Origin of the sequence: Vibrio lentus, from assembly GCF_002875945.1 — a bacterium.
Classification (GTDB): domain Bacteria; phylum Pseudomonadota; class Gammaproteobacteria; order Enterobacterales; family Vibrionaceae; genus Vibrio; species Vibrio apostichopi.
Genome location: NZ_MCZK01000122.1, coordinates 1 through 51,625 on the forward strand (window position 1 = coordinate 1; position 51,625 = coordinate 51,625).

At 44.2% G+C, this 51,625-nt stretch carries 54 protein-coding genes, 1 tRNA gene and 1 pseudogene; 10 read left to right on the forward strand and 46 right to left on the reverse strand.

Annotation, left to right across the window (positions count from 1 at the left end):
* Positions 1 to 502 precede the first annotated feature (502 nt).
* The 7 genes from BCT49_RS13770 to dusA form a co-directional block, all read right to left on the reverse strand.
* Entirely contained in the window at positions 503 to 1,279 is a 777-nt protein-coding gene (locus tag BCT49_RS13770) for a phosphoadenylyl-sulfate reductase (RefSeq protein ID WP_017080080.1), read from the reverse strand.
* A complete protein-coding gene (cysI, locus tag BCT49_RS13775) occupies positions 1,272 to 2,999 on the reverse strand; it encodes an assimilatory sulfite reductase (NADPH) hemoprotein subunit (RefSeq protein WP_102435942.1) in 1,728 nt (575 codons plus the stop codon). The genes BCT49_RS13770 and cysI overlap by 8 nt, the downstream gene beginning before the upstream one ends.
* A complete protein-coding gene (locus BCT49_RS13780) occupies positions 2,999 to 4,864 on the reverse strand; it encodes an assimilatory sulfite reductase (NADPH) flavoprotein subunit (RefSeq protein WP_102435994.1) in 1,866 nt (621 codons plus the stop codon). The genes cysI and BCT49_RS13780 overlap by 1 nt, the downstream gene beginning before the upstream one ends.
* A 123-nt stretch (positions 4,865 to 4,987) precedes the next feature.
* Positions 4,988 to 5,218, reverse strand: coding sequence for a hypothetical protein (locus BCT49_RS13785; RefSeq protein WP_102339310.1), 231 nt, complete (start codon positions 5,216 to 5,218; stop codon positions 4,988 to 4,990).
* Between the two features lie 190 nt (positions 5,219 to 5,408).
* Positions 5,409 to 6,077, reverse strand: a complete 669-nt coding sequence (locus BCT49_RS13790) for a TIGR04219 family outer membrane beta-barrel protein (protein ID WP_102435944.1) — start codon at positions 6,075 to 6,077, stop codon at positions 5,409 to 5,411.
* Between the two features lie 135 nt (positions 6,078 to 6,212).
* On the reverse strand, positions 6,213 to 6,434 hold the full coding sequence (pspG, locus tag BCT49_RS13795; RefSeq protein WP_017108630.1) for an envelope stress response protein PspG: 222 nt from the start codon (positions 6,432 to 6,434) through the stop codon (positions 6,213 to 6,215).
* A 247-nt stretch (positions 6,435 to 6,681) separates the two neighbouring features.
* Complete coding sequence (gene dusA, locus BCT49_RS13800; protein ID WP_102435946.1) at positions 6,682 to 7,686, reverse strand: tRNA dihydrouridine(20/20a) synthase DusA; 1,005 nt, start codon at positions 7,684 to 7,686, stop codon at positions 6,682 to 6,684.
* Between the two features lie 104 nt (positions 7,687 to 7,790).
* Between dusA and BCT49_RS13805 the strand changes: the two genes are divergently transcribed.
* The gene (locus tag BCT49_RS13805) at positions 7,791 to 8,867 is read left to right on the forward strand and encodes a site-specific integrase (RefSeq protein WP_102435948.1); all 1,077 of its coding nucleotides are present in this window, start codon (positions 7,791 to 7,793) and stop codon (positions 8,865 to 8,867) included.
* A 142-nt stretch (positions 8,868 to 9,009) separates the two neighbouring features.
* Positions 9,010 to 10,893: an SIR2 family protein gene (locus BCT49_RS13810; RefSeq protein ID WP_102435950.1), complete on the forward strand. Its 1,884-nt coding sequence runs from the start codon at positions 9,010 to 9,012 to the stop codon at positions 10,891 to 10,893.
* Positions 10,894 to 11,133: 240 nt separating this feature from the next.
* Here the strand turns inward: BCT49_RS13810 and BCT49_RS25900 are convergent, their stop codons facing one another.
* The 19 genes from BCT49_RS25900 to BCT49_RS13890 form a co-directional block, all read right to left on the reverse strand.
* The gene (locus BCT49_RS25900; protein WP_198595864.1) at positions 11,134 to 11,292 is read right to left on the reverse strand and encodes a hypothetical protein; all 159 of its coding nucleotides are present in this window, start codon (positions 11,290 to 11,292) and stop codon (positions 11,134 to 11,136) included.
* On the reverse strand, positions 11,292 to 11,510 hold the full coding sequence (locus BCT49_RS13815; RefSeq protein ID WP_050621043.1) for a hypothetical protein: 219 nt from the start codon (positions 11,508 to 11,510) through the stop codon (positions 11,292 to 11,294). Before BCT49_RS13815 ends, BCT49_RS25900 begins: the two co-directional genes overlap by 1 nt.
* Positions 11,511 to 11,546: 36 nt before the next feature.
* Positions 11,547 to 11,975, reverse strand: a complete 429-nt coding sequence (locus BCT49_RS13820) for a M15 family metallopeptidase (protein ID WP_102435953.1) — start codon at positions 11,973 to 11,975, stop codon at positions 11,547 to 11,549.
* 73 nt (positions 11,976 to 12,048) lie between these two features.
* Positions 12,049 to 12,732 (reverse strand): hypothetical protein, encoded by a 684-nt coding sequence (locus tag BCT49_RS13825; RefSeq protein WP_102435955.1) that lies wholly within the window; start codon positions 12,730 to 12,732, stop codon positions 12,049 to 12,051.
* Positions 12,732 to 13,382, reverse strand: coding sequence for a hypothetical protein (locus tag BCT49_RS13830; protein ID WP_102435957.1), 651 nt, complete (start codon positions 13,380 to 13,382; stop codon positions 12,732 to 12,734). Before BCT49_RS13830 ends, BCT49_RS13825 begins: the two co-directional genes overlap by 1 nt.
* The gene (locus tag BCT49_RS13835; protein WP_102435959.1) at positions 13,379 to 14,302 is read right to left on the reverse strand and encodes a hypothetical protein; all 924 of its coding nucleotides are present in this window, start codon (positions 14,300 to 14,302) and stop codon (positions 13,379 to 13,381) included. Before BCT49_RS13835 ends, BCT49_RS13830 begins: the two co-directional genes overlap by 4 nt.
* The gene (locus tag BCT49_RS13840; protein ID WP_004735824.1) at positions 14,283 to 14,489 is read right to left on the reverse strand and encodes a hypothetical protein; all 207 of its coding nucleotides are present in this window, start codon (positions 14,487 to 14,489) and stop codon (positions 14,283 to 14,285) included. The genes BCT49_RS13835 and BCT49_RS13840 overlap by 20 nt, the downstream gene beginning before the upstream one ends.
* Positions 14,489 to 14,635, reverse strand: coding sequence for a hypothetical protein (locus BCT49_RS25905; RefSeq protein ID WP_170960258.1), 147 nt, complete (start codon positions 14,633 to 14,635; stop codon positions 14,489 to 14,491). Before BCT49_RS25905 ends, BCT49_RS13840 begins: the two co-directional genes overlap by 1 nt.
* Positions 14,636 to 14,637: 2 nt before the next feature.
* Positions 14,638 to 14,910 (reverse strand): hypothetical protein, encoded by a 273-nt coding sequence (locus BCT49_RS13845; protein WP_004735826.1) that lies wholly within the window; start codon positions 14,908 to 14,910, stop codon positions 14,638 to 14,640.
* 9 nt (positions 14,911 to 14,919) lie between these two features.
* Positions 14,920 to 15,735, reverse strand: a complete 816-nt coding sequence (locus tag BCT49_RS13850) for a major capsid protein P2 (protein WP_050621038.1) — start codon at positions 15,733 to 15,735, stop codon at positions 14,920 to 14,922.
* A gap of 12 nt (positions 15,736 to 15,747) precedes the next feature.
* Positions 15,748 to 15,876, reverse strand: a complete 129-nt coding sequence (locus tag BCT49_RS26295; protein ID WP_258185233.1) for a hypothetical protein — start codon at positions 15,874 to 15,876, stop codon at positions 15,748 to 15,750.
* 131 nt (positions 15,877 to 16,007) lie between these two features.
* A complete protein-coding gene (locus BCT49_RS13855) occupies positions 16,008 to 16,772 on the reverse strand; it encodes a hypothetical protein (RefSeq protein ID WP_102433524.1) in 765 nt (254 codons plus the stop codon).
* Complete coding sequence (locus BCT49_RS13860) at positions 16,732 to 17,199, reverse strand: hypothetical protein (RefSeq protein ID WP_102435961.1); 468 nt, start codon at positions 17,197 to 17,199, stop codon at positions 16,732 to 16,734. Before BCT49_RS13860 ends, BCT49_RS13855 begins: the two co-directional genes overlap by 41 nt.
* Positions 17,186 to 17,725 carry a hypothetical protein gene (locus BCT49_RS13865; RefSeq protein WP_102435963.1) on the reverse strand — a complete coding sequence of 180 codons (540 nt, stop codon included), beginning with the start codon at positions 17,723 to 17,725 and terminating at the stop codon, positions 17,186 to 17,188. The genes BCT49_RS13860 and BCT49_RS13865 overlap by 14 nt, the downstream gene beginning before the upstream one ends.
* Positions 17,718 to 18,035, reverse strand: a complete 318-nt coding sequence (locus tag BCT49_RS13870) for a hypothetical protein (RefSeq protein ID WP_086774729.1) — start codon at positions 18,033 to 18,035, stop codon at positions 17,718 to 17,720. The genes BCT49_RS13865 and BCT49_RS13870 overlap by 8 nt, the downstream gene beginning before the upstream one ends.
* A 64-nt stretch (positions 18,036 to 18,099) precedes the next feature.
* Positions 18,100 to 19,929, reverse strand: a complete 1,830-nt coding sequence (locus tag BCT49_RS13875) for a replication endonuclease (protein WP_102435966.1) — start codon at positions 19,927 to 19,929, stop codon at positions 18,100 to 18,102.
* The gene (locus BCT49_RS13880) at positions 19,929 to 20,123 is read right to left on the reverse strand and encodes a hypothetical protein (protein WP_054542926.1); all 195 of its coding nucleotides are present in this window, start codon (positions 20,121 to 20,123) and stop codon (positions 19,929 to 19,931) included. Before BCT49_RS13880 ends, BCT49_RS13875 begins: the two co-directional genes overlap by 1 nt.
* Positions 20,124 to 20,132: 9 nt before the next feature.
* Positions 20,133 to 20,363, reverse strand: coding sequence for a hypothetical protein (locus BCT49_RS13885; RefSeq protein ID WP_050621032.1), 231 nt, complete (start codon positions 20,361 to 20,363; stop codon positions 20,133 to 20,135).
* 9 nt (positions 20,364 to 20,372) lie between these two features.
* On the reverse strand, positions 20,373 to 20,627 hold the full coding sequence (locus tag BCT49_RS13890; RefSeq protein ID WP_017078248.1) for a pyocin activator PrtN family protein: 255 nt from the start codon (positions 20,625 to 20,627) through the stop codon (positions 20,373 to 20,375).
* A 140-nt stretch (positions 20,628 to 20,767) separates the two neighbouring features.
* Between BCT49_RS13890 and BCT49_RS13895 the strand changes: the two genes are divergently transcribed.
* The 3 genes from BCT49_RS13895 to BCT49_RS13905 all read left to right on the forward strand — a co-directional run bounded on the left by BCT49_RS13895 (position 20,768) and on the right by BCT49_RS13905 (position 22,757).
* A complete protein-coding gene (locus tag BCT49_RS13895; protein WP_017078247.1) occupies positions 20,768 to 21,379 on the forward strand; it encodes a S24 family peptidase in 612 nt (203 codons plus the stop codon).
* Positions 21,380 to 21,819: 440 nt separating this feature from the next.
* On the forward strand, positions 21,820 to 22,278 hold the full coding sequence (gene zur, locus BCT49_RS13900; protein ID WP_102435968.1) for a zinc uptake transcriptional repressor Zur: 459 nt from the start codon (positions 21,820 to 21,822) through the stop codon (positions 22,276 to 22,278).
* Between the two features lie 17 nt (positions 22,279 to 22,295).
* Complete coding sequence (locus BCT49_RS13905) at positions 22,296 to 22,757, forward strand: chemotaxis protein CheX (protein ID WP_017059940.1); 462 nt, start codon at positions 22,296 to 22,298, stop codon at positions 22,755 to 22,757.
* A gap of 142 nt (positions 22,758 to 22,899) precedes the next feature.
* Here BCT49_RS13905 and pgi read toward each other — a convergent pair whose 3' ends face one another.
* The gene (pgi, locus tag BCT49_RS13910) at positions 22,900 to 24,552 is read right to left on the reverse strand and encodes a glucose-6-phosphate isomerase (protein WP_102435970.1); all 1,653 of its coding nucleotides are present in this window, start codon (positions 24,550 to 24,552) and stop codon (positions 22,900 to 22,902) included.
* Between the two features lie 325 nt (positions 24,553 to 24,877).
* Here pgi and BCT49_RS13915 point away from each other — a divergent pair, with 325 nt between their 5' ends.
* Entirely contained in the window at positions 24,878 to 25,297 is a 420-nt protein-coding gene (locus BCT49_RS13915; protein WP_076669148.1) for a secondary thiamine-phosphate synthase enzyme YjbQ, read from the forward strand.
* A gap of 117 nt (positions 25,298 to 25,414) precedes the next feature.
* On the opposite strand, the gene BCT49_RS13920 is transcribed toward BCT49_RS13915, so the two are convergent.
* The 3 genes from BCT49_RS13920 to BCT49_RS13930 are packed head-to-tail and all read right to left on the reverse strand — an operon-like array spanning position 25,415 to position 29,104.
* Positions 25,415 to 26,620, reverse strand: coding sequence for a BamA/TamA family outer membrane protein (locus BCT49_RS13920; RefSeq protein ID WP_102435972.1), 1,206 nt, complete (start codon positions 26,618 to 26,620; stop codon positions 25,415 to 25,417).
* A 2-nt stretch (positions 26,621 to 26,622) separates the two neighbouring features.
* On the reverse strand, positions 26,623 to 27,708 hold the full coding sequence (gene alr, locus BCT49_RS13925) for an alanine racemase (protein WP_198595865.1): 1,086 nt from the start codon (positions 27,706 to 27,708) through the stop codon (positions 26,623 to 26,625).
* Between the two features lie 4 nt (positions 27,709 to 27,712).
* On the reverse strand, positions 27,713 to 29,104 hold the full coding sequence (locus BCT49_RS13930; RefSeq protein ID WP_017107440.1) for a replicative DNA helicase: 1,392 nt from the start codon (positions 29,102 to 29,104) through the stop codon (positions 27,713 to 27,715).
* A gap of 70 nt (positions 29,105 to 29,174) precedes the next feature.
* On the opposite strand from BCT49_RS13930, the pseudogene BCT49_RS13935 reads away from it, so the two are divergent.
* Positions 29,175 to 30,153, forward strand: a pseudogene (locus BCT49_RS13935) (DUF481 domain-containing protein).
* 215 nt (positions 30,154 to 30,368) lie between these two features.
* Here the strand turns inward: BCT49_RS13935 and rplI are convergent.
* The 5 genes from rplI to rnr form a co-directional block, all read right to left on the reverse strand.
* Positions 30,369 to 30,818, reverse strand: a complete 450-nt coding sequence (gene rplI / locus BCT49_RS13940; protein ID WP_017107439.1) for a 50S ribosomal protein L9 — start codon at positions 30,816 to 30,818, stop codon at positions 30,369 to 30,371.
* Between the two features lie 38 nt (positions 30,819 to 30,856).
* Positions 30,857 to 31,084, reverse strand: a complete 228-nt coding sequence (rpsR, locus tag BCT49_RS13945) for a 30S ribosomal protein S18 (protein ID WP_000090472.1) — start codon at positions 31,082 to 31,084, stop codon at positions 30,857 to 30,859.
* Positions 31,085 to 31,216: 132 nt separating this feature from the next.
* Complete coding sequence (gene rpsF, locus BCT49_RS13950) at positions 31,217 to 31,630, reverse strand: 30S ribosomal protein S6 (protein WP_004735855.1); 414 nt, start codon at positions 31,628 to 31,630, stop codon at positions 31,217 to 31,219.
* Between the two features lie 289 nt (positions 31,631 to 31,919).
* Positions 31,920 to 32,660 carry a 23S rRNA (guanosine(2251)-2'-O)-methyltransferase RlmB gene (rlmB, locus tag BCT49_RS13955; protein ID WP_102435979.1) on the reverse strand — a complete coding sequence of 247 codons (741 nt, stop codon included), beginning with the start codon at positions 32,658 to 32,660 and terminating at the stop codon, positions 31,920 to 31,922.
* Between the two features lie 156 nt (positions 32,661 to 32,816).
* Positions 32,817 to 35,318, reverse strand: a complete 2,502-nt coding sequence (gene rnr / locus BCT49_RS13960) for a ribonuclease R (protein WP_102435981.1) — start codon at positions 35,316 to 35,318, stop codon at positions 32,817 to 32,819.
* 248 nt (positions 35,319 to 35,566) lie between these two features.
* Here rnr and BCT49_RS13965 point away from each other — a divergent pair, with 248 nt between their 5' ends.
* The gene (locus BCT49_RS13965) at positions 35,567 to 36,976 is read left to right on the forward strand and encodes an amidohydrolase (RefSeq protein ID WP_102435996.1); all 1,410 of its coding nucleotides are present in this window, start codon (positions 35,567 to 35,569) and stop codon (positions 36,974 to 36,976) included.
* A 154-nt stretch (positions 36,977 to 37,130) separates the two neighbouring features.
* Here the strand turns inward: BCT49_RS13965 and motX are convergent, their stop codons facing one another.
* Positions 37,131 to 37,766, reverse strand: coding sequence for a flagellar protein MotX (gene motX / locus BCT49_RS13970; RefSeq protein ID WP_017107437.1), 636 nt, complete (start codon positions 37,764 to 37,766; stop codon positions 37,131 to 37,133).
* Between the two features lie 333 nt (positions 37,767 to 38,099).
* Positions 38,100 to 39,416, reverse strand: a complete 1,317-nt coding sequence (locus BCT49_RS13980; RefSeq protein ID WP_017078237.1) for an adenylosuccinate synthase — start codon at positions 39,414 to 39,416, stop codon at positions 38,100 to 38,102.
* A gap of 172 nt (positions 39,417 to 39,588) precedes the next feature.
* On the opposite strand from BCT49_RS13980, the gene BCT49_RS13985 reads away from it, so the two are divergent.
* Positions 39,589 to 39,777 (forward strand): DUF2065 domain-containing protein, encoded by a 189-nt coding sequence (locus tag BCT49_RS13985; RefSeq protein ID WP_102435983.1) that lies wholly within the window; start codon positions 39,589 to 39,591, stop codon positions 39,775 to 39,777.
* 164 nt (positions 39,778 to 39,941) lie between these two features.
* On the opposite strand, the gene hflC is transcribed toward BCT49_RS13985, so the two are convergent.
* The 8 genes from hflC to tsaE form a co-directional block, all read right to left on the reverse strand.
* On the reverse strand, positions 39,942 to 40,919 hold the full coding sequence (gene hflC / locus BCT49_RS13990; protein WP_010434102.1) for a protease modulator HflC: 978 nt from the start codon (positions 40,917 to 40,919) through the stop codon (positions 39,942 to 39,944).
* Between the two features lie 2 nt (positions 40,920 to 40,921).
* Positions 40,922 to 42,124 carry an FtsH protease activity modulator HflK gene (gene hflK, locus BCT49_RS13995; RefSeq protein ID WP_017103358.1) on the reverse strand — a complete coding sequence of 401 codons (1,203 nt, stop codon included), beginning with the start codon at positions 42,122 to 42,124 and terminating at the stop codon, positions 40,922 to 40,924.
* A gap of 27 nt (positions 42,125 to 42,151) precedes the next feature.
* The gene (gene hflX / locus BCT49_RS14000; RefSeq protein ID WP_017107433.1) at positions 42,152 to 43,459 is read right to left on the reverse strand and encodes a ribosome rescue GTPase HflX; all 1,308 of its coding nucleotides are present in this window, start codon (positions 43,457 to 43,459) and stop codon (positions 42,152 to 42,154) included.
* A 44-nt stretch (positions 43,460 to 43,503) separates the two neighbouring features.
* A complete protein-coding gene (hfq, locus tag BCT49_RS14005) occupies positions 43,504 to 43,767 on the reverse strand; it encodes an RNA chaperone Hfq (RefSeq protein WP_010434097.1) in 264 nt (87 codons plus the stop codon).
* Positions 43,768 to 43,959: 192 nt separating this feature from the next.
* Positions 43,960 to 44,892 (reverse strand): tRNA (adenosine(37)-N6)-dimethylallyltransferase MiaA, encoded by a 933-nt coding sequence (gene miaA / locus BCT49_RS14010; RefSeq protein WP_102435985.1) that lies wholly within the window; start codon positions 44,890 to 44,892, stop codon positions 43,960 to 43,962.
* A gap of 141 nt (positions 44,893 to 45,033) precedes the next feature.
* On the reverse strand, positions 45,034 to 47,274 hold the full coding sequence (gene mutL, locus BCT49_RS14015) for a DNA mismatch repair endonuclease MutL (RefSeq protein ID WP_102435987.1): 2,241 nt from the start codon (positions 47,272 to 47,274) through the stop codon (positions 45,034 to 45,036).
* Between the two features lie 51 nt (positions 47,275 to 47,325).
* Positions 47,326 to 49,047 (reverse strand): N-acetylmuramoyl-L-alanine amidase, encoded by a 1,722-nt coding sequence (locus BCT49_RS14020; protein WP_102435990.1) that lies wholly within the window; start codon positions 49,045 to 49,047, stop codon positions 47,326 to 47,328.
* Positions 49,041 to 49,505 (reverse strand): tRNA (adenosine(37)-N6)-threonylcarbamoyltransferase complex ATPase subunit type 1 TsaE, encoded by a 465-nt coding sequence (tsaE, locus tag BCT49_RS14025; RefSeq protein ID WP_004735870.1) that lies wholly within the window; start codon positions 49,503 to 49,505, stop codon positions 49,041 to 49,043. The genes BCT49_RS14020 and tsaE overlap by 7 nt, the downstream gene beginning before the upstream one ends.
* Before the next feature lie 241 nt (positions 49,506 to 49,746).
* Here tsaE and queG point away from each other — a divergent pair, with 241 nt between their 5' ends.
* Positions 49,747 to 50,889 (forward strand): tRNA epoxyqueuosine(34) reductase QueG, encoded by a 1,143-nt coding sequence (queG, locus tag BCT49_RS14030; RefSeq protein WP_102435992.1) that lies wholly within the window; start codon positions 49,747 to 49,749, stop codon positions 50,887 to 50,889.
* Positions 50,890 to 51,499: 610 nt separating this feature from the next.
* Here the strand turns inward: queG and BCT49_RS14035 are convergent.
* A tRNA-Gly gene (locus BCT49_RS14035) sits at positions 51,500 to 51,575 on the reverse strand.
* Between the last annotated feature and the right edge of the window lie 50 nt (positions 51,576 to 51,625).

Sequence of the window (51,625 nt, forward strand, 5' to 3'; positions counted from 1 at the left end):
CAAGTTTGTTACCGAAGTAACGGTTACTACCTAAGTAATAACGTTTTGATATTCATCAACGAGTGCCCACACAGATTGATAGGTTTAAATTGTTAAAGAGCTTCTCTTCGTTGTGACTTACATCACTTCGGAAGAGGCGGCCATTCTAGCGTTTTAATTCTCAGTGTCAAACACTTTTGAAAATTAATTTCTACTTTCTAAAAGTAGGAGCGAATAATCGCTTAAAGCTAGTTGCCTTACTAACATTCTTCGCTGAAGCCTTGTGGCGTCTACCGTGTCAGTGAGGCGGCATTATAGAGATGTTCCTCACATTGGCAAGTGTTTATTATAGAAAAGTGCAAAAATAACGGTTAGATGATGGATAAACACCCAAAGCCTTATTTATGCAAGTTTAACTACAAAGTACCTACACAATAACCACAGACTTATCCACAATCACTTTAATTTTATCCCCTAGAAACTAAAAAGCTGCCTTGAGGCAGCTTTTTAAATGGCAATGAGTCTATATCCCAGAGCCATATTGCTCTCCATCGTCTTCATGAAGGCCACATTCTCGTTTTAACCCATTAAAACGGGTTTCTTCTTCAGTCATACCCGGTTCCCATTTCTTAGTCGTATGTGTATCTCCAACAGAAAGGTACCCCTGCTCGCGAAGTGGGTGGTAACTGAGACCATGCTCTTCCAAGTAATAGTGAACATCTTTATTCGTCCAATCAATTACTGGCAAGAATTTAAACACACCATTTTGGATAGATAAAATTGGCAGATTTGCGCGCGATTGAGATTGCTCTCTTCTTAAGCCGGAAAACCATGTGCCAGCCTCTAGCTCATCCAGCGCTCTCCTCATCGGTTCAACTTTATTAAGCTTGTTGTACTTCTCTATCCCTTCGATACCTTGGTCCCAAAGTTTGCCATATTGCGCTTCTTGCCAATTAGGGCTCTGTTGAGAACGAAAGACTTGCAGGTTAAGAGTTAACTTCTGACTTAACTCATCGATAAAACGGTACGTTTCCGGGAATAGATACCCAGTGTCCGTAAGAATAACTGGAATATCAGGTTTTGCTTGAGTCACTAAGTGCAGCATCAACGCCGCTTGGATTCCGAAACTAGAAGACACAACATGTGTCCCTTCTAAATGTTCTAGTGCCCACTTAACTCTTTCTAATGCGGTTAGCTGCTCTAACTCAGCATTAATTTGTCCAAGACGAAGTATCTGCTCCGTCTTAGTCAATGCGAGTAGCTCTGCTAACTTCAGTTTTGAAGCGACAGAATTATGCATGCAGATCCCTCTTTGAAATGATCACCTCTTCGATGATGCCAGCTCGGATTGTAAAATCACCGAACCCTTCATTGTCGTTACGTTCCGTAGCCCAACGTCCCACCAGCGAATCAATATCTTCTAAGATCTGAGCTGAAGTGATGTTCTCTTTATACATCTTAGGGATACGAGTTCCGGCTTTGTTGCCACCTAAGTGCATGTTGTAACGCCCCGGCGCCTTGCCGACTAAACCCAGTTCAGCCAACATTGCACGACCACAACCGTTTGGACAACCCGTGATACGAAGGATGATGTTATCTTCTTCTGGTAATCCGTGTTTCTTCAGAATGTTTTCAACATCCGTTACAAACTCAGGAAGAAAACGCTCAGCTTCAGCCATTGCTAGAGGACATGTTGGGAATGCCACACAAGCCATTGAGTTTTTACGCTGCTCGGAAACGGCATCATCCATCAGACCGTATTGACGTGCCAGCTTTTCAATTTTTACCTTTTGGCTCTTAGGTACACCTGCAACAATTAGGTTTTGGTTCGCTGTCATTCGGAAGTCACCTTTGTGGATCTTCGCTATTTCAGCAACACCTGTTTTCAGCGCTTTCCCTGGGAAATCAAGTAAACGACCATTTTCGATGAATAACGCTAAGTGATGCTTACCATCAATGCCTTCCGCCCAACCGATACGATCGCCACGGCCAGTAAACTCATAAGGACGGCTTTCAGAAAACTCAACGCCTGCACGTTTTTCTACTTCTGCTTTGAATACATCAATACCAACACGGTCTAATGTGTATTTGGTTTTTGCGTTCTTACGGTTCGAACGGTTACCCCAATCACGCTGAGTCGTTACCACCGCAGCTGCTACATCTAACGTTTTATCTAATGGCACAAAACCAAAATCGTCAGCTTTACGTGCATAAGTAGAAGTATCTCCGTGCGTCATTGCAAGACCGCCACCGACTAAGACATTAAAGCCCACCAGCTTTCCGTCTTTAGCAATCGCGATGAAGTTAAGATCGTTAGCATGAACATCTACGTCATTTTGCGGAGGAATTACAACCGTCGTCTTAAACTTACGTGGTAGGTAGTTGCTACCTAAGATAGGTTCTTCATCCGTTGTTGCTAGCTTTTCACCATCTAACCAGATTTCTGCATAAGCACGAGTCTTAGGTAATAGATGTTCACTGATCTTTTTCGCCCACTCGTAGGCTTCTTGATGGAGCTCAGACTCAACCGGGTTTGTGGTACACAAAACATTTCGGTTTACGTCACCCGCCGTTGCAATGGAATCAATACCAATACTGTTTAGTGTTTGGTGCATTAATTTAATGTTCGGCTTCAACACACCGTGAAACTGAAAAGTTTGACGAGTTGTGAGACGGATAGAACCATAAGAGGTGCTTTCATCTGCGAATTTATCAATCGCGAGCCACTGCTTCGGAGTGATGATCCCGCCAGGCATACGCGCACGCAGCATGACATTATGTAAAGGTTCTAACTTTTGCTTGGTACGTTCATTACGAATATCACGGTCGTCTTGTTGGTACATACCGTGGAAACGAATCAACTGAAAGTTATCTGCGGTAAAGCCACCCGTAATTCTATCTTGGAGATCTTGTTCAATCGTACCGCGAAGATTTTTACTTTCACGCTTAAGACGTTCGTTATCAGCCAAAGGTCCCAGTACTTGACCTAGCACTTCTTGCTCTATTACTTGCTTGCTCATTAGTACACATCCCTTTGGTAACGTTTCGCTTTACGTAAATCATTAATATATTGTTCAGCTTGTTCGCGGCTCTGATTGCCATGTTTTTCCGCTATCGAGACTAACGCTTCATGAACATCTTTCGCCATTCGAGTCGCATCGCCACAAACATAGAGGTACGCGCCCTCTTGAAGCCATTGCCAAACCTGCTCTGCTTGTTCAATTAAACGATCTTGAACATAAACCTTTTCTTTTTGGTCACGACTAAAGGCAACATCAAGCTTGCTTAACGCACCAGACTTAAGATATTTCTGCCATTCGACTTGATATAAGAAATCTTGAGTGAAAGTTCGGTCACCAAAGAACAGCCAGCTTTTGCCTTCAGCATCATTGTTTTCACGCTCTTGAACAAAACTGCGGAACGGTGCGATACCGGTACCCGGGCCGACCATGATGATTGGTGTATTGTCGTCTTGTGGTAATTTGAAGTTATTGTTGTTCTCAACAAACACCTTCACTTCACCACCTTCTTCAAGTCGTTGAGCTAAGAAGCTAGAAGCTCCGCCTAAACGAGACTCTTCGCCTTTTTGATATTCAACCAAACCAACCGTCAAGTGAACTTCTTCATCCACTTCAGCTTGGCTTGATGCAATAGAGTAGAGACGCGGTGTCAGCTTACGTAGTAGACCAATCAATTCATCAGCCGATAGCTTAGTTTTCTTCTCAGCTAAAACATCGACAACTTGAGTATTACCCGCGTATTCACGAAGCTTGTCTTTATCTTCCACCAGCTTAATTAACTTCTTGCTGCCCGAAAGCTCAGCAAACTTAGTCACTAGTTGAGGGTTTGAAGATGTAATTTCGAATTTACTGACGAGTGCGCTGTGGATAGATAAGTTGTCACCATCGACATCAACACTTTCGATACCAGATAACCCAACCTTAGACAGGATCTGATTAGCGAGTTCTGAACTGTTTTCAAACCATACGCCTAGCGCATCACCCGGTTGGTAAGTAATACCCGACTCATCAAGATCAATCTCGATATGACGAACATCTTTGCCCGAATCACGACCGGTGATCTTTTGGCTCGTCAATAGTGTCGCGGTGTATGGATTTTGTTTGGTGTATTGCGAATGACCGGCAGCCGCTTGACCTACTGGTAATTGAACCACATCGGCTTCAGTGCCTGTCGATAGCGTCTCTTTTACTTGCTCTAATGCTTTAGCGCGCCATTCCGTTGCTGATTCTTCGTAATCAACATCACAATCAAGACGCTCGACAAACGATTTAGCACCAAGCTTAGCGAGGAAGTTATCGAAGTCTTTAGCTGTTTGGCAGAAAAACTCATAGCTTGAGTCACCTAAACCAATAACACCGTATTGTAGGTTTGATAATTTTGGCGCTTTCTTCGATTGTAGGAATTCATGCAACTCAATAGCGTTATCAGGAGCTTCGCCCTCACCATTGGTTGAAGCCACAAAAATGACGTGTGTCTCTTTGGCTAGGTTCTTACCTTTATAATCACTTGCATCGAAAAGCTCGACAGCAATACCCAAGGCTTTAGCTTCTGCCTCAAGCGATTCAGCGACGCCTTTCGCATTGCCAGTTTGAGAAGCAAAGATAATACTTAGCTTGCCCGCAGGTTTAGCCGCTACTGCCGCAGCCGCTTGAGCGATAGGTGCTGCTGCACCGACAGGCTGAGCTTGGCTCACACCCCAAAGATAACCACTAACCCATGCCAGTTGCTGAGAAGATAATTCAGAAACAGTTTGCTGAAGATGACCCAATTGTTGGTCATTAAGTGGTGCAGCCAGTCCAGGTAACTCGTTAGCCCCAGACTGTGTATTATTATTTTGTGAAGACTCTTTCTTATTTAAAGACATGGTCACGACATCCCTAATCATTGCGTGACGATAGATTAACCACTCCTTTTAATAACAAGAAAGAATAGAAAAGTATGTTTTATAACTTTTTGGAAGTAAAAACCGATTGAACAGTAAATTGGCCTACTGGTTTTCAATGCGTACTTGTTGGAAGCCAACCGCCATTGCCGACTTCGATGCCAAGTCAAGATCCGCATAATGGCACTCTTCACCATGAACATCGGTGAGTAGCACGAAGCCTCCCCCCATATGACGAAACTCGACAACCCAAGCCCCTTCTTGAATTGAGGGCTCTATGATGGCTTCAACTAACAGGTTTTCTCGATATAAATTTCGTAATTCATTGAGTGTCATATCCCATCCCTTGCTTTGACCTCACAACATAGACCTTATAAGAATAGACGCTAATTCGATCTCTGTATAAGGATGGTCGAAAGTGATGAATGTGCTAACTAATTCCAGAAAGATATAATCAATAGATATAAAAAAACGCCACTTAATAAAGTGGCGTTCTTAAAATTTATTCTAAATGAGCTTGAATAGCCTAGAAGCGCACTTCAGCGCCAGCAAACCAGCCATCTACCATGACAAAGCTTTTACCTAGATCAGAGCTAAAGAACTCATCTGAGTCTAAATCGATAACACGGTAACCACCACGCAGGGCAATTTCAGATTCTGATACTGGAATTCGGTACTGAACACCCGCCATCAAGTCAGTGCTCTTAATACCACTGCTATCACCGAACTCCATCGTACCAATGATATCGAAGTTGGTGTCAGGAACGTTGATCTCTGCGTTACCGTAGAAGCTCCAAGTGAATTCATCAAAGCTTGTTTGAGCGCCACCCGTTTTCGGTTCGATGTAATTCGAGTTTGAATATTGCGTGAACGTCACACCTGCATCAAAGTTCATCAGCTTATGATCTAACAATGTGTAATAGAAGGTGTAATCGTACTTATCGAAGGCCAATGAATCCGCATCGACAGAAGTATAGCGAAAACTAGCGTTTGGTAGCATCGGGGCATTGTGCTCAAATGCGAGATACAACGAAGGTGAATTAGAGTCGTCATCTTGTCTAACTTCGTTTAGCTTTGTACTTCCCCACCACATATCGGCACCGACTTTAGCCGTGTAAGAAAACTCTTCTTCAGCAGATACTGCCGAGCTTAAAGATAGCATTCCCACTAAAGCAATTAATGGCATTTTATTCATTTGAGGTAGCTCCAATTCCATATCGTTGTGCTAATTGTATGCACATTCATAGATTATTGGGGAAAATTCTATCACACATCTTAAATTCTCAAACGATAAACCGCTGACGAGTAAAGATTTGACGACACCATGACCTTAGTAACGTCTTTGGTTAGAACTGTGTACAAAGTTTTTGAAAAACCAGATACCCAATGCAATTACGATTAACCAAGGCAGCAACTTAAACACGACGCCCATCATACCTAAGACCAACATGACTGCTAACGCGACTCCGGTTGCAGCCAATACCGTCATAAACGTAATACCAGTGACAAGTAGAGTGGCAACGAAAATAAGAACAAAGATTAATTCAAACATAATGGTCTCCCTAATGAGTTAATGACCTATCTTTCCTACTTTCTAACATTGCAGCTTCCATACCAAGTTAATAAAACCAATAAAACCCTTATTTATCAGTTAAATAAAAAGCCACACATATTAATGCGTGACTTTTAAAGAAACTATCAATGGTAAATTTAGCCTCTAGTGGCGAATTTAACCTTAGATTTTAATCTTGATCTTTAAGCTTGGGCTTTTAAGCTCAAACTTAAAGCTTCGAAAGAAGTTATACGTTTAGCTCTTTAGGGATCTTAGCCAATGCTGTCTGCACCACCTCGATACCCGCGCCTTTCTTATGCGCATTTTCACTGATGTAGCGACGCCATTGTCTTGCACCCGGCATGCTTTGGAACAAACCAAGCATATGACGAGAGATGTGTCCTAGGCTTGCACCATTCGATAATTCACGCTCAATGTACGGATACATCTCTTCAACTACTTGTGAGCGCTTCTTAATTGGCGTATCCAAACCAAAGATCTGTTGGTCGACTTCAGCCAAGATAAACGGGCTATGGTATGCCTCACGACCAATCATCACACCATCAAGGTGTTGCAAGTGCTCTTTAGTTTGCTCAAGCGTCGTAATGCCACCATTTACAGCAATCACAAGATCTGAGAAGTCTTTCTTGATTTGGTATGCACGATCGTAATCTAGCGGTGGGATCTCACGGTTCTCTTTCGGGCTAAGGCCACTCAACCATGCTTTACGAGCATGAATAGTAAATTGCTCACAGCCGCCTTTTTCAGAAACCGTCGCAACAAACTTAGTTAGAAACTCATAAGAGTCTTGGTCATCGATACCAATTCGCGTTTTCACAGTAATTGGAATATCAGTCACTTCCTTCATCGCTGAAACACAATCTGCCACCAGCTCTGGTTCAGCCATCAAACATGCACCAAAGCGACCATTCTGAACTCGGTCTGAAGGACAACCTACGTTTAGGTTGACTTCATCATAGCCACGCTCACCAGCAAGCTTGGCACAAGCAGCTAAATCAACAGGATTTGAACCACCAAGTTGAAGTGCAAGAGGATGTTCTTGCTCGTTATATTCTAGGAAGTCGCCCTTACCATGTAAGATCGCACCTGTGGTTACCATTTCCGTGTACAGAAGAGTCTGCTGAGAAAGCAAGCGGTGAAAGTAACGACAGTGGCGGTCAGTCCAATCGAGCATGGGTGCAACAGAAAGTCGGTTACTAGCGTATTTACTGGTTTTATTAGTGTTTGTCATGATTCAGTCTCAATTAATACTGTACAAACATACAGTGAATTACCTAGAATTAAACGGAATTACTTCCTGTAGTACCCCTCAAGTACCCCTTTAGGAGTTGGACAATGGCAAGTTATACCATCGAGACCAGAAAGCTAAAAAGCGGTGAACCAAGGTTCAAGGTAACAATCATCGTTAAAAAGAATTCGCGCATTATACACAGGGAAAGCAAAACTCTAAAAAAGAAAGCACTCGCTAAATCTTTCGGTAAAAAAAGGGTAGCTGAACTAGAAGCTCAAGGGGTACTCAATCAGCTAAAAACAGTCCCCCTTTCGGTACTCCTCGATTTATTCATGACCGAAAGAGATCTTTGGGACAATACAGGCCGCACCAAACGCTATGTGATTAAGATGCTTAGGGATTGCGACATCGCCAATGTTGAGAGTAATCAACTACGAACAAGTGACTTAATCGAGCACTGCAAAAACAGAAGAGGCGCAGGAGCCAAACCCGCAACGATTTATCATGATATTGCTTACCTACGTTCTGTAATGAAAAAGTCTAAGCCTGTCTTCAACATCGACACCAATCACCAGATATTTGATGAAGCCGTACCCGTCCTGATTGATATGGGGTTAGTCGGTAAGAGTCAGAAACGAACACGCCGCCCTACTTCTGAAGAACTGAAACTCTTAAAACTTGGATTAGAACAACGTGAGTCTTTCCGGCCAAACGGCACAACGCGAATTCCATTCACAGATATTCTTGAGTTCAGCATTCTCACTTGTATGCGAATAGGTGAAGTCTGCAAGTTGCGTTGGGAAGACCTCAACCAAGAACATAAAACGATACTCGTCAGAGACAGAAAAGACCCAAGGAAGAAAGAAGGTAATCACATGATTGTGCCGTTGCTTGGCGAGTCATTTGCGATCGCACTGAAACAACCAAACAAAGGCGAACTCATTTTCCCGTACAACTCACGTAGTGTTAGCGCAGGCTTCCAGCGAGTTAGAAATGAGCTAGGTATCGAAGACTTGAGATATCACGATTTGCGGAGAGAGGGTGCAAGTCGGTTATTCGAAAAAGGATATTCCATAGAAGAAGTAGCCCAAGTGACTGGCCATAGAAACTTGAATATTTTATGGCAAGTATATACTCAGTTATACCCTCAAAAGTTACATACTAAACGACTACCGCATTAGGAGTGCCCCATTTACAACACGTAGAATTCCCCAATGAAAACAAAGCTAAAGTCACCTAAATAAAAAATATTGATGGTCCTTACTTTTTATTCAAGTACTATTTGCGCCAGAAATATAACTAACTAATTTAAAGAACATTCAGATGGCTATTGTAACGAAACCTCAAAAACACTTACTCAATATACTAAAAACTACAAACAATCCTAATTTCACTCTATTTTTAGGAGCTGGCTCTAGTGTTACAAGTGGCGTAAAAAACGCTACGACATTGATTAACCAATGGCGTACTACATACTCTGAAATGTACCCTGAGCTAGACATAAAAGATGAATATTGGTATGACCAACCAACAGAGTACTCAGTACTCTTCGAAAGGTTGTATGATCAGCCTTCACAAAGACGTGAATTTATAGAGAACTGCGTAAAAGATGCACTCCCATCTTGGGGCTATATCTACTTAGCTAACCTTTTAAAGGAAAACATCTTCAACACTGTATTTACAACAAACTTTGATGATTTAATCAATGAAGCTTGCTACTCATTTAGTACAAATTTAAAACCACTAGTATCAGCTCATGATTCTAGTATTTCGTCCGTACGTATAACGTCACCTCGTCCTAAAATCATCAAACTACACGGTGATTTTCTATTCGATGATATCAAGAACACAGTCAGAGAGCTTGAATCATTAGAAGACAATATGAGATCCAAATTTAAACAATACGCATCTGAATTTGGCATGATCGTTGTTGGTTACTCAGGTAATGACCGTTCCATAATGGAAACCCTCAACACACTGTTACGAAATGATAGTAACTTTCCTCACGGCATATACTGGTGCGTAAGAAAAGATACTGATTTAACTAAACTGTCAAAAGATCTCGAAGAGTTAACAAGGTTCCCGAGGTTTCACCTGATAACTATTGATGGTTTTGATGAACTCCTAGCAGATGTACATCACTGTTTGCAGTTAAAAATGCAAGATGAAGTATCGAACCCTTATAAGCACTTAGCCGAACGTCTTGATAATTTCGTCAGTCTCAACGACTCAGGCGAAGGTGAAGAACATGAGCATGCAGCGATCAACACCGATATCCAAGTATTGAAGAACAACATCCAAAGAATTCACCATGCTATCGAGATGGTCGATAAGGTTGAGCAAGTATTAAAAGCGGATCAAACTGACACACAAAAAGTAAGTCAGATGCTTCAAGAGTTGGGTTCTGAACTGCAAACGATCAAAAACGGTGTGACTGATGAAGTTCACCTGATCGCAACACCTAATGCATTAATGGCAGATATCGAGTTAGGTGAGGAAAATTACGAAAAAGCAATCGGGCTATCCTTAAAGGCTCTAGAATCAAGAATTACTGTGCAAGCTCTTTCAACTTTAGTTTTAAGTCTATGTAAAAATGGAGAGTCAAAACGCTTTATTGAAACTCATAAATACTTCGGACAACTTGAATCCATCAGTGACAAAGAGGCAAAGAAACTAATCTCAACAGTTGTCGAACTTATTGATGAAAACTTCCTTGAAGAAGCTCTGTTTATTCTAAGCTTCCTAAGCTCTATGAAAGTATCACTTAGAATTAAAACATTCCTAAATCTAAACGAAGCATTAATACTTCGCTTGCAGGAAAAAGATATCCCTGAAGAACTGCTTCAATTGGTTCAACATGATCTTGACCGAATGGTAGAAAGCAAAGATAGTTGGCTAACATTTGGTCTATCACTTATATTAAGTAATGATGATAGAGCATACAAAGCAGCGCAATCACTTTCAACAAATCAGATCTTAGTGGTAATTAATAGAGACCAACCTATTATGAGATTGATTTCTGAAGATTTGTATGCAATGTTACTTACTCTCCCTCAAGTCGAAGCAATGCTTGATGACGAAGAATTAGATGAAACCTCTGATAACGTCACTACAAGCTTGACGGAAGACAATGCTACTGATATTAAAGTGCAGCCAAATGACGGAGACAACACTGACTCAAAGGATGAGGTTAACTGTTCGGTCTAAGACCAAATAGAGAGGAGCTAATTATGAAAGAAAAAATGCCTAAAGCGACTTATAAACTTTCTAATGAAGAAAGAGAAAAGCTAAAGAAACTAACTAAAAAATAATTCTACAAAAGGGACCGCACTTGCGGTCCTTTTGCTTCTTATCTTCTGACTCTCTTTTCAACATCCCCCAAAACTCACAATAGAAAGGACTTAACGTCTCATAGTTGAATTGATGCTTTATTAAGGAATAATAAATTTAACTTGAACGGTGGCGTTCTAACTGGGTCAAACGCTCATCCATCTTTTCCATCATCAAGCGCAGCCATTTAACATCGGTTTTGAGTGTGACGCCTACACCAACCCCGCTAGATAGAGCACTGACAACGGCAACAATTATTGTTTGATACTCTGCCATTACTTGAACTCATTGCGTAGGGTTTCCCATAGGCCAAATACTATTGGAGCACTTACGCCAATAATGCCACCGAATTGAACACCATCTGCCGATATGCTCGCGGTGATAAGTTCAGGGTGACCAGCTACCAAAGCAGCTCCCGCGCCCAGTAACGCTAAACCCTTTTTAGTGGATGGTTGGTCAAGGTCGATTCCGATTTTTTCTAATAAGCTTTTCATAGTAATTTGCTCTTCCTTAAATACTTGATGGTGTAACTATGAGTAATGGGCTCTATCGAGTTCGATATGAGGACCATCTTTAAAGCTGACCCAATCACCGCCCCATACAATCGGAATACCTAACTCATCCGCTGCCTGCTTGAATGCCCAACTCACTTGTTCGTAATAACTAAAGCCCCACGTCACTTTGCCGTTTTCGTCATACACCACAAAATCAACCGCGCAGCCTGATTGGTGACGGCTTTTTTTGCTGTATCCGTCTAACTGGCTTGCGCCTTGTTTGAATAGAGCGTTCTGTTCCTCTGCGGTGCGCTTACCTGACGTGATGCCAAAATCAAACGGGGTTAGCTCAATAGCGCGGCGAACGACTCGCTTTAAATCACCGTGTACGCCCACCATGCGCATCTCACTTCTAGCTGATAAAGCAAAGCCACTCACTATTTTGATTATTTTGTCTTTTTTCATTAGGTACCCCCCAAACAGGATCAGGAAAAGCAGTACTAGCAAATGCTTAATATTCATTACCACCAAACCCTTGTTAATCAGGCACCGGATAAACAGCTTCCTCAGCAATCCACGCCTTTTTGACATGAATAAGCCCAAACAAGTTTTCTAACGTTGCAGGTGCCTCTTCCAAGTAAACCATCACATCATTAGTTATATCTTCCACATCGAAAGAAATTTGAAGTTCTGATTCAGCAATACTGGCTACATCGCCCGCTTGAACATTAAGAACAACATCAGACGAGCCACCAAAGACCAATGACGAATCACTCGAAGAGTACGCAGCTGTCACACTGCAATACGTGCCTCTATATGATGGGGCGGCTTGAGTCTTAATTCCGATTACGCAAGAAATAGGAGTATCTAACGCGCTCACCTTCGCAGCCGTTGACGCATCAAGATTTATCTTCCCTTTGAGCGTGACCGACATCATTAACGATACAGAATCATAAGGCTCCGCTTTCGTTATCAAATCGACTGCTGACTTTAATTGCATTCTTCGACCCCACTCACCATTAATGCTTTCATTTCGATGATACAGAGCCGCGTTATGACTACGCTCAGGATCGTCATAAAGGTTATTTAAGATGGTCACGAAACCGGACGCGCTCCCGCCATCTTGAGCACTTAGAGGAATACAGGCCAAGACATTAGCCCCGACTTCCCCAACTGAGCCCGAACTCGAAGAGGCTTGGGGTGGGTTTGAAAGTTGGAACATTAGATAAACTCCCCTACTTTGACGCTATCGCCTATGGCACCTTGCAGTGTCACGATGGCATCCGTTTGAATTAATGTATGACCGCCAGCTGTAAGATCAATTAAGCCTTGCACCAACACGGGACTGGCATTGTCGGTAGAAGCCTGAATAAAGAGCCCTTTACGCCCAGCTTTCCCATCAATAGTTTGCTCATCGCTTGTTAAATCCAATAACCCACTGCCGACCTTTTGCAAGGTGTACAAATCAGCAAGCTTTTCCACCTTGAGGACGTCATTTTGAATGCGTGTTTTTACCTCGGTTTGGACTTCGCCCACCTTTATAGGGGATAGAACTTTATCAACGGTAATGGGCGTTAAAATCTCGCTAATCGCTACCGAATTACTGATATCAATTTTTTGCGCTTTGGTGATGATTGGAACATCTGCGATTTGATATTCAATCGTCACGGCATCCGCTTTGTGATTAAAAAGTTCAAGCTCGTCAAAACGAGTGATATCAACCGTGTCACCGCGTTCAATCTCTACAGGTCGCAGAGCATCACCGCGCAGCATGACGGTATTACTGGCCTCACGCATGATGAGATACTTACCAGCCTGACCTGCGTTAAATTTAATTGCTTCACCAGTATTTAAGGTATGCAGTTGCTTCATTGCTTACGCCCCGCGAACATATAAGCCATCGTTAATAACGAGACGAGAATCCCGACAATAAGAGACACATTTTTCAGTAGCTCGTTATTACTTTCGTTCTCACCCGTTTGCTCTCGCGCTTTTGCTGCCCCTGCTATGGCAAGTGCTGCTTTGGTCGTTTCCGTTTGTTGGCCTGCCATGGATTTAATGGAATCTATCGCGTGCTCGCTAAGATTTGCATTTGCATCCAATGCGCTCTCACCAAAACTGAACGCTCCGTCTAACGCTTTCTCACCAAATCCCAAAGATGCATCAACGGTATCTGTTGAAAAATCTAATGCGTCAGTTCCGAAATTAAACGCTTCTTCTGCCGTTCGACCTGCAACCGCCATTGCGCCATGGTCAGTCATGCTTAAATTAATGTCAGAGTTTTCTATCCCTGACAGCGCAAAGCCATTGTTATCGCCACCGATACCTTGGCTATTGCTTTTGTTTGTGGTTGTGGTGACGGTTTTAGCGTCACTTCTTGAGCTACTTTTCCCGCCCATATCATCAAACCTTATCTGTAATACATGCTCATTCTTGTGAGTTTCAACCTCTCGAACAGGCAATCGTAATTTACGCTGAATATAGCGATGGGCTCCGCGTTTGCTAAAGTGGGCGCGAATGGAGTCAAAGCCGTTCGCTTTACCGTGATTAATTGCACTGAGCGTACCCGCTGCCATATCACCCGCTAACGCAACCACCACCAACTCCTTAGAGCCTGATTGTGATTGCTCTCCGCGCAGTAACATGTAGGTATCTTCCACTCGATAAAGGGACTCTCGCCCCTCTTGAACTTCAATTTCTGCTTGTTTGAGGTAATCACCAAGGGCTTTACATAGCCTCGGCTTGGCATTGCCCCAAGTTTCAGGAATTAAGTTACTTTCGAGTGAGAACATACAGCGCAATCAGAGCAACAAGCGCAATTCCCCACCACGGTATGCCGTTGTTGCTGCCAAAATTCATTGCGCCAGCAGTAAAGCCACTGTTATTTGTGGTGTTAGACGTATTACCTGATTTTGCTGGACCCGAAGACCCGCCCGTCAAGCCACCGCCACCCGTTAAAGACGTTAATGAACCTAGCATTAGCGAAACACTCCCGATTTGTAGGCAAGGTATAACAGGGCAATCAACGCGGTAGCAGTCAGAGCCTTATTGATGCCCTGACTCACACCAAACCCAAGTGCAGATCCAAGCCCAAGCCCACCTAAACCAATGAAAAGTAATGGCATAACTATTTACCTTTCAGCATGACAACAAGCAGAACCAGCACTAACAGCGCAGCAATACCACCACCGATATAAAGCAGGGTGTTATCTTTCGCTACCAGTGAGCCTTGAGGGGTTGTAACAGCGTTGCCGTTATTATCAACAACGGGTGCGTTAGGTTGCTGGGTAGTGTTCGGGTTAGATGAATTGTCATCATCACCAAACAGCCAATCGGCATTTTCACCCACGCTATCAAGCGCACCACCCCCAAACTCTAAGAGGTCATCAAAAAAGCTCATATCGGCTCCTTAGCTTCGACCCGCGAGCATTTCAGGGCGAACCACTTTCACCGATTCAACCAAAATAGGAATTGAGCCTGCTACGTCACTCGTTGTTACTGAGAACTTCAAGTTAGAGCTGTGCTGTGTTGGAAATAGCTCATCGATAGAGAAGCCACGCACAATAGGGTCGAAGTGAAAGTAACCAGCTTGAGGTGTACGTTCGTTACGCTTGGCGTTCGCTTCATTGATAAACTTGTTGGCTTCGTACTCTTTGACAAAGTCGCGCTCAACTTCGAGTTTAGTGATACCCGTATGCATAAAGTGCGCACGACGTAAACTAATCAATGGGCTTGAGACTAGGCTTGTAAATTCGTTCACCCCTGCCGCGTTCGCTGGCATGGTTTCGCGCTTAACCATTGGCACGATGATTCGTGCAGGTTGTGCATTAGTCACCCACGCATGAACTTGAATCGATAGCGGGTCGCCACTGGCTTTCGCTTTGAACTGGATATCTAAGTGAATGTTGTCACCCGCTTCCGTCACCAGCCCCGTGTAACGAACACCATTTTTAGTACGTGCGGAAATATCACTAAATGGGATCACGTAGTGGCCTGTTGTATGAGCACGTTGTTTGTAACGCTCAAGCATCAAAATCTCACTGCCCGTTAAGACATAGATTTCTTCTGCATTAAGCGTGATAGACAAACGCTCAATATCGGCTGCTTCGGCATTGGTCTCTAATACCAACTCTTGATAAGTAGGACCAACAGGGATAGGTAACGTACCTTTTTGTCCCCAAGCAGCACCGACCATGGAATTAAGTTTGATTGGTTTTACTGACATGTTTATATCTCCTTAAAACCAGCCACGCTTGCCGTTAATGAGTTCTTTAATTGCTTCTAGCGTTGATACGTTATTGATGATGGCAATCACCAGTAAGGTCAGTGCTACAGCAATCAACATGTTTTTATGTTGAGCTTTCATGAGTTCCCCTGTCTCTCGACGTTGGATTGTGAATAATCAAATTGAGCGTTTATCAAATAGGAGTGAGGAAAAAAAAGGAAGGGAAAGTAACCTATAGGTTGAACGGGTAACCTATAGGTTAAAAAGGTCGATTAACGGTAGTTTAAATTGAGCTTAGAGCCTGACTGACAGTTAAACGCTTTGTGCTCGATGTTGCCGATACCATCACCAATCAATAAGTATTCGGCTATCGGTTTACCAATGCGTTCTTTATTGACCTTGGCAGACTTTAGCCCCGCCACGATATTCACATCCAACCCGCGTTTATCCGCTATCCAGTGAGCATCACTCATTGAGTTAACCGCGCCTACCCACCAAACACTTGATTGTTCAGTCACGGTTTTTGGTACTTCTTGCCCTCGTTGAAACACCGTATGCACCACCAGACCGTATTGACGACCTCCGCGCAAAAGCTCACCCGCACGACCTCGAAGCTTGCCCGAGGTTTCTACACATGACGCCAATTCTTCGATAACGGTATAGAGCTGGCTAGCTCGACCGTTACCCACCGACCACACCACCGACGCAAAGAACTCTAATTCGTCGGCTGTTGCCCCATTTGCTGGAATGTAGGCCAGCTTAAACGAGCCACCGCGACGACGCGCCATAATGAGCGTTTTGACAAAGGTTAAGCGTGATGAAGTGCCGTGGCACATTTGGCCTTGAAATTTACTCCCTGCGTAGTTGGTGTAGGGGTCAAAAAAGACCGCTTGAGCCGTTTTAGGGACTAGCCCCAAATGCTTAACGGCTGAGGTTTTACCTCCTCCTGTTCCCGCCACATAAATGGTGTGCTCGGCATCATGTGACGGGTTCGAGTTAACGGGGTTCGGTAGGGCTAGGGGCTTCGGTTTTTTCACCGTCCACCTCCTTTGATTGTTGCAACATGAGCAATTGCTTTTTAGAGGCATAAATCAAACCAAGAACCGCAAGCAATAAGGTGGCCTCTTCGATGTAATCCCCAAACACGCCCATAAGCGTACTACCGTGTTTTGCAAAGACAGGCTCAGCCGCATCCATCACCGCTTGCTTACCTTTACCGTCAAACTCAAATTCAACTCCCGAAATGATGGAGGTCGCTTGCTCGCTTAAGGCAAACAAAATATTCAGCAAGCCCGCCATAGCTTCCGTTTTATCTTCGGTTACCGTCTCGGTTGGCTCGGTTAAGCCAACTAAATCGCTCTCGGTTTTTTCTTGTTCTTCAAGCTGATGAATAACGGAGCCAAAATCCCCCCAATCATCCAGTTCAACTTGTTCACCTGGTAAGGTTTCGTTAACTTGCTCCATGCTCACCCCCTTGCGGTTGTTCGGCTGAGGCTTTCGGTAGCAGTTGAGACACCGCCCAAACAATAAAGATAACCGATGCTAACCCCGTGATTACTCGTTTAAAGGGGAATTTGCTTGGGGTCTTTTCTGTTTTTTCATCATCGACCGTATCGGTTATCTCTCGGTTGGAAACCCCGTCTTTACTGGCTTCATCCACTTGCACCGATTCGGTTAACTCAATTGCATCGATAAGGTTAGGCTCGGTTATCAAATCCGACTCAATAACCGAACCTTTCTCGGTTAGGTTCGGTTTAAGTTCGGTTAACTCAGCAACGGAATTAGCTTTGATGAACTCCGTAACCTTTTTGCTATTCGAACTATTGCCGCACTCAGGGCAACGGTAATACATCAACCCAATGTTACGGCTGTTTTTTGGTGGCTCACCAGACGCGATCAATTGCCCCTCACCCACTTGGTGAGTGGTGGCGGCAGACTGGCAAACAGGACAAGCAATATACCCACGAACAGGGTTTTCATATTTAGCCATGTTTCACCTCGACGCTTTCCACATCTCCAAGTTGCTCTTGGTTGGCCACGACGACAGCGCGGTATTTATTGCGCGCCACCCCATTAAGTTTTTCGAGTTGCTCTAATTGCTCAAATAGATTGACGGGAAGCCCTAGCGCCTCCAGTGATAAGTTGCCACCCATCAACATTCCCATGGCTTTTTTCATGAGCTTGCTGGTATCCATTTCTTTGAAGCGGTCGATTTCTACTTTCATGTTGCTGGTTAGTTTGTCAGCCGCGTCCAAAGCGGCTAAATCTCGCTGGCATTCTTCAAGCGATAGTATTTTCATTTCAATCCTCTGTCTCACGACGTTGTTTAGTGTTTAGCCCCTGATTCACATCGTTGGCAATGGTTTAATACACAATCAGACGATTGTTTCTAAAGCTGATATTCGTGTATTTATCAATTTGAACTTTAGCCCCCCGCATTAGCGGTGAGATTAAGCATTGGACTCCCTCCACGCTCCATCCGGTCACGCGTTGAAGATGTTCAACTAAGGGAGAGTTACAGTTATTTTCAGTGCTCCAAGGTGAGACGCTCCGCGCCTCTTGAAGACGCTTCACGTCTTTTTTCTTAACGAGCGAATAGCACTCGCTAGAGGTTTCGATAAGACGACCGAGCCAAGAAAAGCCGATCACCTTTTTAGTGGTTTCACCGTATTGGTTTTGTTTTGATTGGTAGGCAACTTTTGCACTATCAGCCAATTGGCAGAACAGCGACCACTTCGAAGAATCTGCCGCTTGACGCAGCTCTTCGAGCTTTGGGTCTATCATGGTCTGTTCCGGTTTTGCCCTGCGTAGATTTCGCCAAAGGGAAACAGGCTTACCACCAAATTGCTGAAACTGACGGATTCGGTGAGTGGAAGCCCAAGCACGAGCACGATAAGCAGATTCTTCACCCTCGTTTTCTGGCATGTGCTTACCGTTGATGTTCTTCGATACGTATTTGGCAATATAGGCAGTCGCCCCGCCCTTTTTTGGATCAGCCTCTTTCACATCAAAACGAGGCGAAATATCAGAACCTAGTTCGTGCTCATCCTCAGAGATAGCGCACGACTTTAAGGTTTCGATAATGAAGTCTTTATCGTCAGGCGAACAAAACAGAAAGTAGTGAGCATGACTGGTCGCGTCTTTGTGTGGTTCAGCCACTCGAAAACCAAAATAATGAATCTCTTCTTTCGCTAGCAGTGCTCGGCCTAACGCCCATTGCTGCATGAGAACTTGGTGGCCGTCTTTGATGCTCGCACCATTCCACTTTTTAGAGACTCGGTGGTATTTACTCGGCAACGTCCAAGTAATAAAGAGCGCGGTATAACCTAAGTCTTGAGCCAACTCTTCAAAGCCACGAGATCGCACCATCATTTCAATACGACGGTTTTCTGGATTCGCAGTAGTTCGCTTGACCACATCCTCAAGATTGAAAGAATCGCCCGTCTCGTTATTCATCACTGCCATAGTTTCAAGGAACGCTTTAGCGTCTCGCTGTTTCTGTTTCCAGTTGGCAAATGACAACGCACTGATCACCGGTGACTGATGTTTTCCCTCACCAACTCGCTCAAGCGTGATTTGTGAATACTCAATGTATTGTGCTCGGAGGTGTAACAAGCGTCCCTCAATCCAAGACTCGGATTGCATCTTTAATACGGCTACCTGTAGGTCTTGTTCTAACTCTTCCGCTTTCTTGTCGCGCTTTTTAAGGTTCACTTGTGGCGCGTTAACATGAATCGTTTTTAGTTCAGCTTCCTGCAATTGGTAAACATGCTCTATCGCATCTAAAAAGCTTTTGAACACTTCGGGTTGGCTTTCTTCGGTAAGCAGTAACGCGCACTTATCAGCGAACGTTTTTGCTAGTTCACTAACGGCATCATCACGCATCAAAATATCGTGGCTTAAAGGTTGAGTTCGGCTCTTAGCGCGACTATCAACAAACGGGAATTTGTCTTCAATGAAGTGAGCTCTTTTCAGCCCAAATTTAACTGCATCTTCTGCCGCTAGTATCAGATTTTCTTTGGTAGGGTTTTGGCGTTGTTTACGCTTGGCTATTTTGCGCTTCACATCGTTACGCACGATTTTAGGCAAGCGAGGAAAGAAGCGTTTAGTGAACGCAGAGTAACGAGTGAGTTCCCCTGCGTCACTTTTAGCTTCCATGTTAGCAAGTGCGGCTATCATCGCTTGTTCGTTCATTACAGCCCCGTACACGAATTATTTGTGCAAACGTAATTCATCGGTCTAGCTTTGCGCTTTGAACGCTTCGACAAACCATGTTTTTCACGTAACTGCTCTATCAAATGAATAGAGCGTTCGCGTAGTTCCGGTTTTGGGTCAACCATGCCAAGCATATCGGGACAAGGTAGGTGGATAGGGTCAGAAACGGTCATATGAACCCCCTAAGCAAATTTTCGAACGGCAACGATTAGTCCCGTTTCACGGAAATGCTCTAGCCTTAATCGTAATGAGATCTTGTTATTCTTGAACTCGGCCTCATACGCAGCAAAATAAACATTCGAGTAATAAGGATATTTCTGGCCAAGACTAAAAGCTGTATAAGCCGACGCTTTCCCTCTGATAACTAACCGTAAACTTTTGAAGTCTTGTTTGAGTTGGTTGGTATTTTTCATAAGTCCCCCTTAAAGATTCACTGATTGCCATTCGGTTTTAGCTTGCTCATATCGCTTGTCGATATAGGCAGCTAAGTCATCAATTTTGATTAAGGTCGGGCTACGCTCTGAATCACGCAACTTGAAGGTAGGAACGGGAAAGTCACAAGCTTTCGCTCTTTGTTCAGCTGTTCTTGAGGTAATACCAAAGAACTCTTGGCTGACTTGTTTCAACTCTACCGTTGGGTTTCCGAAACGGGCTAATAACGCAAAGTTTGTATTCATAGCTCACCTATTAATCTATTATCTAAGCAACAAAATGAGACTCTAAGCGATTCAAAACCGTCCTAATCGTCCCTAAAGCGATTGAATAATATTAACGATGAGACGCTATTGCAACGCTTTTATTTTAATAGAGGTGCCCTTTGAAAACTATTGATGAACAAATAACAGAACTTAAGCAACTAACAAAAACAGCAAAAATTACAGATTTATCAAAGGCTTTAGGTGTTTCACCGTCCACAGTTAGAACATGGCGATCACGCGAAAAAATACCTGAAAATATTTTTCTTAAAGCTGAAGAAATGGCACAAGAACGAGACGGTTTCGGGACACCTAAAGGATATATGACTCTAGATTTCTATGATGTGGAAGTTAGCGCAGGACATGGCGCACTTGTAGAGAGGGAAGAGAAGTCGACTGAAATAGTCTTTAGTGAAGAGTTCATAAGCAAAAGTATTGGCGTTAACCCTAATGAAGTTTTCTTGATGCCCGTTAGAGGCGACAGCATGGCGCCAACACTAAAAAACCAAGCGTTAGTTATGGTTCACAAAGTTGATGAGTTTTCTGGAGACGGTGTTTATGTCTTTCGCTTCGACGGCCAACTGATGGTTAAGAGACTTCAGTTCATGCCAAAGGTGATTAAGGTGGTTAGTGACAACCATACTTATGAAAACTGGGAATTACTCAAAGATGATCTGAAGAATGAAGATTTTCAGATTATTGGAGAGGTTGTTTGGTCAGGCCAAAGAATGTAGCGCGTAGAAGTATTTATTGAGTGCGGTACTCCTATAGTACCCCTCAAACTAGCTCAGCCCTTGCTAAGGCTGCTTAATCAATCCAATCGAGCATTGGAGCGACGGACAACCTACATGAATGTGTCATGGCAAAGTACCCTAGTAGCGAGTCAAAAAAATATGCTGGAATACCCAGCAAAAGCAAGGTCGGCTATTGTAAATGCTATGCCTTGATTGTGCTATATGAACTTTGCCTCACACTTTTTTATAAACCTATTCACCAGATCTCTAATTCAGCCTCATTAATCAGTTATGCCTTGAGTCACAATGTCATTTTGAGTTACCTTGTCTTATTCAAAGTCGTGGGTCACAATACGCTCTGTACCTGACTTTAATAGAAATCATTGGCTCCCCAAATAAAGTAACCTAGAAATAGTGTTTGATTAGGGATGTCCGATTGAATGGTGAAAAATTTGGACCACACATTGATAGAGCAAGTTGAAGGGATATGCGCATCACGAGGAGTTAGACTAACTCCTCAACGAAAGCGTGTGTTTGAGCTCATCCTCTCTAATAAAAAAGCCTCCAGTGCTTATGAATTGTTAGAGCAATTAAAGCAGAGTGAACCGCAAGCCAAACCTCCTACAGTTTATCGCGCTTTAGATTTTTTGTTGGAACAAGGTTTCATTCACCGAGTTGAGTCTACCAACAGCTTCATATGTTGCTGTTCATGCAATGCAAACCAACACTTTTCGCAGCTCTTAATCTGCGATAAATGTGGGACAGTAATAGAGCTACAAGACGATGCTCTTATCACTCAACTCGCTAACAACGCGGAGAAGCACGGTTTTCAATTGACGAATCACGTTATTGAATCTCATGGTGTATGCCAAGCCTGCTCCTCTGACATGAAAGAATAAGATTATAGAAGAACATTATGCGCGCTGAATTTGTAAACCCGTTTTTAGCTTCTTTAATGAATGTGCTAAAAACGATGGCTTCTCTAGAATTGAAGCCACAAAAACCGAGAGTCAAGAAAGATGAAATAGCTCGTGGTGATGTATCCGGCCTGATTGGTATGGTGGGTACACAATCTCGTGGTTCAATGTCGATCACCTTTGATGAAGGTCTTGCACTAGAAATCATGGAAAACATGTTGGGTGAGCGACCGAATGGCTTGAACGAAGAAGTGACCGATATGGTTGGTGAAATTACCAACATGGTGACTGGCGGCGCAAAACGTATTCTTGCTGAAAGCGGATTTGATTTCGATATGGCAACGCCGATCGTTGTTTCAGGTAAAGGCCACACGATTCGTCACAAGTGTGACGGAGCAATCATCATTATGCCTTTCTCATCTCAATGGGGTAATGCCTTCATCGAGATCTGTTTCGAATAGAGACAACTGCAGTAAATAAAAATACAAAAGGCTGACGTGCATGTGTCAGCCTTTTTTATTGCCCGCGAGATCAACAGACATAAAAAACGCCAACCGAAAGGTTGGCGCTTTACAATTATTACTTGGTGTTACTCAAACAGCCTTAAGCTTTCAGCGCTTTAAATGCGTTGATTAGACCGTTAGTTGAGCTGTCATGAGATGTTACTTGAGCATCATCAGCAAGCTCAGGAAGAATTTGGTTTGCTAGTTGCTTACCAAGTTCTACGCCCCATTGGTCGAAGCTGAAGATGTTCCAGATAACGCCTTGAACAAAGATTTTGTGCTCGTACATCGCGATTAGGTTACCTAAAGTGCGAGGAGTCATTTGCTTAACAAGAATTGAATTCGTTGGACGGTTACCTTCAAATACTTTGAAAGGAGCAAGCTCCGCTGCTTCCTCTGCTGTTTTACCAGCCGCTAGGAATTCAGCTTCTACTGTCTCTTTTGTCTTACCGAATGCTAACGCTTCAGTTTGAGCAAAGAAGTTAGACATCAGCTTCTGGTGGTGATCAGATGCTGGGTTGTGGCTGATTGCAGGCGCAATGAAATCTGATGGGATCAGCTTAGTACCTTGGTGAATCAGTTGGTAGAAAGCGTGTTGGCCGTTTGTACCAGGTTCACCCCAGATGATAGGACCTGTTTGGTACTCTACCGGGTTGCCTTCGCGGTCTACAAACTTACCGTTCGATTCCATGTTACCTTGCTGGAAGTAAGCAGCAAAACGGTGCATGTATTGATCGTAAGGTAGGATAGCTTCTGACTCAGCGCCGTGGAAGTTATTGTACCAAATGCCGATAAGCGCAAGGATAACTGGGATGTTGCTTTCAAACTCAGTTGAAGCAAAGTGGTTATCCATCTCGTGAGCGCCATCTAATAGCTCTACGAAGTTATCGAAACCAACAGACAGTGAGATAGAAAGGCCGATCGCAGACCATAGTGAGTAACGACCACCAACCCAATCCCAGAATTCGAACATGTTGTCAGTATCAATACCAAACTCAGCCACTGAAGCTGCGTTTGTTGATAGTGCTGCGAAGTGTTTAGCAACGTGTGCAGAATCACCCGCTTCAGCCAAGAACCAATCACGTGCAGAGTGTGCATTCGTCATTGTTTCTTGAGTTGTGAATGTTTTAGATGCCACTAGGAACAGCGTAGTTTCTGGGTTTAGAGGCTTAAGTGTCTCAACAATGTGAGTGCCATCTACGTTAGAAACGAAGTGCATGTTTAGACGAGTTTTGTATGGCGTTAGTGCTTCAGTCACCATGTATGGACCAAGGTCCGAACCGCCGATACCGATGTTGACTACATCAGTGATCTCTTTACCTGTGTAACCTTTCCACTCACCAGAAACGATGCGGTGCGTGAACAGTTCCATTTTTGCTAGTACAGCGTTAACAGCAGGCATTACGTCTTTGCCATCAACCATTACTGGTTTGTCGCTACGGTTACGTAGAGCTGTATGAAGAACTGAACGACCTTCAGTCTTGTTGATTGCATCACCACCGAACATCGCTTCAATTGCAGACTTAACTTCAGTCTCGTTTGCAAGAGCAAATAGGTGCTGCATAGTTTCAGCGTCAACTAGGTTCTTAGAGTAATCCACTAAGATGTCAGAACCGAAACGAGTAGAAAAGCTCTCGAAACGCTTTGCATCTTGAGCAAACAGCTCTTTCATATCCATATCTTGAGCAGACTCAAAATGTGCAGTTAGAGCTTTCCACGCTTGTGTTTGCGTTGGGTTGATATTTTTCAACATGGTATCTATCCCGATGTTACTGTAGGTTTTATTCTAAACGTCACTTAAGTGATGAATAGAACCCCCGATTAGGCGAAAGTTTATATTTTTCTGTGATGACCAAACGCGTCACCACTGAAAGATTCTTTGTAATTTTTTTTCACGACGTATTATGCCGCATATGAAGAGCTGTACCTTGAGATAAATCAGGATTAGATTTCCTGATAGAAGAATCGGTACAGACTCTAGCTCTAACATAATTAAATGTGAGCGATACCTGATAAATTCAAGTTCAAAAGATAGCGTTAAACCACTTTTTTTCCAAATACATTATAAAGGATGGCGTATGTGGATTCAGAAGACTATACACCTAAATGCACGAAAGCGTGGATTCCATCTCATTACTGATGAAATTGAACAACAGATACACGATATCAACTCTCTATCTGTTGGTTTATTACATCTCTTTATTCAACATACCTCTGCCAGTCTCACGTTAAATGAGAACGCGGATCCTACTGTTCGTTCCGATATGGAATCGCACTTTAATAAGTTTGTACCCGAGCGTGCCCCTTACTACAGACACACTTATGAAGGCGATGATGATATGCCGGCTCACATTAAAGCATCAACACTTGGCACCAGTGTGACAATACCCATCACTAATGGTCGTTTAGCTTTGGGAACATGGCAGGGCATTTACTTAGGTGAGCATAGAGATTGTGGTGGGAGCCGCACTGTGATCGCTACGATTCAAGGTGAGTAGACTGCTTGAAAGCTAGATCTTTTTAATAAAATCAATACCTTCTAAATAAAAAAGAGTGGTGTGTTTCCACGACCACTCTTATAAAAATAGCATTTGGCCTACCGTAGGCCGAAAGCTTTAGAAGGGCTGGTTTATCATAACCCTAAAGGTCCCTTCATCGCCGCCTCGCGCTAATTCTGCACGAACAACAATACCTTCCACTTGGAAACGAACCGCGCCACCTAGGCTCCATTTCATGTCCGTGTGCAGTGTTTTGATATCGTACTCATCCGCAACGCGTCCTACTTCGGCAAACGCCACCCATTGCCACCAAGGCAAATCGTAGTAGTTAATTAAAGGAATATCACCTAGTGGTTGCCAGTCAGGGATGACTCGGTACTCCGCGGAATAGTGAACAGCAGAACGTCCATGGTAACGTCCACCGGTATAGCCTCTTAATCGATACAGTCCACCAAGTCGAGCTTGTTCTGTCTCAGGTGGACGTGCGCAATCCTGCCCAGAGCAGTTATCCCAGGTTGGTGTATCAGCGGTATAGAAATCGAGTGCCACGACTTGTTGGTCGAACAAGTCGCCTAAAGGGCCTAATGCGAAGTACTGGCTGTTTTGGAACGTCCATTTCAACCACAAGTCATCATTAGACCAACTTTCAGCGCCGGTAGTGAATTCAAGGTTAGTATGAGAACCTTTAGTTGGGTTACGTGTGCTATCACGGTTATCCCAATCCAATGCCAGACTAAAGCCTGTCGCCTCTTCGGTATTATTTAAACCTTCTAGCTCACGAGCGGTATAAAAAGGCGTGAAGATAATCGAGCTGACACCCGAATCGACAGGTGAAGCAAAACTCACATCTTTGATTGGCTGAAAAGCCCCTAACAAGCCATGTTCTGCCACATTGCCCCAAGGCAGCAAATACTTAAACTCAAACTGATAGTTTTGCTCTAAGCCATCGGCAATGGTTTTATCATCAATGGATGAATCGTTATCGCCTTGAGAGCCAATGTAGTAAGGATTGTCATTGAAGCGTGCTTGGTACATCTGAGTACTGAATAAAACATTCTCAGAAAGTGCAAAGTTGAAAGCAGATAAAAAGCCAACATAGCTGTCTTTATCCGAATAGAGTGCCATCCCAAACAGCGCGGCTTGAGGTTGCCAAACACCCTTTGCGACACCAGCAACCCCAAAGGTATTACCCATGGTTTCGGTGCTGAAATAGAAAGGGACAAAGGCGGTATCTTTTTCTTCACTCACCGCGGAAGAAGAAAAGCTGACACCGAGCAATGCCATTGCTGACATTAGCCAGTGTCGAGAGGCTCTCTTGAACATATTTATTTCACGTATTCCATTGCTACACGAGACGTCAGTTTCGTCACGAGTTCGTAAGCGATAGTGCCAATATGTTCCGCGACTTCTTCGGAAGGTAAATCTTTACCCCATAGCGTCGCTTCATCACCTACTTGATCTGCTGCATCAGGGCCAAGGTCGACCGTTAGCATGTCCATGGAGACACGTCCTGCAATCGGTGCTTTTCTACCGTTTACAAACACTGGCGTTCCGTTAGGTGCCATGCGTGGATAACCATCGCCATAACCAATTGCGATTACACCAACCTTGGTATCACGTTCACTGGTCCAGTTCCCGCCATAGCCCACGCTTTCGCCGGCTTTTAAATCGCGAACAGCAATCAAGTGAGAAGTCAGGGTCATCACCGGCTTAAAACCTAGCTCTTGAGCAGTCTTATCTACAAACGGTGACACGCCGTAAGAGATGATTCCCGGACGAACCCAATCAAGGTGGCTATCAGGCCAAGCCAATAGACCCGCAGAAGCAGCAAGTGAACGCTCACCTTCACAACCGTCAGTGAGAGATAAGAAAAGCTCAGTCTGTTCAACGGTAGTTGTTCTATCCAGTTCATCAGCGCAACCAAAGTGGCTCATGTATCGAAGAGGTTTCGCTACATTCGCACATTGATGCAAACGCTCAACAAAGTTTTGGTATTGCTCAGGACGAGCACCTAAACGATGCATACCGCTGTCTACTTTTAGCCATACCACGACTGGTGTTTCTAATTCCGCATTCTCTAGCGCACTTAGTTGCTCTTCACAGTGCACGACAGTTTGGATGTTATTGGTCACTAAGATAGGTAAATCACCCGAAGAGTAAAAACCTTCCAGCAACAAAATAGGTTTAACTATCCCACCAGCACGAAGTTGCAAAGCTTCTTCAATACGAGCGACACCGAAGGCGTCAGAGTTCTTAGAATGCTTAGCGATGTGCAATAGACCATGACCGTAACCATTCGCCTTCACAACCGACATAACTTTACAGTTAGGTGCTTTAGACTTAATCAGTTGAAGGTTGTGTTCCAATGCACCGAGGTCAATGCTCGCTGTCGCTGCTTTCATATAAGTCATTAACTTACTCATCATCAAATGCAGGACCTGCATAGTTATCAAATCGGGAGTGTTGACCTTGGAATGTCAGACGAACCGAACCGATAGGACCGTTACGTTGCTTACCAAGGATGATCTCTGCGATGCCTTTCAGTGAACTGTCTGGGTTATAAACCTCATCACGATAGATAAACATGATCAAATCGGCATCTTGCTCGATAGAACCGGATTCACGCAAATCCGAGTTTACTGGTCGCTTATCAGCACGTTGCTCTAGGGAACGGTTAAGCTGAGAAAGTGCAACAACCGGCACGTTCAACTCTTTCGCAAGGGCTTTTAGGGAACGCGAAATTTCGGCGATCTCTAAGGTACGGTTTTCAGACAATGAAGGTACGCGCATTAATTGAAGGTAATCTATCATGATCATAGAGATACCATCATGCTCACGAGCGATACGTCGAGCACGCGAACGCACCTCTGTTGGTGTTAAACCCGAGCTATCATCGATATACATATTCTTCTTATCCATCAGAATACCCATACTCGATGAAATACGCGCCCAATCTTCATCATCCAATTGACCGGTACGAATCTTGGTTTGGTCGACACGAGAAAGTGACGCAAGCATACGCATCATCAACTGTTCGGCTGGCATCTCAAGAGAGAAGATCAGAACCGGCTTGTCTTGTTTCATCGCCGCGTTTTCACAAAGGTTCATCGCAAAGGTGGTTTTACCCATCGATGGACGCGCAGCAACAATGATTAAGTCAGAACCCTGTAGGCCTGCTGTTTTCTTATTGAGGTCGTTGAAGCCAGTATCGACACCAGTCACACCATCTTGTGGAGTTTTATATAGGATCTCGATACGTTCCAGCGTCTTCTCTAGAATGCTATCTACGTTTTGTGGGCCTTCGTTTTCACTTGCTCGACCTTCTGCAATCGCAAAGACCTTACTCTCAGCTAGATCAACAAGTTCTTCTGAAGTACGGCCTTGAGGATCGTAACCAGAATCGGCAATCTCATTCGCCACACCAATCAGGCTACGTACCAATGCACGTTGCGCCACGATATCTGCGTAAGCGTTAATGTTCGCCGCACTTGGGGTGTTTTTAGCAAGGTCGGCAAGGTATGCAAAACCGCCAACTTCTTCAAGCTGCTCACGCAACTCTAAATGTTCAGAGAGTGTAATAAGATCCAGAGGAGAACTTTCTTCAAGGATATCTTTTACTGCTTCGAAGATCAGACGGTGAGGACGACTGTAAAAGTCCTTGCTCACGACTTTTTCTGAAACCGTATCCCAGCGTTCGTTGTCCAGCAACAAACCGCCAATAACAGATTGCTCAGCTTCTAATGAATGTGGTGGGACTTTGATGGCGTCCACCTGATCGTTGGCTGATTTCTGACTTCTGGTATCCACTATGACTACACTCAATAACTAATAATGATCGTTCATTATACCCAAGAACATGCATTTGTAATGCAATCCTCTGGGATTGTTTTATTCTTCAGTAAGAATTTACCTATTGCTGACTGAATTAACCAAGGGTAGCATTACGATCCTTCCATTCATTCACTGTATAACTAGAGGTATGCGTGTCCAAATCATTGGCTCTGAGCACTGGTATTCTGAGTATTGGTCTCTTGAGCACTCCGTTGGCCTTAGCGGATGATGCTAAAGCCTCTGTTGATGCAATCCTCGACTCGATAGTAGTACCAGAACCTGCTGCTGAGCCGATCGTCGTTGCACCAACACCTGAAAAAGATATGGATATCGCACCGACAGATACAGAGCTGCCTAACCCGCTAAAAACTGAAGTCGAATTTGGATATCAGTCGCATACTGGTAATTCTGATTCGAGATCGTTAAATGCCCGCCTAAATGGTGAGTATACGGCTGGCCGTCATAGAACCAGTGGTGAGTGGAAATACTACAACCTCTACAAAGATGGTGAAGAAGACAAAAGGCAATCGACTTACTCAGCTCAGAGTGACTACAAGTTAAGCCCAAAAACCTACCTCTACGGTAGCTTCAAAGGTGTCGACTCACGTTATAGCGCTTATTTTAAGGACTATACCGTTTCTAGTGGTTTGGGTTATCAATTCTCTAATACCGAAGAATTTGTTTTGGAAGTGGAAGTAGGCCCTGGTTTTCGTTACCAAGAACCGAATCTCGATGAATTAGACGACGATGACATCATCTTTCCAGAGATTGTTGAGGAAGCCATTTTCCGTGGCAATGTGAACACGTCATGGCAAGTGCTGAAGAATCTGCAGCTAAAAGCCGATGTGACATTAGTATCTGGTCACAGCAACCTAAAGTTTGATACCGAATTAGAAGCCATCAACGATATTACTGACAATATCGCACTGAAGATCGCTCACTCTCGCCAGTACCACGATAAGGTACCTGATGGATTAAGCAAAGAAGACTCTGTTCTCTCTATTAACCTGCTCTTTCAGTTCTAATCTCAAGAGCAGTTCTAGTCTCAAGAGCAATTCTAATCTTAACCCCACTTCTAACCTTGAAAACGGTTTGTTCAGGATAAATAGCTTATGGATCACTGTAGGCTTTTTACCTACTGTAACTCTTCCTATGTTTCCTATATTCCAGACATAAAAAAACACCAGCCGAAGCTGGTGTTTAAAACTTTCAAAAGAAAGAATTCGTCTTGGTACTGAAATTACTCAGCAACGATCGTGATTTTCGCAGTAGCAAAAACTTCAGAGTGAAGTTGGATGCTTACTTCGAATTCACCGATGTTACGTAGAGCGCCTTCAGGTAGGCGTACTTCGCTCTTAGCTACTGCAACACCTGCCGCTGTAATAGCGTCAGCGATGTCACGAGTACCGATAGAACCGAATAGTTTGCCTTCGTCACCAGCTTTAGAAGCGATTGTAACGCCTTCTAGAGTGTTAACTGTCTCTGCACGAGCTTCACAAGCAGCTAGTTGCTCAGCAACTTTAGCTTCTAGTTCAGCACGACGAGTTTCGAACATAGCAACGTTTTCTTTAGTTGCCATAACTACTTTACCCTGTGGGATAAGGAAGTTACGAGCGTAACCAGATTTAACGTTTACTTGGTCGCCAAGGCCACCTAGGTTACCGATTTTATCAAGTAGAATAACTTGCATTATCTTAGTCCTCTTAAACTATTATTAACTATTACCGATTACTGATGCTTGTCAGTGTACGGTAGTAGAGCTAGGTAACGAGAACGCTTGATAGCGCGAGCTAGCTGACGTTGGTATTTAGCACTTGTACCAGTGATACGGCTAGGTACAATTTTACCAGCTTCAGTGATGTAGTTTTTTAGAGTTGCTACGTCTTTGTAGTCAATCTCTTGTACGCCTTCTGCAGTAAAACGGCAGAATTTACGACGACGGAAGAAACGAGCCATGGGCTATCTCCTGATCTAAATTTAATAATGCGGTATTCACACAGGCTTATAAATAAGCGTAAGCAAATGCTTGTAGTGGAAATACCTAAACGAGTTGAATAAAATTTAATGACCTAAAAGGCCAAAAAAGAATTACTCAGCAGCAGCTTCTGGCTTAGCTTCTTCTTCACGACGTGGTGCACGTTCTTCACGGTCATCACGACGAGGAGCACGCTCTGCACGCTCTTCTTTTTGCTTAAGCATGATAGATTGCTCAGTCACAGCGCCTTTAGTGCGCATGATCATGTTACGTAGAACTGCATCGTTAAAACGGAAAGCAGTTTCTAGCTCGTCCATCACTTCTTGGCCAGCTTCAACGTTCATAAGAACGTAGTGAGCTTTGTGAAGTTTGTTGATTGGGTAAGCCATTTGACGGCGGCCCCAGTCTTCTAGACGGTGGATAGTACCACCAGCTTCAGTGATTGAACCAGTGTAACGCTCGATCATGCCAGCAACTTGCTCGCTTTGATCAGGGTGAACCATGAATACGATTTCATAATGACGCATTTGGTTGCTCCTTACGGATTATTAGCTTCCACGAAAGGCTCGGTCGTCCAAGGGAAGCAAGGAACTAAAGAAAAATGACCGAGTTTTAAGGACGGCAAATATTATAGAAAGAACCCGATATTGGCAAGCGGTATTTGGCGAATAATGAAACAGTTTTTCTTTCGCCATCTAGCCATCTGCTAAACCAATAGGCTCCATCATAATTGCCGAAAAAGAAACGCCCACCAGCAAGTGGTGAGCGTTAATAAATTCATAGACTTAAGTCGTTTAGGCTTTGTTAAATCGAACGTTACTGAGCTAGACGCTGGCGTACCGCTTCAAATAAATAAATACCAGAAGCCACTGAAACGTTCAGGCTCGACACGCTGCCTGACATTGGAATCTTAATCAGGTCATCACACGTTTCACGCGTTAAACGACGCATGCCATCACCTTCAGCACCCATCACAATAGCAAGCGGACCAGTCAACTTCGCTTGATAGATATCATGCGTTGCTTCACCTGCCGTACCGACAAACCATACACCCTGCTCTTGCAGTGCACGCATTGTGCGAGCCAGGTTAGTTACTCGTACTAGTGGAACCGTTTCTGCTGCGCCACAAGCAACCTTACTTACTGTTGCCGTTAGCGGCGAAGAACGGTCTTTAGGAACGATAACAGCGGCCACACCTGCGGCATCTGCATTACGTAAGCAAGCACCTAGGTTGTGAGGGTCTGTTACGCCGTCTAGAACCAACAGCAGAGGCTGTTCGTGCTGCGCAAGGATATCGTCTAGGTGAGTTTCATTAAGCTGCTTAGCAGGCTTCACCTTAGCAATAAGACCTTGGTGGTTTGCACCTTGTGCTTTTTCATCAAGCGGCTTACGGCCCATTTGTTGAATCGACACGCCAAATTGCTGCAGTTGATTCAGTAATGGAAGAAGGCGCTCATCTTGACGGCCTTTAAGCACGTACGCTTCAATAAAGCGTGCTGGATCTTTTTCTAGTACGGCTTTCACCGCGTGAATACCGTAAATAAATTCGTTACTCATTGTCTCTAGTTACTCTTATTGCTCAGAGATGAATGGCATCAAACCCGATGCACCCACCTCTGTGTTGTTTATTCCGAGAGCATGCATCTTCCGCCTGATACTCTCGCATTTAAATTCGTTAAACGTTAAGCCTTGCTGTCATTGTAAAACGATAACTTAAGACTTATCAGCCTTTGGTTTACGGCTTGCTGCGCGCTTTTTCTTAGCACGAGCTTTAGCAGCACCGGTTTTATTCGCTGGCTTTTTCTTCTTAGCTGAACCTTCGCTACTTCCATCTGGTCGTTTAGTTGGTTCAACTAAAGGCGTTGCAGGTACGCCTGGCTTATTACTTTTCACCGCTGAACGCTTCTTGCTTTTCGCCTTTTTCATCGCTTCAGCTGCACGTTTCTTGGCTGTTTTACCTTTACCACGCGGCTGACGATCGGTGTCTTCTAAATCAAAGTCGATTTGACGAGTTTCTAAGTTAACCGCCGAAACCTTCACTTTAACCGAGTCACCCAAGCGGTAGATATTACCAGAGCTTTCACCAACCAAACGCTGACCAACAGCATCAAATTGATAGTAGTCATTCGCTAGCGCAGAAATATGTACCAGACCATCGATGTGCAGTTCAGTTAGACGCACAAAGAAACCGAAGCCAGTTACGTTGGCAATCACGCCATCCATCACTTCACCGACATGGTCCTGCATGTATTCACATTTCAGCCAGTCGTTCACTTCACGTGTAGCGTCATCAGCACGACGTTCAGTCATTGAACACTGCTCGCCGTAGAAGTCCATATCATCGAAAGTGTAGTGGTAACCACCAGTTGGCGTCCAACGTTCGCTGTTACGGCCTTCTTCTTTCGCAATAAGGTACTTAATCGCACGGTGCAATAGCAAATCTGGGTAACGACGAATTGGCGAGGTAAAGTGAGCATAGCGTTTAAGAGCTAAACCAAAGTGACCCGCGTTATCCGCGTTGTATACCGCTTGCTTCATTGAGCGCAGCAGCATTGTTTGGATTAACTCACGATCTTCACGTTCGTTAATCTGTTGCATCAGTTGTGCATAATCTACCGGAGATGGCGACAGGCCACCTTCCAGCGTTAAACCTAATTCACTTAAGAAACTCTTGAAGCCCATTAAGCGCTCTTCACCCGGAGTATCGTGGACACGGTACAGCGCAGGCTCTTTCGCTTTTTCTACGTAAGATGCCGATGCGATATTCGCAAGAATCATACATTCTTCGATGATCTTGTGTGCATCGTTACGAATGACTGGCTCAATACGGTCAATCTTACGATCCGCATTAAAGATAAACTTAGTTTCTACCGTTTCAAATTCAATCGCACCACGTTCGTCACGCGTTTTCTTAAGCACCTTGTACATCTTATGAAGCTCTTCAAGATGTGGTACTTCAGGTTCGTAACGCTCACGTAATTCTTCATTGCCATCTAAGATCGCGCCTACTTTGTTATAAGTAAGACGAGCATGAGAATTCATTACCGCTTCGTAGTGCTTGTAGCCAGATAGTTTACCTTTGTCTGAGATAGTCATCTCACACACCATACATAAACGGTCTACCTGAGGGTTCAATGAACACAAACCATTTGAAAGTACTTCTGGCAGCATTGGTACTACTTGTGACGGGAAGTATACCGAGTTACCACGGTTAATCGCTTCTTTGTCTAGCGCTGTATCTGGGCGAACGTAGTAACTTACGTCAGCAATCGCTACCCATAGACGCCAGCCGCCGCCTTTCTTCGCTTCACAGTAAACCGCATCATCGAAATCACGCGCATCTTCGCCATCAATGGTAACCAATGGTAGTTTGCGTAGATCAACACGTCCTTCTTTTGCTTCTTCAGGAACATGCTCACCAAGATTTTCGATTTGCTTATCTACCGCTTCAGGCCACTCTTGTGGGATCTGGTGAGTACGGATCGCGATCTGCGTTTCCATACCCGGAGCCATGTTTTCACCAAGAACTTCGGTCACTTTACCCATCATGTTACGAGAACGACCACCGCGATCCGTAATTTCAATCACAACCACATTACCCATTCGAGCACCGCCTTTATGCTCGGTAGGGATCTGGATGTCGTGACTAATACGCGAATCATCAGCAACCACGTAAGAATGACCATATTCTAAGAAGAAACGACCAACAAGTGGGGTTGTGCGCTCTTCAAGAACACGAACCAAACGACCTTCACGACGACCACGCTTACTGTTGTCAGTAGGCTGAGCCAATACGTAATCACCGTGCATGATGGTTTTCATCTGATGGTGCGGCAACAAGATATCGTTATCTTTACCAACGCTTCCATCTGGGCGAACCCAACCATGACCGTCTTTATGACCAATCACATAGCCTTTAATCAGTTCCATCTTCTCAGGCAATGCGTAGCACTGACGACGAGTAAAGATAAGCTGTCCATCACGCTCCATTGCACGTAAACGACGACGCAGCCCTTCGTATTGTTCCTCTCCAGCCAGACCCAAAGCTTCGAATAGATCGTTACGGTTCATTGGAATATTAGCTTCTGTTAGAAACGAAATAATGAACTCTCGGCTTGGTACTGGGTTTTCGTAATTTTTCGACTCTCGGTCGGCAAAAGGATCAACAGTGGTTGTCGCTGTCGTGTTTTCTGACGTTGGTGTGTTTTTTGACATAGGCGGGCCTGCTTAAGCAAGGAAGGTATATACCCCTAGTATATCTGATGCTAGGGGTAACCTACAGATATGCTTTGGAAAACCCTCAAATAACCTCAGATTGATGACTATCTTCATCTAATAAAACATCACATCATACTCATTCTGGATCATAAGAATTTTAGGCAAACGATAAAACAAACGTTTGCGCCATGAATGAAATACACTATTATCCACGCACTTTACCAACTCCTGTTCTGAGTATTGATATGAAACTAAAACGCACCTTAGTGGCTTCTGCAATGGCAAGCCTAGCTCTATTTCCCTTTGCAAGTTCAGCAATGGAAAAAGCCGATCTGATGATTACCGACGCCATGGTGCTAACCATGAATCAAGATAAAACGGTTTATGAGAGCGGTACTGTTGTCGTAAAAGACAATAAAATCATCGCTGTTGGTGATGCTTCCCTAGAGAAGCAGTACCAAGCGAAGCAAGTTTTAGATGTTGATGGTGATATCGTGATGCCGGGTCTCATCAATACTCACACCCACGTATCAATGACCGTGTTTCGTTCATTAGCCGATGATGTGCCAGACCGCCTTCACCGTTATATCTTCCCTCTAGAAAAGAAGTTGGTGTCACGCGACATGGTACGTATTGGTGCCAACCTAGGTAACGTCGAAATGGTAAAAGGCGGTGTGACCACTTACGCTGACATGTACTACTTTGAAGATGAAGTAGCAAAAACCGTCGATAAGATCGGTATGCGTGCCATCCTTGGTGAGACCGTGATTAAATTCCCAGTCGCTGATGCTGCCAACGCAGAAGAAGGCATCCAATACGCGCTGAACTTCATTGAAGAATACAAAGACCATCCGCGTATCACACCCGCGTTTGCCCCACATGCGCCTTATACAAACACGACTGAGATCCTGCAGAAAATTTCTAAACTCTCTTTAGAGTTAGATGTGCCAGTGATGATTCACCTTGCAGAATCACACCGTGAAGAAGAGAAAATCGCAGAGCGTTCAGATGGGCTATCACCGGTTCAATACATGGACAGCATTGGCGCATTGAACAAAAACCTGGTTGGTGCACACATGATCCTAGTAGACGATCATGATATCGAACTGGTGAAAAAATCAGACATGGGCGTAGCGCATAACATGAGTGCCAATATCAAATCAGCGAAAGGCGTATCCCCTGCCCTTAAGATGTACGACGAAAACGTTCGTATTGGTTTAGGTACCGATGGACCAATGTCTGGTAACACACTGAGCACCATTGATGAGTTCAACCAAGTGGCTAAAGTTCACAAGCTGGTAAACAAAGATCGTGCAGCAATGCCGCCGATCAAAGTGATCGACATGGCGACAATGGGCGCAGCAAAAGCGCTACACATGGAAGATAAGATCGGTTCTCTTGAAGCAGGCAAGCTTGCCGACATCATAGTGATCGATACGAAAGCGCCGAACATGGTTCCGGTATACAACCCATACTCAGCTTTAGTGTATTCAGCGAACTCAGGTAACGTTCGCCACAGCATCGTTGATGGAAAGATCATCATGCAAGATCGCGATATGCTAACCGTCGATGAAGACAAGATTCGTCAAGAAGCACTCGATTTCACCAAAGTCGTCCGTAAAACGGTAATTGAATCTGGTGAAGTTGTTCAATAACGCCACCGAATGAGATAAACGGTTTTCCGTTCAGATCAAAAAAGGCCTCATAGGTGTCTACCTACGAGGCCTTTTTATATCGATATCTTTCTCGATCAAGATCGATGATTAACGAGTGCAGTCGTTAATCATCAACCTTAATTAATATTCGTCATTACCAGAACACATCTCGGCGTTTTGCTCGAGCAATAATATTGTCTGGCATTCTCCGCTCCAAACCGCTTCGAAGCACAGTAATACGTTTGTGTTGCCTATCATCCGCGGTCACCGAGTTATATAACCAGCGGTAAGCATCTTCATAATCTAACGGGCTACCGTAATCACGCAGTAAGAGTTCCGCTAAGTGAATGCTTGCACTTAGGTTACCCATAGAGGCCGCTTCACGTAGGTACGGAATTGCACGCTCTTTGTCTTGTTGAACCAAGGTTCCACGAGAATAATAACGACCCAGTTGCTCTAGTGCTGCGGGTAAACCTTGATGCGCTGCGTTTTCCATATAGTAAAGACCAAGCTCTACATCTTGTGGCACACACACACCCCACGCCAGCATATCACCGTATAAAAACTCATAAGAAGGCAAGCTAATACGCGTTGCACGAGCAACGATATCTTCTACTAACTGGCACTTATCCGCTTTCACACGCTCTAGATGTCGATTATTTTCGATTAATTTAATCAGTTCAGCTTCTGTATATATTGGAACGGGCTCTCCCACATCAGCCAAATTTGCATGACTCAAGGGTGAGCTCAGCGCCATTATTAATGAAGCTGCCACAATTCGTAGCTTCATACCTGCACTCAATTATCTGTCGCTAAAGTTATCTATTTCTTATTGGCTACCGAAGTAGACGCCCAAAAATAGGGTGAACTTCACTTTCCATGATATCTGTATCGGCAACAACCTTGATGGCTTTAGACAAAACTTGCCGCTAATGGGCAATATTTTGCCAGATGAAGTTCAAAAGATCATCACCCAAAACTTAGATGCTAAATTGCAGGTATTAAAAAGCCGACTTAACAAAGTCGGCTTTTAGAAAACTATTTCATTATCAGAGTACTTCAATTATCAAAGCACTTTAATTACCACAGTACGGTTTGTGCTGTGGTAATCACTCAGCAGGCATTATGCGCCGTATGGGTGAACCTTGATGATAGTTTCGTTACGATCTGGGCCAGTTGATACGATATCAATTGGAACACCAGTTAGGTCTTCGATACGCTTGATGTAATCTAGAGCAGCTTGTGGAAGCGCGTCGATAGATTTAGCACCAAATGTGTTTTCAGACCAACCAGGCATTGTTTCGTAGATTGGCGTCGCTTCTTCGAATGACTCAGCAGCCATTGGAGAAACTTCTAGGATAGAACCATCTTTCATCTTGTAACCAGTACAGATTTTTAGTTCTTCTAGGCCATCTAGAACGTCTAGTTTAGTTAGACAGATACCAGATAGAGAGTTGATTTGGATTGCACGACGCATAGCGACAGCATCGAACCAACCTGTACGACGTAGACGACCAGTTGTTGCGCCAAACTCGTGACCAACATCGCCTAGGTGCTTACCAACTGGGTCTTGCTTCTCAAGGCCATCGTATAGCTCAGTTGGGAATGGACCTGAGCCAACACGAGTACAGTAAGCCTTAGTAATACCAAGGATGTAACCGATGTGACGAGGACCGAAACCAGAACCTGCAGCAACACCACCAGCAGTCGTGTTAGAAGACGTTACGTATGGGTAAGTACCGTGGTCGATATCTAGTAGCGTACCTTGAGCACCTTCGAACATGATCTTGTCGCCGCGCTTACGTGCTGCGTCTAGTTCGTCAGTTACGTCGATAACCATCGCAGTTAACATGTCTGCGTAGCTCATCGCTTGCTCAAGAACTTCTTCGTAGCTTACTGTTTCAGCTTTGTAGAAGTGCTCTAGTTGGAAGTTGTGGAATTCCATAACTTCTTTTAGCTTCTCAGCAAATGCTTCTTTATCGAAAAGGTCGCCAACGCGTAGACCGCGACGAGCAACTTTATCTTCGTAAGCAGGACCGATACCACGACCCGTTGTACCGATAGCTTTAGCGCCACGAGCGATTTCACGCGCGTTGTCGATTGCAATGTGGTACGGAAGAATTAGAGGACAAGCTTCAGAGATGAAAAGACGCTCACGTACTGGGATACCGCGATCTTCAAGAGGTTTCATTTCTTTAAGAAGTGCGTCAGGCGATAATACTACACCGTTGCCAATAACACATTTAACGTTATTGCGTAGGATACCTGATGGAATTAAGTGAAGAACGGTTTTTTCACCGTCAATTACAAGTGTGTGACCTGCATTGTGACCGCCTTGGTAGCGAACCACGTATTTTGCATCTTCAGTTAAAAGGTCAACGATTTTACCTTTACCTTCATCACCCCATTGGGTGCCTAGAACGACTACGTTATTTCCCATCTTTCCAATTTCTGTTGCTAATTAAAAATGGATTCTAGCACTGAATCACACTTCTTGCAGTCACTTTTTGTTCATAAACGTTAACGCTGTACAAAAACAAACCAGCCATAACTGGAGGCGAACGTGTAAAGATACTGATATCATTACTTTTTTATAGACAAAAGGCAGAACCATGTCTCAATCAATTTGGCTCGCTATTGGGCTCGTTCTTATTGTTGAAGGGCTCGGCCCCTTGATTGCACCCAATGGCTGGAGAAACATGGTTGCTCAGCTAAGCCAACAACCAGACACGCAACTGCGCCGTATTGGCGGCTGTCTTGTGGTTGCCGGTGCCGTTATCGCTTTCATGACCTACCGCTAGGTTTCTAAAGCACGGAGCGGTTACTCATCCTCCCTTGAACATTTAATGGTCAACCTACCGTCTTCAGTCTTCAGCGAATAAAAACAAAAAGGCTCCCATACTGGGAGCCTTTTAAGTTTTAACGTATTTTGCTTATTGAGCTAAGCATTCGCTAACGCATCAGCTTATTTTGCTGGAGCGCCGCTCGCTTGATTCATGTATTGGAAGAAGTCAGTCTTCGGATCCAGTACTAGAATGTCGCTCTTATCGCTAAATGATGTCTCATAAGCTTGCAATGAACGCATGAAGCCATAGAACTCAGGATCTTTGCTGAACGCATCAGAGTAGATCTTCGCTGCTTCTGCATCTGCATCACCACGAGTGATTCGAGCTGTACGGTCAGCTTCTGCAAGAACTGTTGCTACTTCTAGCTCAGCTTGAGCACGGATAACTTCTGCTTTCTCACGACCTTGTGAACGGTGTCTACGAGCAACCGACTCACGTTCTGCACGCATACGGCGGTAGATAGATTCACTGATTTCGTCAGGAAGGTTAATCTTCTTCATTCGGAAATCAACAACTTCAACACCTAAATCAGCCATCGCACTTTCTGCCGTTCCAGACAAAACGTTTTCCATGATCTTATCGCGTTCGCCATCAACTTCTAGTGCTTCTGCAGCCGCTACCGTTGTGACAACTTCGCTATCAGCAGAGTCTGGCAGGATGTCCTTATTACGAGGACCTGACACGATCTGCTTAATTTCACGAGAACCAATTTCAGAACGAAGAACATCTGTCACTTTACGCTCAAGAAGTGCTTCTGCCGTCATGATATTGCCGCCGCCAGTACTCAGATAAAAACGTCCAAAATCAGCAATACGCCATTTTGCGTAAGTATCAATTAGAACGTCTTTTTTCTCTGATGTTACGAAACGGTCAGAACGACCATCCATCGTTTGAATACGAGCATCAAGTACTTTTACGCGATCAAACATAGGCAGTTTAAAGTGCAAGCCTGGTTCATAGATTCGCGATACGCCGTTGTCATCGAGAACTCGACCAAAACGAATTACCATGCCACGTTCGCCTTCTTGAATCACAAATAGTGACATCAGTAGAAGGGCAATCGTCACAACTAATACAGGGATCATTAATTTACGCATTATTAGTATCTCCCTTGGCGTGAACTGTCTGAACGAGTTTGAGTGCTAGACTTTGGATCCGCTTGAGTTTCTAACTCAATTTGATCGTAAGTTGATGATGCTTTTGCAGGGCGAGTGCCCGACTGAGAACCACCTTGTGCGCCTAGCTTATCAATTGGTAGATATAGCAAGTTACCACTTGATTCTGAATCAATCAGGACTTTCGATGTGCTTGAGTACACTTTTTCCATTGTATCTAGGTACATACGGTTACGTGTTACTTCAGGAGCTGCTTGGTATTCAGGTAGCAGTTTCTCGAACTGAGCCACTTGACCTAAAGCACCATTCACTGTGCGCTCTGAGTAACCCACCGCTTCTTTCTTCAAACGCTCAGCACGACCTGTTGCCTTTGGAAGAATGTCATTTCGGTAAGCTTCAGCTTCACGCTCGAAACGTTCTTCATCCTCACGAGCCGCGATAGCATCATCAAATGCATCTTTCACTTGCTCAGGTGGACGTGCTGACTGGAAGTTCACGTCAACAATCAGAATACCCATGTCGTAGCTATCAATAATACGGTTCAACGTTTCTTGAGTGCTTTGACGAATCTGTTGACGACCACTTGTCAGGATACTATCCATTAGTGAGTCACCAATTACCGCACGAAGCGCAGAATCGGTTGCTTGGCGTAAACTGTCGTCTGCATTCGTTACACGATACAAGTACTTGTATGGGTCAGAAACACGGTATTGAACACCCATTTCAACGGTCACAACGTTTTCATCTTTCGTTAGCATCGTGCCAGCAGCACGTAGAGAACGAATTGCTTGAACGTTTACTAGTTGCTCATCTTTGATTTCATCGATGAAGCGTGGGTGCCAGTTAAGACCAGGCTCTTCGATACGGTCGAACTGACCCAATCGAAGTACTACTGCTCTTTCTGCTTCGCCAACGGTGTAGAAACCAGCGAAGAACCAGATAGCAATCGCAATGACAGCAATGACACCAAAGCCAATCGCACCGCCACCACCGATAGATGGCCCGTTACCGTTGCCACCTTTTTTACCAAACTTGCCACCTAACTTTTGACTTAGTTTACTAAACACTTCGTCTAAGTCTGGCGGTCCTTGATCTCGGCCGCCGCGATTATTGTTCTTACCCCAAGGGTCATTATCGCGGCCGTTATTATCGCCGTTGTTGTTATTTCCAGGCTCATTCCACGCCATTAGAAAGCTCCATCATTTGATATGACGTTATACTGTAGCAGTCTCTTTGGTAACGATAAAGTCACCTAAGAGCGCCCCTTCTCTTTTTTCAAGTTTAGACCAATCTATTTGTTGCATTCGGATATCTATCAACAAGTTACCATTTTCATCATACTCTTCCTGTTGAATACATTTCATCTCAAAGAATAAGCTGCGAATACGGCCCTGATGTTGATGTGGAATACACAACCGGAATTGAACCATCTGACTCGCTAAACGCTCAGTTAAAGCTTCAAACAGCAGTTCAATACCTTCTCCTTCCATTGCAGAAACCCAAACAGCGCGAGGAGCGCCCTCTTCGTCTCTTTCAATTCGAGGTTTTTGGTCTTCCATGCAGTCAATTTTGTTCATGACCACAAGGGTTGGCACTTCATGAGCATCGATTTCTTCTAATACTTCATGAACAGCCTGAATGTTCTCACGAAAGCGGTCATCACTGGCATCAACAACATGTAACAAAATGTCAGCTTCCTGCGTCTCTTGTAACGTAGCCTTGAACGCAGCGACCAGATCGTGCGGTAGATGACGGATAAAACCTACGGTATCTGCGAGAATTGCAGGCCCGACATCTGCCAATTCAATCTTACGTAGTGTTGGGTCTAGGGTTGCAAACAGTTGGTCTGCTGCATAAACACCTGCACTAGTGATTCGATTGAAAAGTGTTGATTTCCCTGCGTTGGTATAACCAACCAAAGAAATTGTTGGGATTTCAGCTCGATTACGAGCACGTCGTCCTTGTTCACGCTGCTTAGCCACTTTCGCTAAACGACGTAATATCGCTTTTATACGGTCACGCAACAAACGTCGATCGGTTTCCAGTTGAGTTTCACCTGGACCACGAAGACCAATACCACCTTTCTGCCTTTCAAGGTGAGTCCAACCACGAATCAATCGAGTAGAGATATGACGAAGCTGAGCGAGCTCAACTTGTAGCTTACCTTCATGAGTTCGCGCACGTTGTGCAAAGATATCTAAGATCAAACCCGTGCGATCAATCACACGACATTTACACAATTGCTCGAGGTTGCGCTCTTGGGCAGGAGAGAGGGAGTGGTTAAAAATCACAATTTCAGCACCGGTCAGCTGAACAGCTTGTGCGATTTCTAGGGCTTTACCTTCTCCAACGTAGTATTTAGGGAGTGGGGATTGTCGACTACCAGTAATCACTTGTAGCGTTTCTACCCCCGCTGAGGAGACCAGCATTTCACATTCGCTCAGGTCTTCCCATTCTCCCTCTTGCGTGAAGTTGATATGAACAAGTACGGCTCGCTCGCCGGATTCATAACGGTCAAACAAGCAACCAACTCCTTATTACAGCGCAAGCTGTATTATTTGAACGATTAATCTTCAGTCTTCTCTGGACGATCAGATGGCGCACGTTGCTCGCCGCTGTGGTGACTAACTGCACGAGCAGGAACCACAGTAGAAATCGCATGCTTGTAAACCATTTGGTTTACTGTGTTCTTCAATAAGATCACGAATTGATCGAAAGACTCGATCTGACCTTGCAGCTTAATGCCGTTAACAAGATAGATAGAGACTGGAATGCGCTCACGACGGAGTGCATTTAGGAATGGGTCTTGTAGCGATTGCCCCTTAGCCATTTTATTTTCCTTATTTATATTTTGTTGTAATTATTTAGCTAGTGGTGCACAAAAAGGTGCGGCCTTTGCATCTGAGCTAAACGAATAAAAAAACTCCGTTGTTATTGAAAGGCTGTGATTTTTAAAAGCCTCAATAACTGATCCTTTCCAGAGTATATTCACGCAAAAGCGATCACATTATACACAGCAATACTAATCAGATGCTATTGCATCTGAAAGAGTTTCTAACGCGTGTTCAATGTTTTCGCTATCTAACCAAGTTAAATCATCCCAACTGCGTAACCAGGTGATTTGTCGCTTGGCCAATTGACGGGTTGCACAGACACCACGGAAAACCGCTTCGTCTAAATCACAATTCCCATCTAAATAGTCCCACATCTGCCTATAACCAACGCATCGGATCGATGGCAGTTCAGGATGAAGATCTTCTCTGGCGTACAACGCCTTCATTTCATCTTCAAAACCCGCTTCTATCATCTTTTCGAAACGCAGCTCAATGCGGCGATGGAGTTCTTTCCTTTCCTTGGGAGCTATTGCAAATTGTTTTACACGAAATGGCAGGCTATCGCCTTTCGTTTGAGTTAGCTCTGTTAATGTTTTACCCGAAATTCGGTAAACTTCCAATGCCCTTGAAAGCCTTTGTGGATCATTTGGGTGTATTCTTTCAGCGGATACGGGATCTATCTCTCTTAATTGATCGTGTAATGCCTGCCAACCCTGTTCGATAGACTCCGCTTCAATCTGCTTACGAATCTCCTGATCCGCTGCTGGTAGCGGCGATAAACCTTCCAACAATGCCTTGTAGTAGAGCATTGTGCCACCAACAAGCAGCGGGATTTTGCCTTCCGCTACAATGGCATTCATTTCATTGATCGCATCACGACGAAAATCTGCCGCAGAATACGCTTCGCTTGGATCAAGAATATCAATCAAGCGATGAGGCGCGAGCGCGAGCTCTTCCGCATCCGGTTTAGCGGTGCCGATATCCATGTCTTTGTAAACCAATGCCGAATCGACACTGATGATCTCTACCGGATACTTCTGACGTAAGCGGATAGCTAAATCTGTTTTTCCTGATGCCGTTGGGCCCATTAAAAACAACGCTAAAGGTAATTTTTCAGTCATGATATTTTGTATTGGTTTCTCTGTTATAGCGCTTTATAGCAAAGGGCTTTTTTGTCGCAAAAATACGTATTGTTGCGAAGATCAATGTCGTCGCAAAAAGTTAAACCGTCAATAAACTTAAGTCTTTAAATCGATAAACGACTAAGCCATAAAAGCCGCAATGGTCGCTGAAAAGTCGATAGGATTAACAAATTCGGGATCATCTAATGGAAGTAGACCATGCCAAAGTTGCTCAAGTTCCCCAACTAGTTGAACCGCTTCAGATAAAGTGTAGTCGTTTTTTACTTGTGCTGTCTGAATCCCGATCCAGCTAACCAGTAATGGTAACGTATCGTTAGAAAAGCTGTGACCTTGAGTTTCCGAGGCCTGAGCGTTTATTGAAGCCGCGTACGATAACAGATCTGGGATCAAAATTTGTAAGTTTTGCTGCCTCAGAGGAGAAGGTACTCCCATCACCATGATCGCTTCGTTATTCCTAGCTTTAAGCTCGATACCAAGCACGGACAGCATTGGGCTTAGCGCCTTAGCGACACCGACTAAGTCAGCGCCTAATTTGATTGATAAAGGCACCAACAACGGCTGGCTTTTTAACGCCCCTTCTCGCGTATCAAGTTGGCCAATCACACGTAGCAATTCTGCTTTGGCTAGAGACACCAATACGCTGCCGTTTTTATTTCCCATCACCAAATATTGGCGTTCCACTACTGAGACTGCTTTGCCTAAGTCCGTCACAGGTGCTCTTGGCTTTAAGTGAACAGGATTCTGTTGAGCAGGCTGAGTTTCTTTATTTTCTATGTTGTCTCTGGTTTCTACTGGTGCCACATCCTCTTGAGGATATGATAGAGCTACAACTTGATCATCAAAATCTGGCGTTTTCAGAAGCTCTTTGTAGGCTTTGACTTCGCGCTTAGAAGGCGCGGGTTCAGCATGATGTTGATTGGGTTCTTTTTCTTTTCTCGGAGCAGGTCGAGATTCAATCCACTCTTGACGAGGAGAGCCGGTAAAGCTGGTTTCGCGAGCCGACGAATCTCTGCTAGCTGAACTCATGTTAGTTGACGAATCTAAGTTGCTTGAAGAGCCCCGGCTAGACGATGAACCTCGGTTTTCTGGTGCGCTATAGTGTTGCCCAGCATCGTTAACGCTGTGCTGCTGGTTATCATAAACCTGCTCAGATTCGGCTTTTCTTGGATAGGTCGGCGTCTGCTCAATGGCATGTCGCAGCCTCTCAAAGATCGGTGTTTGATCCGAATTAGTCGGCGCAGTGCTTTCTGGTTCAGAGAAAGTCGTAACATCCCCTGTTTCAGACATCGAACCATCTTGTTGATAATTTGGCGATTCTGACTGATGAAATGCCGATTGATTGATCGGCGCTGCATCAATTTGTTTGCTTTGTGCTAAGCCATCACTCAATGCTTGGTAGATAAAGTCGTGCACAAGGCGAGCTTGATGGAAGCGCACTTCATGTTTTGCAGGGTGAACATTCACATCGACTTGATGCGGGTCTAGCTCAATGAACAACACATAGGTCGCAAATTGGTCTGGGCGTAGGCTAGTCTCATAGCTTTGACGAATCGCATGATTGATCAGCTTGTCGCGCATCATACGACCGTTCACATAGCAGTATTGCAGATCGCTTTGCTGCCTTGCTCCTTCAGGCGTGGTGATCCAGCCATGAAGTTTTAGGCCTTGATGTTCTAGCTCAATCTTAAGCATATGACGAACAAAAGGATTGCCACATACCGCTGCGATACGCTTTTCTGCTTGAACTTGCGTTTTGGCAGCACGGTACTGACGAATCATTTTACCGTTATGGCGAAGGTTGATCGTCACATCAAAGCGGCTCAATGCGATGCGCTTGAGTAACTCATCGATATGCGTGAATTCGGTTTTCTCAGTACGCAAAAACTTACGGCGCGCTGGTGTGTTGAAGAACAGATCCAACACTTCAACCGAGGTACCAATGGGATGCGCGGCAGGCTGTAGTTTCACCTGCATATCACGACCTTCACTGTGCGCTGCCCAAGCTTGATCTTGAGTCGCAGGGCGTGAAGTCATGGTTAAGCGTGCAACAGAGCTGATACTCGCCAACGCTTCGCCACGGAAACCCAGGCTGACGATCGCCTCGAGGTCATCAAGGGTATGGATCTTTGAGGTAGCATGACGACTCAGCGCCAAGGCAAGTTCATCTTTAACGATGCCCTTGCCGTTGTCACGAACTCGGATCATCTTGGCGCCACCTTTCTCGATATCAATATCGATACGTGTCGCACCTGAATCCAAACTGTTCTCTACCAACTCTTTCACAACAGAAGCTGGTCTTTCTACCACTTCACCCGCTGCGATTTGGTTAGCTAACCGAGCTGGCAGTATTTTGATCGTCATATTTATAGCTACCTTACTGCCACTGATGGAAACATGTCTGCGTTAAAAAGCTTATTTGTGCGGAATAATCAACACCTGACCCACCGCTAGGCTGTCAGATCGTAGCTTATTCGCTTGGCGAATGCTGTTAACGCTCACGCCGTATTTAGAAGCAATCTTACCCAGGTAGTCACCTCTTGCGACTTTATGTTTGCGCAGAGGTACGTCTTTCACTTCAACCGTAATACGTAGCTTCTGGCCTACTCTCACGGTTTCAGACTTCAAGCGGTTCTCGCGTTTGATATCTGCAACCCGTACTTTGTAACGGCTGGCTATCTTGCCTAGGTACTCTCCAGACTTAACCGTGTGGGTTATGGTCTTAGTTTTCACTGCACTGCTTGATGACGAACCTGAAGCACGGCTTGGGATCTTAAGAACTTGACCGATCGCTAGGCTGCTCGATTTCAGATTATTAAGTTTCATCAAGGTCTGTGTCGAGGTGCCATATTTGCTCGCAATCACCGATAAAGACTCACCACGAGACACTTTATGTTGGCTCACACTACCCGTTGACGACGTTGCATTCGACAAGATAATCCCTTCTGGAGGATTAGCCTTCAAATACTTAACCACAGCCTTAGTCACTGCTCGTGCTAATTTATCTTGATGCGAGCGTTGGAAAAGAAGCTTCTCTTCGGTCGGGTTTGAAATAAAGCCCGTCTCGACCAATACCGATGGTATCTGTGGTGAACGTAATACCGCCAAGCTGGTATTGATTGGCTTGCTGTTATGAAGCTTAGCGACCTTGCCCATCTCAGACAGAATAGTCGTTGCCAGTTTATAGCCCTCTTTTTGAGAGTGGCTGAACTGCAAATCAAGCAAAGTTTGGTTTACGTTTTTGTCATCAATGTTGCCAGTGAAAGCTGCACCGCTGCCACCGAGTAATTCAGACTGTTTCTCTTTGTTCTCGATCCAGCGCGAGATCTCTGTATTGGCGCGTCGAGTATTCAACACAAACACCGAACCACCTCGTGGTTGAGGGGTCGTAAAGGCATCGGCGTGAATAGAGATCATGAGATGAGCTTCATTCTCACGAGCAATCGCAACACGTCGGTTGAGGTTTACGAAGTAATCGGCATTACGTGTTAGGCGCGTCTTTATTCCCGGAACCGCATTTAACTGTGCTGAGAGCTTTTTAGAAATGCTCAGGGTCGCGTCTTTTTCATATTTACGAGTCGGACCAATCGAGCCTGGGTCTTCACCGCCATGGCCAGGATCAATCACGATCAAAATGTCTTTCTGACGTTTAACCTGATTAATGTTTTTGCTAACCGCTGGCTTACTCGGTGTCGACGTTGTTGTCCCTTTGCTTGCTGCCCCATGAGGGAAGTCAATCACCAAACGGTGTCCATACTGACCACCCGGTGTCGGGCTCAGTTTGAACAAATCGGCTTTTGATGATTTCTTTAATTCGAAAACCAAGCGATAGGTATTTTTGTCCGGTGGAGAGCTCTTACGAACTTTCGACAGAACGGGGCTATCCTTCACCACAACAGGTAACTTGGTCGCAAGATTGGTATGTTTTAAATCGACAACTAAGCGACTCGGGCTACTCAAAGTAAAATAGCTAAAGTCCGCTTCTGATTTTAAGTCGATAACCACACGAGTTTCTTCAGGTGAAGGCCAAACCCTCAACCCTTTTAGTGAGTTTGCAGAAACAAGCGAAGAAAACAGTAAAGAAAAAACAGCAGCCATTACGGCTACTGATGAAAAAAGGCGTTTAGAAATCAACATAACTCCAACTGACTAAGTAAGCGCTGTCCGTATTCACTATTAGCGGTTAAAGAAACAATACGGTGATCGTCTTGGTAACGAATATCAATGTCCAAATCTGCTTCTGGTAGCATCCCATAACCTTTCTCAGGCCATTCAACCAAACAGATAGCGTCTGGAGTAAAGTAATCACGGATACCCATGAACTCTAGCTCTTCAGGATCAGCCAGACGATAAAGGTCAAAGTGGTACACCTGCCAATCTGCAAGTTGATAAGGTTCAACTAGAGTATACGTTGGGCTCTTTACATTTCCTTGATGGCCAAGTGCTTTTACAAAGCCACGACTGAATGTCGTTTTTCCTGCGCCAAGATCACCATGCAAATAGATGGTTGTTTGCTGTGAGCAAAGATTTGAAAGCTCCGTACCTAGTTGAATCGTGGCTTGCTCATCTTTCAAAGTAAATTGTTTAGTGCTCATGAATACGTTCTCTAAAAATCGATCGTTGACTATATAAAAATCAAAAGAACAAGAATAGTAAACCGTGATGCTTTTGGGAGACAAGCACTCAAGTGTAAGTTCTATGAAAAAATACCAATCAAAGGGCGTCTGTTCTGGTTAATATCGCAAAGATCCGTTAAGATCCGCCCCCATTTTTGCCGAACCTAATTTTAATTAGCCTTATCTCTAATTGTAAAACAGAGAAAATAAGAATTAAGCCATGAATCTAGACCATCTTGCTGAAAAAATTAAAATCTGGGGAAAAGAACTCGGCTTTCAAAAAGTGGGCATTTGTGATGTTGACTTAACTGAACACGAAGCGCCCCTGCAAGCATGGCTAGATGCTGGCAACCACGGTGAAATGGATTGGATGGCTCGGCATGGAATGATGCGTGCGCGTCCAGATGAACTTCACCCTGGAACCATTCGAGTGATCAGCGCTAGAATGAATTACCTACCACCAGAAGCTCAGTTTGCATCCAACCTCAACGATACCACTCAAGGCTATATCAGCCGTTACTCTTTAGGCCGCGATTATCACAAATTGTTCCGTAACCAGTTGAAAAAGCTGGGACAAAGAATTGAGAAAGAAGTTGAGGGATTAGACTCACGCCCTTTCGTCGACTCAGCGCCTATTTTAGAAAGACCATTAGCTCAAAAAGCTGGATTAGGCTGGACTGGTAAACACTCTTTAATTCTGGATAAAGACGCAGGGTCTTGGTTCTTCCTAGGCGAGCTGTTGGTTAACATTCCTCTGCCAGTCGATACACCGAGTGTCGATGAATGTGGGAAATGTACCGCATGTATCACATCTTGCCCAACAGGTGCCATTATCGCCGATGGTGTTGTCGATGCACGTAAGTGTATTTCTTATCTCACCATTGAATACGATGGCGTCATACCAGAAGAATACAGAGAAGCCATTGGTAACCGAATCTACGGCTGTGATGATTGCCAACTGGTTTGCCCGTGGAACCGTCATGCCGATATCACCGAGCAAACAGACTTTCACCGAAGAGAAGATTTCAAAGAGGCCGATCTCGTTTCACTTTCGAGTTGGGACGAAGCCACCTTCCTAAAGAAAATGGAAGGTTCGGCAATAAGACGTATTGGCCACACCCAGTGGTTACGTAATATTTTCGTCGCGATGGGCAATGCGCCGTTTCAACAACGTATTATTGAAGCACTCGAATCACATCGAGGCCAAAATGAGATGTTAGATGTCCACATTGAGTGGGCTTTGCAAAAACAACTACAGCAGTTACCCAACGCAAATAGCGTACAAGAAGGTAGCAGCAAAATCGCCACTAAAAAGCACCGACTGATACGTATTGTTGAGAAAGGCCTACCAAGAGACGCCTAGCCCTTTAGCAGCAACGATTAGCTCGTTAACCTACCTAAATAGTCCAATATTTAAGACAACCCGTTGCACATAATATTAGAACAATGTTTGACCTTGTTCTCAATTTTGGCAATGTGGAAAAAATTAAAATATTTCGTAAACTTTCAACACCCGCGTAAAGTTAAACACAAAGCCCATAAATGATTAAGATCAAAAAACAACAAGTTAACGATCTTTAACTCAATCTCAACCCAAGCAACAACTCAATATAAAACAATAGGTTACAGAAGCCTGCGTTTTACTAACGCATTGAAATAAAGAAAGATCTTTTTGAGATATATAAAGAATTAAGTCTGAAATAACTTTATCAACCAAGTTATCCACACGGTGCTATTTGTGGATAAGTCTGTTTATAGATGTGAAAAACCTCAAGCATCTGCTTCAGAGACCTGATGTTTACTAGCATTCCAGTTGCTAAGAAAAATTTAAGACAAAAAAATATCCACCATGATGGAGGATTATTTGCTTTTTTGGGGGATTATGCTTCGCAGCATTAAAGAAAGAGCGTGACCGGTAAGGTCGTCTTTAAACACTGTGGTTTAAAGAGTTTTGTTTACCATTGAGAGTAAACTGGAGCGATACATCGGGTTCGAACCGATGACCTCAACCTTGGCAAGGTTGCGCTCTACCAACTGAGCTAGTATCGCATAAGCTAACCGTTCATCTTGTCTGCTAAGAAGCATCAAATCAACGTTCA

Excerpts from the sequence above, each read along its gene's own strand:
- BCT49_RS13965 (WP_102435996.1), top strand. The coding sequence starts at position 35,567 with ATGAAACTAAAACGCACCTTAGTGGCTTCTGCAATGGCAAGCCTAGCT.
- BCT49_RS13845 (WP_004735826.1), bottom strand. The coding sequence starts at position 14,910 with ATGAGCTTTTTTGATGACCTCTTAGAGTTTGGGGGTGGTGCGCTTGAT.
- rpsF (WP_004735855.1), bottom strand. The coding sequence starts at position 31,630 with ATGCGTCATTATGAAATCGTATTCATGGTTCACCCTGATCAAAGCGAG.
- rpsR (WP_000090472.1), bottom strand. The coding sequence starts at position 31,084 with ATGGCTCGTTTCTTCCGTCGTCGTAAATTCTGCCGTTTTACTGCAGAA.
- BCT49_RS25900 (WP_198595864.1), bottom strand. The coding sequence starts at position 11,292 with ATGGCAGAGTATCAAACAATAATTGTTGCCGTTGTCAGTGCTCTATCT.
- rlmB (WP_102435979.1), bottom strand. The coding sequence starts at position 32,660 with ATGAGTAACGAATTTATTTACGGTATTCACGCGGTGAAAGCCGTACTA.
- pgi (WP_102435970.1), bottom strand. The coding sequence starts at position 24,552 with ATGTTGAAAAATATCAACCCAACGCAAACACAAGCGTGGAAAGCTCTA.
- BCT49_RS14020 (WP_102435990.1), bottom strand. The coding sequence starts at position 49,047 with ATGTTGATTTCTAAACGCCTTTTTTCATCAGTAGCCGTAATGGCTGCT.
- BCT49_RS13980 (WP_017078237.1), bottom strand. The coding sequence starts at position 39,416 with ATGGGAAATAACGTAGTCGTTCTAGGCACCCAATGGGGTGATGAAGGT.
- queG (WP_102435992.1), top strand. The coding sequence starts at position 49,747 with ATGAATCTAGACCATCTTGCTGAAAAAATTAAAATCTGGGGAAAAGAA.
- BCT49_RS13805 (WP_102435948.1), top strand. The coding sequence starts at position 7,791 with ATGGCAAGTTATACCATCGAGACCAGAAAGCTAAAAAGCGGTGAACCA.
- dusA (WP_102435946.1), bottom strand. The coding sequence starts at position 7,686 with ATGACAAACACTAATAAAACCAGTAAATACGCTAGTAACCGACTTTCT.
- mutL (WP_102435987.1), bottom strand. The coding sequence starts at position 47,274 with ATGACGATCAAAATACTGCCAGCTCGGTTAGCTAACCAAATCGCAGCG.
- BCT49_RS13870 (WP_086774729.1), bottom strand. The coding sequence starts at position 18,035 with ATGAAAATACTATCGCTTGAAGAATGCCAGCGAGATTTAGCCGCTTTG.
- BCT49_RS13915 (WP_076669148.1), top strand. The coding sequence starts at position 24,878 with ATGTGGATTCAGAAGACTATACACCTAAATGCACGAAAGCGTGGATTC.
- BCT49_RS26295 (WP_258185233.1), bottom strand. The coding sequence starts at position 15,876 with ATGAAAGCTCAACATAAAAACATGTTGATTGCTGTAGCACTGACCTTA.
- pspG (WP_017108630.1), bottom strand. The coding sequence starts at position 6,434 with ATGTTTGAATTAATCTTTGTTCTTATTTTCGTTGCCACTCTACTTGTC.
- hfq (WP_010434097.1), bottom strand. The coding sequence starts at position 43,767 with ATGGCTAAGGGGCAATCGCTACAAGACCCATTCCTAAATGCACTCCGT.
- BCT49_RS13905 (WP_017059940.1), top strand. The coding sequence starts at position 22,296 with ATGCGCGCTGAATTTGTAAACCCGTTTTTAGCTTCTTTAATGAATGTG.
- BCT49_RS13875 (WP_102435966.1), bottom strand. The coding sequence starts at position 19,929 with ATGAACGAACAAGCGATGATAGCCGCACTTGCTAACATGGAAGCTAAA.
- BCT49_RS13790 (WP_102435944.1), bottom strand. The coding sequence starts at position 6,077 with ATGAATAAAATGCCATTAATTGCTTTAGTGGGAATGCTATCTTTAAGC.
- BCT49_RS13785 (WP_102339310.1), bottom strand. The coding sequence starts at position 5,218 with ATGACACTCAATGAATTACGAAATTTATATCGAGAAAACCTGTTAGTT.
- BCT49_RS13985 (WP_102435983.1), top strand. The coding sequence starts at position 39,589 with ATGTCTCAATCAATTTGGCTCGCTATTGGGCTCGTTCTTATTGTTGAA.
- BCT49_RS13880 (WP_054542926.1), bottom strand. The coding sequence starts at position 20,123 with ATGACCGTTTCTGACCCTATCCACCTACCTTGTCCCGATATGCTTGGC.
- BCT49_RS13825 (WP_102435955.1), bottom strand. The coding sequence starts at position 12,732 with ATGTTCCAACTTTCAAACCCACCCCAAGCCTCTTCGAGTTCGGGCTCA.
- BCT49_RS13885 (WP_050621032.1), bottom strand. The coding sequence starts at position 20,363 with ATGAAAAATACCAACCAACTCAAACAAGACTTCAAAAGTTTACGGTTA.
- alr (WP_198595865.1), bottom strand. The coding sequence starts at position 27,708 with ATGACTTATATGAAAGCAGCGACAGCGAGCATTGACCTCGGTGCATTG.
- cysI (WP_102435942.1), bottom strand. The coding sequence starts at position 2,999 with ATGAGCAAGCAAGTAATAGAGCAAGAAGTGCTAGGTCAAGTACTGGGA.
- BCT49_RS13865 (WP_102435963.1), bottom strand. The coding sequence starts at position 17,725 with ATGGCTAAATATGAAAACCCTGTTCGTGGGTATATTGCTTGTCCTGTT.
- BCT49_RS13810 (WP_102435950.1), top strand. The coding sequence starts at position 9,010 with ATGGCTATTGTAACGAAACCTCAAAAACACTTACTCAATATACTAAAA.
- BCT49_RS13820 (WP_102435953.1), bottom strand. The coding sequence starts at position 11,975 with ATGAAAAAAGACAAAATAATCAAAATAGTGAGTGGCTTTGCTTTATCA.
- BCT49_RS13835 (WP_102435959.1), bottom strand. The coding sequence starts at position 14,302 with ATGTTCTCACTCGAAAGTAACTTAATTCCTGAAACTTGGGGCAATGCC.
- BCT49_RS13780 (WP_102435994.1), bottom strand. The coding sequence starts at position 4,864 with ATGTCTTTAAATAAGAAAGAGTCTTCACAAAATAATAATACACAGTCT.
- BCT49_RS13860 (WP_102435961.1), bottom strand. The coding sequence starts at position 17,199 with ATGGAGCAAGTTAACGAAACCTTACCAGGTGAACAAGTTGAACTGGAT.
- motX (WP_017107437.1), bottom strand. The coding sequence starts at position 37,766 with ATGAAGCTACGAATTGTGGCAGCTTCATTAATAATGGCGCTGAGCTCA.
- BCT49_RS13840 (WP_004735824.1), bottom strand. The coding sequence starts at position 14,489 with ATGCTAGGTTCATTAACGTCTTTAACGGGTGGCGGTGGCTTGACGGGC.
- hflK (WP_017103358.1), bottom strand. The coding sequence starts at position 42,124 with ATGGCGTGGAATGAGCCTGGAAATAACAACAACGGCGATAATAACGGC.
- rnr (WP_102435981.1), bottom strand. The coding sequence starts at position 35,318 with ATGTCAAAAAACACACCAACGTCAGAAAACACGACAGCGACAACCACT.
- miaA (WP_102435985.1), bottom strand. The coding sequence starts at position 44,892 with ATGACTGAAAAATTACCTTTAGCGTTGTTTTTAATGGGCCCAACGGCA.
- BCT49_RS13815 (WP_050621043.1), bottom strand. The coding sequence starts at position 11,510 with ATGAAAAGCTTATTAGAAAAAATCGGAATCGACCTTGACCAACCATCC.
- zur (WP_102435968.1), top strand. The coding sequence starts at position 21,820 with ATGGTGAAAAATTTGGACCACACATTGATAGAGCAAGTTGAAGGGATA.
- rplI (WP_017107439.1), bottom strand. The coding sequence starts at position 30,818 with ATGCAAGTTATTCTACTTGATAAAATCGGTAACCTAGGTGGCCTTGGC.
- BCT49_RS13770 (WP_017080080.1), bottom strand. The coding sequence starts at position 1,279 with ATGCATAATTCTGTCGCTTCAAAACTGAAGTTAGCAGAGCTACTCGCA.
- BCT49_RS13850 (WP_050621038.1), bottom strand. The coding sequence starts at position 15,735 with ATGTCAGTAAAACCAATCAAACTTAATTCCATGGTCGGTGCTGCTTGG.
- BCT49_RS25905 (WP_170960258.1), bottom strand. The coding sequence starts at position 14,635 with ATGCCATTACTTTTCATTGGTTTAGGTGGGCTTGGGCTTGGATCTGCA.
- BCT49_RS13920 (WP_102435972.1), bottom strand. The coding sequence starts at position 26,620 with ATGTTCAAGAGAGCCTCTCGACACTGGCTAATGTCAGCAATGGCATTG.
- hflC (WP_010434102.1), bottom strand. The coding sequence starts at position 40,919 with ATGCGTAAATTAATGATCCCTGTATTAGTTGTGACGATTGCCCTTCTA.
- BCT49_RS13830 (WP_102435957.1), bottom strand. The coding sequence starts at position 13,382 with ATGAAGCAACTGCATACCTTAAATACTGGTGAAGCAATTAAATTTAAC.
- BCT49_RS13890 (WP_017078248.1), bottom strand. The coding sequence starts at position 20,627 with ATGAATACAAACTTTGCGTTATTAGCCCGTTTCGGAAACCCAACGGTA.
- tsaE (WP_004735870.1), bottom strand. The coding sequence starts at position 49,505 with ATGAGCACTAAACAATTTACTTTGAAAGATGAGCAAGCCACGATTCAA.